The organism is Spirulina subsalsa FACHB-351 (assembly GCF_026130165.1).
GTDB classification, from domain to species: domain Bacteria; phylum Cyanobacteriota; class Cyanobacteriia; order Cyanobacteriales; family Spirulinaceae; genus Spirulina_A; species Spirulina_A subsalsa_A.
In genome coordinates, this window is the sequence record NZ_JAIHOM010000015.1 from 1 (window position 1) to 57,671 (window position 57,671).

The following is a 57,671-nucleotide window of genomic DNA, read 5'->3' on the forward strand; positions in this document are numbered from 1 at the left end:
GGTGGGGCGCGCCCGAATTCACGCATCGGGAGAGATTCCCTCTTGGTTGGTTGGAGAAATCCTGTCAGCTAACGGAGACTCGTAGAACGATGAATCCCCCTGCCTTCAGGCGGGGGAGAACGTCAATTTCCTCAGCCTAGGTTATATAACTGGGCTTGAGTGTGGAAAAGACGGGCATAGGTGCCATTGTGGGCGATTAGTTGGTCATGGGTGCCAATTTCGCTAATTCTCCCCCCTTCTAAGACGACAATCCGATCGGCGAGTTTAACGGTGGATAGACGATGACTAATTAACAGCGCGGTGGTGTTTTGGGTGAGGTGATGAAATTGCTGTAATACTTCTGCTTCAGCTTGGGGATCGAGGGCGCTGGTGGGTTCGTCTAAGATGAGGAGAGAGGCAGGACGCAGAAAACAACGGGCGATCGCAATTTTTTGCCATTCCCCTACACTTAACTCATTGCCTTCGGCGAATTGGGTGCCTAGGATGGTGTCGTATTTTTGGGGGAGTTGTGCGATCGCCTCCTCAATCCCCGTCGCTTGGGCCACCTGTTCTATCTCTCCCTCAGAGGGAAGACTATCCCAATTCCCCAGTTGGATATTTTCCCGCACCGTTAAATGATATCGCCCAAAATCTTGAAATACCACACTAATTTGTTGTCGTAAATCCCAATAATTCACCGCTCGTAAATCTACCCCATCCCATAAAATCCTCCCTCCCTTGGGATCGTATAAGCGGCACAACAACTTAACTAAGGTAGTTTTTCCGGCCCCATTTTCCCCCACTAAGGCAATAGTTTCACCCGGTTTAATCTGTAAACTCACATTCTCTAAAACCGGGCGGGAACTATGGGGATAGTGAAACTGTACATTTTCTAACGTAATCCCTCGTTGTAAGGGGATGGGCAAAACTTGAGGATTAGGGGGATTGATCACCCTATTGGGCAAGTTCAAAAAATCATAAAACTGCTCTAAAAATAAGCTATTCTCATACAATGTGCCTAAACTACGCACAGCATCCTGTAAAACCTGTTGACCCCGTTGAAAAGCTTGGTAATATAACACCAAACTCCCGACAGTTAGCTGATTATTATAGGTTTGATAAACTAAATAAGTGAGCAGAACAAATAATAAGATTGTAATCAGACTTTGACTCATACTTTCCGCCAGAGAACGCTGGAGTAAAATCCTGCGTTTTTGTTGAAAAATATCTTGGCGAATCCCTTGATATTTTTGTTTAAAATATCGCCCCAAATTAAATAACCTTAATTCTTTGGCATAGTTTTCCTCAATGAGGATAGAATGAAAATAAACCGCTATTCTCTCTTGGGGTAGCCATTTCTTCCACTTTTGATAAAGTTTTTGGGCAAACTTCAAGCGAATGATTAATAATGGAAGACTCACCCCTACTAATAACAGTGTGATTTGCCAGTTGACCAACAATAATAAACTAGAGAGTCCAATCAGCGATAAATTGCTTTGCAACAGTGTAATTAAGCTAGTAAAAATAATGCCCGGACGATAGGGCGCTTCTTGTTGGGTGAGGTGGAGAATATCGTAATATTGAGGATTTTCGTAATATTGCAAATCCACAGTAATCGACTTATCATGGATTTTGTTCTGTACATAATCCACAATTTTCTGCTGGTGTAATTCGTTTAAATAATGGCTACTAGCCAGTAAAATACTATTGACAAAACTAACAAATGATGCTAGGCAAATTAAAATAAAAACCGGGTAAAAATTCCCGACTTGAGAGGACTGTAAACTCAGGACGACTTGATCAATAATCAGTTTGCTGAGGTAGAGAGCCAGTAAAGGTAACAGCCCTTGTAAAACCACCAATAGCGCGCTAATGATTGTCCAGCTTGGGCTACTATTCCAAACCAAAACTAACGCCTTTTTGAGCCGTCTAATGTAAAGCAAAATTAGGGCAGGCAAAGAGATTTATCACTTAATTAGACTGATAGACTTGAGCATAGAGATCCAACACCCGACGAATAGCTTTTGTTCGTCGCATTTGATCCATATGGACACATTCCCACTCCGTCACAGCCCGGCCTTCTCGGGAACAGATGCCGAGGAGTCCACTGGCGACATTGCGGCCCCGTTGTAAGTCGAGTTGTTGATTGCCGTTGACATAAAAAGAAGCCGTGCGCGCCCAGGCCATAGCTTCTGTCCCCTGAAGTCCGGCCCGATAGGCAATGGCCAAGGCATAGGGGAATAAACGGGAGTGAATGGGACTGGCTTGATTATACAAATCGGCTGTATTGAGTAAGGCCTCAATATCTTGATCGGGATTAATCCCGGCGGCGTTTAAATCGGTTAAGTTGGTGGGTAGTCGTTCAAGGGAACGGGCTAAACACATTTTTTCCGCTAGACTAATATCCCCGCCACTGCGTCCTTGATCACTACAGGGGCCGAAATTGGTGACACGCTGGCCCCAGGAGAGATTGCCGGGGTCTACATGGCCAAAATAGTTGGGCGTTTGCTCCACATAGAGGGTGCCTTGTTCGGCGAAAACGCGATAGTTGCCCTCGGCCACCCCAATGGCCAACATCCCCAAGGAAATGGGGGTAGCAAAGAGGCGGGAATGGCGGGTTACGCTGTCGTTGATATCAAAGTTCGGGTTACTTTCGAGATCCTCTCCCCCTTGACGATAGGCGGCTTGTTGGTCAGCCGTGGGGGGGGGTGGGGTGTTGCTCGTGGGTCGATTGGAGTTTTGGGGGGTGGGGGAGTTGGTGGGGGTTTCCTCCCCTTCTGTTTCTAGGGCTTCGTAGTCTTCTGGAGGGCGCAGAGAATCCAGACGACTCATGGGGAGGGTCGGTAAAGCTGGAATGTTAGCGGTGGGCTGATAGCTTTGGCTGGGGTCGTAGCCTGATGGGAGGAAGTATTCTGGATTGATGGCGATCGCACTCCCAGCTGGGGAAGTTGTAGCCGAGTCGAGGGGAACAGAACGCACCATAAACCATGTGCCGCCAATTCCCAATAACCCAAACAAAGCCATCCGTGCTAACCAAACCCAATAAGACATAGTGATTTTTTGCAGAATTACACCAACGAAACAAGATACTTAAATTGCTGATTGACCATTTTATTGTTTTGTAAATCACCCTGATGGGCTTGTGGGCTGTTTTCCCGGCAAGCCTGATGCCAAATTTTAGTTTATGTCATACTGTAACAGATGTTTAACAAAATGTTGCGGAATTCCCCTTCCTCGCTTGCAGGGAGAGGGGATGAATAGCAACCAATAAACCAACTGAGCGATCGCGAATCCTCGGATGAGCAGCTACAATGTGATCGGCAACAGCAAATAACCATAATGTATAAGGCATACAAGTATCGCATCTACCCGACCGACGACCAAAAAGCCTCTCTCGCCAAGGCCTTTGGATGCTGTCGTTGGTATTGGAATTTTGCACTCAACCTATGCCAAGAAACCTATCTCAAGACAGGCAAAGGATTATCTCGTAGATATATCCAGAGTCTGTTACCAGGGTTAAAAAAGGAATACCCTTGGCTAACGGATGCCTATTCCCAGTCCTTGCAAGTTGTTGCTCTCAATCTTTCCACTGCCTACAAAAACTTCTTTGAGAAGCGGGCGCAATTGCCCCGTTTCAAGTCAAAGCATGGTCGGCAGTCCTTAAGTTATCCCGCCAACGTTAAGTTTGAGGGAGACTATATCAAACTACCGGGGAAGATTGGGCTAGTCTACTGCCATCGTCATCGAGAATTTGAAGGGACAATCAAAACTGTCACTGTCTCCCAGAATTCTGATGGCAAATACTATGCTTCGGTATTGGTGGATGATGGGCAAGAAACTCCCAGTCAGTCTACCGAAGGTAAAGCGGTTGGCATTGACGTTGGATTGACTCATTTCGCCATTACCAGTGATGGGTCAAAGTATGATAATCCCCGTCATTTCGCCAAACATCACCGTAACCTTAAACGCCAACAACAAAAACTATCCCGGAAGCAAAAGGGGAGTCAGAATAGAACTAAAGCGAAACAAAAAGTAGCTAAGGTTTATAGCAAGACGGCCCGTTGCCGTGAAGACTTTCTACACAAACTATCCCGCAAGATAGTCAACGAAAACCAAGTTATTGCTGTAGAGAATCTGAATGTGAAAGGGATGGTAAGAAACCACAAACTAGCCAAGGCAATTAGTGATGTGGGCTGGGGAATGTTCACCACAATGCTTAAATATAAAGCGGAGTGGGAAGGAAAAACCTATATTGAGGTTGACCGTTTCTTTGCCTCCTCTAAAACCTGTCACCTTTGCCTCAACCGAGTAGAGAGTTTGCCGTTAGATATGCGTCAATGGCAATGTCAACATTGTGGGACTTGCCACGATCGAGATATCAATGCGGCCCAAAATATCAGAAATGAAGCCTTGCGGATATTGTCGTTGGGAACCAGCGATACTGCCTGGGGAGGGAGTGTAAGACAACCTGGCAAAACATCGGTTTTGTTAGATGCAGTTCCCGTTGAATCAGGAAGCCCCATCCTCGCCAACGGCAGGGTGGGGTAGTTCACGTTTAGTCAAAAAAACCTGTGACCTTCGAGGTCTAACAGCCCCCTGTATGGGGGGGGTAAACCTGTTATCGTCTGAGGAATTATGCAGATTTTCCAACGTTTTCGTTTCCCGGTGATCCTTCGACGCTTGAAAGGAAGCTTTTTCCTCTTGCTCTTTACTCTCACCTTGGTGTTGACTGGGGTGGGAATGCCCAGTGCGATCGCCCAACTCCCCCTAGAACGCCTAACGACTCAATTTCCCGAAGTTTTCACCCAAATCAGTGACGAGGAAACTGTCCGCTTGGCTTGGATTCGCCTCGACGGTCGTCCCCTCTTTCAAATTGCCGAGGGTAGCACCCCCCTCGCCCAACGTCAGCGCGCCATTCAACACAACCTGCGCCTCATTTTAGAAGACTATCTCAGTCAAAACGACCCCCAGCTACAAATCGCCATTCGCCCTCAACAAGACACCTCAGACTCCCTCAACGTTCCCTACGAATCCCAAACCATCATTATTGAGGTTAACAACCAGGAACTAGCTAAAATTCTGCCCCAAGATGCCAGACAGCAATATAGTGACCCCCTATCCTATGCCGAAACCATTCGGAGCGCCCTGCTTGATGCCCTTCCTCGTGCCAGACGAGAACGAGAAGCCCAGTCCTTACAACAACAACTCTGGCGCGCTTTCGCCATCCTGGGTCTGACAGTTGCCCTCAGTTTTGCCGTCCATCATCTCAATCAACGCCTGCCCCATTTACGTCCGATTCAACAGCCTAACGCTGATACCCCCATCACCACCCAACTCACTCGGCAACGACAGGACAACCTGAAGGCCGTGCAGAAAATTCTCGGACGACTCGCTCAAGTTCTCCTGTGGGGGGTTTCTGGACTATTGTTGCTTTCCCTCTTCCCCTATACTCGTGGGGTTCAGGTCTGGCTGACTAGCCAACTGCGGATTTATTTCTTCGTCAGTCTGATTATCCTGTTGACCTATGTTGCCATTCGTTTGGCCTATATTCTCATTGACCGCTTTATTGAAACCTTTGTCATTAGCGCTCAATTAATCCCCCGACGAGATCAACGGATGAATCAGCGTGTTTCCACCATTTCCGGCGTAACCAAGGGGATTACGACCATTGTGGTGAGTATTATCGGCATTTTCGCCATTTTGATTCAATTAGGGGTAAATATTGGTCCACTGGTTGCTGGGGCTGGGTTGATCGGGGTTGCCATTTCTTTGGCTTCCCAAAACTTAATTAAAGACGCTATCAACGGGTTTCTAATTTTGGTTGAAGATCAGTACGCTGTGGGGGATGTGATTGGGGTGGGATCTGTGGCGGGTATGGTGGAAAAAATCACCCTGCGCATTACTCAACTCCGAGATACGGAACAGCGCTTGATTACGATTCCTAATAGTGAAATCCGCATTGTTTCTAATCTCTCTAGTCGTCATTCCCAAGCGGATATTAAAATCCCGGTGGCCTATAGTGCTAATGTTGACCAAGCCCTAGAGATTGTGAAACAAACCAGTTGGGGGATGCGTAATGATCCAGACTGGCAAAGCTGTATTCTCTCGGATCCGTTAATTTTAGGGCTGGATGAGTTCACGATTCAGGGCATGATTATTCGGGTGTGGATGCGCACTGAACCCCTGCAACAGTGGAATGTGGCCCGGGAGTTTCGACGACGGATTAAACAGGAATTAGATCGGGCGGGGATTCCTTTAATGGTGTCTCAGTACGAGTTTTTAAACCGTGAGGGGAGTTCTGAGGGGATGAGTGCGATCGCCGGATTTAACAATCATCACGGTTCAGATTAGTGTTTTCCAAGTTGATGAGCCAAGCTCCCCACGCCTTGGTTGCCGGGGAGTTCCAACATTCTTAGCTCCTGTTGAAATCACTCTGATTCAGCAAATCGTGCTACAACTCACCCAAGTGAGAATTGTAATTTTTAGAGACACAGCACAATGGCGCAATACGAACAGTTACTGGCAATGGCCGAAGATGAACTGACCCAATACAGCACCGATGCCCGGAAAATCGAGAAACTGCGGCGCAAAATTGCCCTTACCATTCCCTTTGCCCAACAACGGGAGATTCAAGCTCGACTGGAGCAAGAACTTCCCCAAAAAGGGAGCGCAGCTTGGGTAGAAAAAGAACGGCAAACCATCGCCCTCCCCTTTTGGGGTGTAGCTGGATTGGGCTTATTGTTAGGGATTTCCCTCTCTCAGCCCTTTGATTTTATCGCCACCGTGGGCGGCGTTGCGATCGCCTACAGCGTCCAAAAATGGGGCTGGCGCCTACAAGCCAAACGTCTCCTCCTCACCACCCTCCAAGACATCGAAGCCAAAAGCACCACCCCCTCCACATCAGGAAAGTAAAAAACAACCCAAAAAACAATTGTTATCTTGGAAAAGATACCCTATCTTTTCGAGCTAACCATCATCATGACTCATCCTGAAGAACCCTCCATTAGCAGTATCGTTAAACAACAAATCGGCATTTTAGCCACCTTTGTCATCATCTTCTGGGCTATCGAGATCATCAACGTCTCAGGCCTCAGTTGTCTCGTCGGCAATACGGGTGCAGTAGGACGCTGTGCAACAAGACTCATCGGCAGTTGTAACCTCATTCGTTTCGGCATTATTCCCCATAATCTCATCGGATTACGGGGCGTTTTATTGGCTCCCTTTATTCACGGAGGATTCCCTCACTTAATCGCCAACACCATCCCCTTTATCGTCCTAGGATGGTTAGTCATGTTACAAGAAACCCGCGATTTTTGGATTGTTACCGCCTTTACTATGGTCGTCGGTGGCTTAGGCACTTGGGTCTTCGGAATGCCCTGTTCCTTCCATATCGGGGCCAGTATTTTAATTTACGGTTACTTAGGCTTTCTCCTTTTCCGAGGCTATTATGAGCGCAACTTTATGTCTATTTTGCTCTCTATTGTCGTTTTTTCCCTTTACGGGGGCGTAATTTGGGGGGTTTTACCCACTCAACCCGGAGTATCTTGGCAAGGCCATTTATTTGGCTTGATTGGGGGGATTCTCGCCGCCAAATATATCGGCAAAGCCAGACGTGCCTTGAACGATTGACACTTTGAGCGAATTTGCGTCAAGATAAGCAATAGAAGTAAATTTTTGTAAAGGCGAATACTGGATGTCGTTTGAATTATTATCACTGGAAAACATCCAAGAGATTGCAGATCACTACGGTTATTGGGCAGTATTTGGTGGCATTGCCCTAGAAAATACAGGCATTCCCCTACCCGGTGAAACCATTACCCTTGTTGGTGGTTTTTTAGCGGGCAGTGGTGAACTCAATTATTGGTGGGTATTAGCCAGTGCAATGGGCGGTGCAATTGTAGGCGATAATTTTGGCTACTGGATTGGCAAATTTGGCGGGTGGCCTCTCTTAAAACGTCTTGGTCGTTTATTTCGCATCTCAGAACACCAATTAGAGAAAGCTAAAGCCCAGTTTAGTCAGAATGCCGGACGGGCTGTTTTTTTCGGACGCTTTGTGGCACTGTTGCGGATTTTCGCCGGACCGATGGCAGGCATTGCCCAGATGCCCTATCCTCAGTTTTTATTGTATAACTCCGGCGGGGCAGCCCTTTGGGCTTCCGTCATGGTGACATTATCCTTTTTTATTGGTCGAGTAGTTCCCCTCACTCAAATGGTGTCCTGGGTGGCTGATTTTGGCATTGTAGTATTAGTGGGGATTGTGGGCTGGGTGATTATTTCCCTATTGTTGGAGTCAAGAAAAAATCGCTTAGAATCCTCACCATTAGAGTGACCGACTCCCAAAGTTGAATCCTGTCCATTCGTTACACCCTCCCGACGCTGACTGCAACGGTACAGCGCGGGCTTCCCCACATCACTATGAGGCTTTCCTGATTCTACAAAAGGCCCTAGACATCTTGTTAGGGCTTGCTGAATAACTCGGGGAGTCGGGGAGCAGGGGAGAGGGTTAGATATTGCCCGACAAGAAATCGAAAATAAACATAGCAAAAGCAGCAACTGGATTAGACTTGCGTTGAACTTCCTCGTGTCGTTGAGACTGGCTAGAGGCTAACCGCACTTAGGAGTACAGGCTTCACACTCTCTGCGGGCTAATTAGAGGATGTTATCGCGTTCTGAATCAGTTGCTGCCCTTGCGTTCGTCGAGACAGATATGAAGGGTAACAGCTTTTTTACCTCTCTATGCTATTTGGACTCGAACTTGGCTGTTTTATCTGCCAGGGAAGCTTGATTAGCTTCAATTACTAATGTAGGAGAGTTAACTGGAAAAAACAAGGGTTTGTTACTAAAGTTAACTAAAAAAATCAGACCGGATGAACCCTAAAAATTTATTTTAAAACTAACTTAACTATGATGCTTTACCCAGACATAACCCCAAAAAATTCCAAGCAAAAGCGGTAACTACATAGACTTGCTCAACCTTTCTCCTCATCTTTAGTGACTGAATGGAGTGGGTACAGATTTCATAAATCCAAGTTTACGAATCTAGCCCATTGCTCCCTTCTGCTAGGTGGGGAAATCAAAGCTTTCTTCTGAGTTACCGCTTTTACCGTTCAACGAGACAGATATGATTTTAAACAGCGCTTTTTACCTCTCTATGCGTATTGTCTATGCGTATTCGATGTAACTTGCTTAACGTCAATAGCCTATGGATTTTTTCTAGACTATTGGGCTTGGCTGTTTTATCTGCCAGGGAAGCTTTAATTGCTTCAATTTCTACTGTAGGGAGGTTCTGAGAAAAACACAAGTTTTTGTTACTAAAGTTCATCAAACAAGGGAAAAAAAACCATTTTGTTTAGTTTGAGCTTGTTTTCGTTTACTAAAGTTAATACATAAAAGATTAATCGCTCATCTTTTGATGAAAGTGTTTTACAGCGAACAGTTGAACCGTTGGGCGGGGGTTCTCTGCACTTGGAAAAATAAAAAAATGCCGTGAGAAGGGCTGAAATTGTCCTTAAAGGCTTATCCTAGTCTAGCTAGCCCTTGTCATAGGCTGCTTGCCATTGAGTTGTCCTGTCGTTATAGACCCGAGCTTTTTTTATGATGGAGCAAACGCCGAGTTTTATCTCTCCTCCCCTAATCCCGGAAGACTTACGACTACCGGAAACCCTCAAGTTGGGAGTTCTGGCCTCGGGCAGTGGGAGTAATTTTGAGGCGATCGCCCATTCCATCGCCCAAGGTCAACTTAACGCCCAAATCCAAGTCCTGATCTACAACAAACCCAAAGCCAAAGCCCGAGAAAGAGCCGAGCGTTTAGGTATACCGGCCATTCTGCTCAATCACCGCCATTTCCGCAGTCGAGAAGCCCTCGATCACGAGATTGTCAATACCTTTAAACAGCATGACGTGGAATGGGTGATTATGGCCGGGTGGATGCGCATTGTCACCCCCGTATTATTGGATGCCTATTGCGATCGCGTCCTCAACATTCACCCCAGCCTACTCCCCAGTTTTCCCGGCGTAGATGGTGTAGAACAAGCCCTAGCCGCCGGAGTGAAAGTAACAGGCTGCACCGTCCACATCGCCAAAGAAGAAGTCGATAGCGGTCCCATTCTCATGCAAGCCGCCGTTCCCATCCTCCCCGACGACACATCCGAAACCCTTCACGCTCGGATTCAAGTGCAAGAGCATCTCATCTTCCCCCGTGCGATCGCCCTTGCCGCCTTGCAATACAGTGAATAACGCCATTATGATAGTCTTAAAACCAGTCTTCGGTTGAGTCAACCTTAGCCCCAAACTTCCCCCCTCAGCCCCATCGGCCATCGTGGATTACTAGGAGAACCAGAGCAATGGAAGGATGTTTACGAGTCGGACAACTCGCCCCAGAATTTAGCGCAACAGCCGTCATCGACCAAGAATTTAAAACCATTAAACTCTCCGACTACCGGGGTAAATACGTCGTTCTATTCTTCTACCCCCTTAACTTCACCTTCGTTTGTCCCACCGAAATTACAGCCTTTAGCGATCGCGCCAGCGAATTCACCACCCTGAAAACCCAAATTCTCGGCGTATCCGTCGATAGTGCCTTCTCCCACCTCGCCTGGATGCAAACCGAACGCAATCAAGGCGGCATCGGCAACATCACCTATCCCCTGATCTCCGACATCAAAAAAGACATCAGCACCGCCTACAACGTCCTAGACCCCGATGCTGGCGTAGCCATGCGCGGCCTCTTCATCCTCGACAAAGACGGCATCATCCAACACTCCACCATCAACAACCTCTCCTTCGGTCGCAGCGTAGACGAAACCCTCCGCACCCTCAAAGCCATTCAATACGTCCAAACCCACTCAGACGAAGTATGTCCAGCCGGATGGCAAGAAGGAGACAAAACCATCGTCTCCGACCCCAAAAAATCCAAAGTCTATTTTTCCGCCATCTAAAAACCAGAGCCGAAAATCTACCCAAAATATCCCAAAAATACCCCCACCCCCACTTGAGTCCAGTGGGGGCAGTTCAACTACAATAAAAAGGATGAACAGCCCATTGCCCCCATCCTATTAACCACTCTATGCTCACATCCACCGACTTCCGAGGTCTACTCAACCCCCGCTTCTTCTCCAACTTCCTACCCATCCCCGCCACCAGTCCCCTCCTCATCGGCCGCCAACCCCCCGACTTTTTGCTCCCCGATGTCCGCAACAAAACCACCCTAAGACTCTCCGACTACAAAAACAAACAAACCGTCATCCTCGCCTTTACCCGCATCTTTACCGAAAAACAATACTGTCCCCTCTGTTATCCCCACATCAAAGCCCTCAACGAAACCTACGAACAATTCACCGCCCAAGGCACCGAAATCCTCATGATTACCAGCACCGATAATCGACAAAGCCAAAAAGTTGTTCAGGATCTCAACCTAAAAATGCCCCTCCTCAGTAACCCCAGTTGCGACGTCTTCCGCAGTTACCAAGTCGGTCAAGCCCTAGGCGCACCCCTTCCCGCCCAGTTCATCATCGACAGCCAAGGCATCCTACGCTACAAACACCTCTTTTCCTTCCTAGAACCCAACGCCAGCATCGAGAAACTCCTCAGCCTCCTAAAGCCATAATTTCCCCCAATCTAAAGTCAGCAGGGGTCGCCCGTTATACCCGTAGGGTTAGCGGGGGAGAACTTCACTATCCTCCTCCCTTGCCGCCAAATCAAAAATTGAGTAAGATAAAAAGAAGCGTTTGCTGAAACGTTGGTGACTGCCCATTCAGTTTGTTGATCTATGCTTGAATGATACGGGAATCAATGCGTTTGCGGCGGTAGACCGAGCTTAGGTACTCGGAAACCTAAAGTAGAACCAAAGGTACCCACCTGGTTTATCCAGGTCAAAAACTGGGGTAAAACGGCGTTCCGGTGAGCCAAAAGCATAAAGTCCCTTTTATCTAACGGTAAAAGGGATTTTTAATGACCCATTGACAATTATTTCCGACTCCTCGTCCGTAAAAGATAGTTCCTCTTGTGTTTTTGTAGAGTAGAATCAGAACATTCGAGGCTGTAGCCCGTTCCAGCTAGCTGGACTCAACCTAGGATTTTCCGAATGAGTAGTATGGGCCGTAATATGTTTATGAAACAGGCAGTAAACCTATCGAGGGAGCATCAAACTGCTTTGGAGTCACCCCAAGATACAGAAGAACTTCAGGAAACCATCTTTCGGTTTTTCTTAGACTTAGTACGGCATTTTCCCCCGGCCGATGCCCTACAGGAATTTTGCCGCATCTTTTTTGAATATGAATCCTCCCCCAGCAATATTCAAGTCTTTCGTGCGGTAACAGCCTTAATTTCCCATGACAACAAATCAGAGTTTTTAAATACCTTCAAACGTTGTTGTTATATTTTAATTAATAATTGGGAATCCAATCGTAGTTTTGAGGCAATTCAAGACCTCATTGATGTCTTTGAATTTACCAACTTTGAAGAAGCACAAAGTCGCACCTCCCGTTTAACTCATCGCTACAACTCCCCCTCTGCCAAAATTACCCGGCGGCTCAATTCTTGGGTTCAAGAGTTTAAAAATGGTCAAGATTACCAAGACTTACAACTCTTTATTGCCAAAGTTGATCCCCAATTAAAGCATCATCACGAATCCCTTTTACAAAAACACGCTGATGAACAAAATCGTCCTCTCCGCAAAGCTAGAATTGAGAGCAAAAGTTTACACTGGAGTAAACGTTACACCTCTTATTTACTGGTTCCCCAATACATAAACACACAAAACTCACCTGAACAGCGAGAAGCCGCTAGACAACTTTCCCATGAACTGAAACAACAGTTCAAATTTGATCTCGCAATGTATACAGCCCTTTCCCAGTCTGAGGTTGGTCGTCAAGACCTACCCGATAATCCCACAGGCTTAGGAGAAGAAGCCGTCCGCCTAATTAAGAAAATTGTCGCTAAACGAGGGAAATTTAGCTACAGCAACTTAGCGCATATTTTTACCAAACAAGTTGAGGGATTGTACTACCAAGAATTTAAAGAAGCCTTAAAAAACTATTTAACGGGTTATGCTGACTATCAAGGGAATGAAAAAAAACCTGAACTTGGCTCATTCCAACACAAAGTCAGTGAGTATATTGATAACATCTATCCAGACTATGAAGAAGAAATTCTCAATGACTCACTCCTTTTGAGAACTTGTAATCGTCTCGTTGATGATTTAACCACAACCGATCAAAATGTACCATCAGAACTGTTTGCCCGTTTCCTTTCCCAAGGGCGTCCCCTTACCTTAGTGATTGTTTTATTAAAGTTAATTCTGATCTGTCCTTCCGCACGAATGCACTTAGATCATCAGATTGCTTGTCTCATTCGTTACTATATGCAGTTTCCCGAGGAAGAGTGTCAATGGGCTGTACAGTTCTTTGAGATTTTCAATATTACGTTTGCGATTTATGCCGATAAAGATGTTAAGTATGAGTTAATCCGACGATCCTCCAACAATCAATCTGCTAACACAGATGAGGATGGTCAATGGGATGACTATTGTATTTTTTCTCAATCTAAAGGAGAGTCTTCTAGGACAAAGCAGCAAGGCACAAAGAATCAATCTTAAACAACCCCATAGGTTTGACACTCCCATCGCTAAAAGCGAGGGATTCTTGGTTCAACGAGTTTCCTTAACTTGGCAGGACGTATCCAACCAAGCCAGAGGGAATCTCTCCCCAAGCGTGAGTTCCGGTATGCCCTACCGTACTTAGTCCCCTTTTCAAAATGTAAAACCGAGGGTCTTCACCCGACATTGCAGATAAAGCAGGGAATTTTCAGTGACTTTTCCCTAGGTATTTCCGTAAATAGGGGGAAAAGACCTCATAAATCAGCGTGAGGGGTTGTCCACTGTGCCAAAACAGGTAATGACGACCCCAAAATGGGCCTTTCTCCTCAAAAGCCTCTTCTAAAGGTTCAGAATGCCCAAAGTAAACCCCTTGAATATCTCGATATAACTCACTATGGAGGTGTGAGAGATTATCCCAAATAGGGAGAGCGCGGTTTTGGAGGTAATCATCCACTTGGCTACCATCCCACCAAGAGGTCGCATAGGCCAAACGTTGACCAGAGGCCGTGCGTAACCAAACTTGTCGCCGTAAGCGGGGGCCAGGTACCGCCTCAATTAGGAGCGGAGCGTTGTCATTGTCCATGCCAATGAGGGACATATCAATCACATCGACTTCGATTTTCTCCCGAGTCAGTAGGGTGAGGTGGCGGGTAGGTGAACCATCACCCAAGAGTAAAATCTGCCACGCGGGGGCGAGTCGATTATGGGGAAGTCCTTGTTGAATGACTTCCGCCCCCCCTTGCCACAGGGGACTGAGGGGGTGCCAAGTGGTTTCTAGGATTAGGCTGCTTTGGGGTTTCAAGATTCTTGCTCAGTTTAGTTACAAAACTTCACGTTTTGCCTTTATGATAACCTTGTTTGCCGATTCCTGTGGTTGAATCTTGACGATTAGAGGCTAGGATGGGAGAAATGTCCTAACTCCTGTGCTATGGTTAATCTCACCCCAAGGCAGAAAACCCTGCCCACGATGTACGATCTACCCAGTGAAGAAGTAGGAGAACCGGGTTTGCCCGACCAATTCCACCCCCTACAAGCTGAATTACTGCGTCTGACGTTTCGGCCGGGCAATTATGACCCAGAACAGGTTTTTTCGGCGATGGATCTCAATGTTTATTACGATGAGAACCAGACCAGACGATATAAGCGTCCGGATTGGTTTGGAGTGGCGGGGATACCGCGCTTGTACGAAAATCGGGAGTTGCGCTTGAGTTATGTGGTGTGGCAAGAAGGGGTTAGCCCATCTGTGGTGGTGGAATTGTTGTCTCCGAGTACCCAAGCTCAGGATTTAGGACAAGTGGAGGATGAGCCTGATGGGACTCCGACGAAGTGGGCGGTTTATGAGCAAATTCTGCGGATTCCTTACTATGTGGTTTATGACCGCACTCTAGAGCATTTTCGGGCGTTTCATTTAGAATCCTCGGGTTATGTAGAGGTGGAAGTAATAGATGATCGTTTGTGGCTGGAAGAATTACAGTTAGGACTGGGATTATGGCAGGGGAGTTATGAAAACGTCAATCGCTTATGGTTGCGTTTTTATGAGGGTTCAGGGGATTGGATTCCTACTCCTGCGGAACGGGCTGAACGAGAACGACAAGCCAGAGAAGCTGCCGAACAACGGGAAGAACAAGAACGACAAGCCAGAGAAGCTGCCGAACAACGGGCGGAACGTTTCCGGCGCTTGCTGCTTGAAAATGGCATTAATCCCCATGAGGTTTAGGCGGATTTAACGCCTATCGTTAGGGTCTAATCATCCCCTTAGAATTGAGCGTTCAACTGGCCTGAGTGTCTCATAGAACGCCTTTAGAACTGGGAATCTGACTGGCACGACGAGGGTCAATTTCAATGGCCATGCGGAGGGCGCGGGCAAAGGCTTTGAAGGTGGCTTCAATAATATGGTGGGAGTTGATGCCGTCGAGTTGGCGAATATGCAGGGTCATTTGACTGTGATTGACGATGGCGACGAAGAATTCTCGCACTAATTGGGTGTCGTAGGTGCCGACGCGCTGGGTGGGGATGTCCAGACCATAAGTGAGATGGGGACGACCGGAGAAGTCGAGGGAGACTTGAATGAGGGCTTCATCTAGGGGGGCGATGAAATGACCAAAACGGTGGATTCCTTTGCGATCGCCTAATGCTTTCCCCAAGGTCTGACCTAACGTAATTCCCACATCTTCGTTGGTATGGTGATCATCAATTTCAATGTCTCCCGTGGCGGCAATTTCCAAGTCAATTAAACCGTGGGAGGAAATCTGATGCAGCATATGATCTAAAAACGGCACTCCTGTTTTGATCTGACAGACCCCTGTGCCGTCTAAATTGACCCGCACTTCTACATCTGTCTCCCCAGTCGTGCGTCGCACAGAAGCGGTGCGGAAGGGGTGAGAATGGCTCATTTCTTGGGTTTCAAGGGGCTTATCACTTAGCTGCATCAATAGTTCTCCTTAAGAATTGATAATTGACAATTGATAATTGATCATTAGAACAGGTTTACATCCCCATGATCTCATAACCAGAATCGACATAAATCACCTGTCCGGTGATGCCGCTTGAGAGATCACTACACAAAAAGGCGGCGGTATTGCCCACTTCAACCTGTGTTACAGTGCGACGGAGGGGAGCAGTGGCTTCTACATGGTGAATCATGTCCAGAATCCCACCGACAGCCGAGGAGGCAAGAGTCCGAATTGGACCGGCCGAGATGGCATTAACTCGGATATTATGGGGGCCGAGTTCTGAGGCTAAATAGCGCACACTACATTCTAGGGCGGCTTTAGCAACCCCCATAACATTGTAGTTGGGAATGACTTTCACGCCCCCTAAATAGGTGAGGGTAACAATAGCTCCCCCGTCAGTCATCAGAGGTTTAGCACTGTGGGCGAGTCGGGTAAGGGAATAACTGCTAACATCAAGGGCGGTGTTGAAACCTTGGCGAGAGGTGGCGCTGAAGTCTCCTGAAAGGTCGTCTTTTTGGGCAAAGGCTAAACAGTGAATGAGGATGTCGAGTTTTCCCCATTTTTCGGCGATCGCACTAAAGGTCTCATCTACCTGTTGATCATTCTGAACATCACAGGGCAAAAACACTGTCGGGGCAAGAGGTTCAACTAACTCCCCCACTTTTTTCTCGAAACGCCCTTTATCATCGGGTAAATAAGTGACTCCCAACTCGGCCCCAGCTTGGTGTAGTTGTTGAGCAATCCCCCAAGCAATAGACCGATTATTGGCAATGCCAGTTACCAGAGCTTTTTTTCCCGTCAAATCTAACATAAGTTTCAATAGTTGGTGTGAAGACCGGACAACACTACACCTTACCAAAAAACTGGATCTAAAGCCCCGCCCTTTAGAACTGGACTTCGCAAGGAATCCTAGGTAGGGTCTGCTGAAAAAGCCCAACGCTAGACTCAACAAGGGAATAGGGAATTGATAATTGATAATTGACAATTGATAATTATTCCCGACTGCCCCTCTCCTCTGCTCCCCTGCTCCCCGAGCTATGCCTACGGCACACTACGTGAACGCTAACGCGGAGCGTGCCGTTAGGCAGATGAGTCCGAGAGTCGGGAATCGGGCATCGGAAATAATATCAATTATCAATTTCTCATTCCCTATCCTGTTAAATAGAAGAAAACCCCTTGTAATCCTCCAATTAAAAAGCCTAAAATGCCCCCTAAATTTACAATGGCTTGTAATTCACTTCTCACAATTCCTTGTACCGCTTCTTCTAATTGGGCGGGAGAAGTGGCCATGACTCGATCAACAATCAGTTGATCTAAGGATAAGATGGGGATTAATTGGGTGACTAAATGCTCTAGGTCTTCTTCTAAATAACGTTCTAGAATGAGGGCTAATTCTGCACTAATTACGGTCAGAGACTCATTGACCACTTGGGAATTGCGCAAGCGTTTAATTAGGATGGTCGAAAGTTTATCCCAGTCTACGGTATCGCCTAAACGTCCCAAGAGTTCGCCGCCTTTTTCTTGAACATAGAGACGCACGGTTTCCCGGGTGGTTTTGCGTAGTTGTCGGACGGTGGAGAGGGGGATATTTTGGAGAGAGAGGTTTTGTAACCAGACTCGAATGCGATCGCGCACTTCCAAGGATAAGATTAACTCTTTTAAGCGAGCATTAGCGACTTCTTTCTCTTCCACACAGAAAGAACGCAGACGGACTAAGGAATTCCGCACCCCAAACAAATTGGCGACGACCCAAGTGCTGCCACTGGTTTTTTCCCGAAATCCCTCGTCAATGACTTGAATATTGCGTTCTGTCAGGAAATCGACTAAGGCAATGCGCAAGACATCCGGGGGTAATACTACTTGCAAAATCCAATCGGCAAAGGTGCGCGCTTGGATATCATTCAGGCGAAAATCTAATAGAACTTGGTCAAAAATATGGTTAATTTGATCCTCTAAAAAATCTTCCCGTCTCGATAAAACCCGCAACACTCGCGGTAAGGATTCCCCAAATAAATCCCGCAAAATTTCGGCCAAAATTTTGGCGGTTTTTTGGTCTTTATCCGCTTGGAGTTGCTTAATGGCTAAACGTAATAACCATAACAGGGCGGCCTCGACTCGTTCCGGTTGTAAGAGTCTACGGGTGAGGTGTTGAAGTTCCCCGGGGGTTAAGAGGGAATTCATGATGGTATCAGAAACCCGTCGCGCTAAACGTTCTTGATTGCGGGGGATTAAACCGGGGGTAAAGGGGAGACGATATTTCCCAAGAGCGATCGCCTTATAGGGACGAAACAACATCTGGATGGCGATATCATTGGTGAAATAGCCAATAATCCCACCAGCAATCGGGGGGAGCGTGATGCGGAGTAGGGTAGGCAAGTCCAAGGTTTCAATCTAGGATAAGTGTGCGTTCTGGGGTGATCTCACCCGAATTCAGGGCTACTTTGATCCTAACATTGCCTCCTCCCTTTGCGGGAGTTTAGAGGGATAGCCTTGTAAAGAGTTTAATCTAACCAGTCCCCATGTCGCGGTCGGTGATGGTATTGACTTAGCTCTTGATATCAAGGGCGTTTCACAATCTATGACCTCAGACCCCACACCCCCTAGAGTGGGATTGTTGGAATAATGGGGGATAATTATTAAGATCAGCCCACAATGATTGATGATGATGGGCGGGTGAATACACCCTAGGAAAGAGGGTAATTTTTCACCCTTGCCAATGAAAGAACGATGAGAGAGTAACAGGGTTTCTGGGGAATGGATGATTGATCAATGGTGGAGTCTATCCTTTCCCTAGGCTGATAATTGATAATTGAGCATTGATAATTGATTATTAATTGTCCCCTTTTGTTCCAGAGTAGGATGGAACTTGTACAATTTATTGGCAGTGGTCGTTTAATGCAGTGCCATTGAACGGAATTTATGAAATCTTTTTTGAGCGCTGACATGGCACAACCCGCAAAGCAATTGCTCAAAGCAACGCCAGATGGCATTCAACAGGCGAAGTTAGCGTGGTTGGCTTCTGCGAATCAGATCATGAGAAATTTGGAGTCTGCCCCTTACTTTATTTCTCAAAAGACGATTCATCATTTTTTTGAAGGTCAACCGATTGAGTCTCAAGATTTTCAGAAAATTTGTATTGCTTTGGGTCTGAAATGGAGAGAAATCGCGGGATTGCCCCAAAAACCTCGACCGATTCCCCCTCCCCCGGCGGCTCCTCCTCGGGTTAATTCTTCGTTGCGTGCGATCGCCGATTCGGTAAGGGAACGCCTCTATACCAAGCTACAAGAACGTTATAGTCAAATTACACTCCTGAACCACCGACTAGCCCCAACTAGCGGGGTAGAGTTTGATGTGTATCGGGTGAGTCGTGTCTCTCGGGAAACCTACCTAGACTTAACGGAGTTTGTTAACCATCCCCATGAACGTGCAGAAGTCGAACGTTTAGGACTCGGAGAACGTCAAGATCGTTTAGGGGGATTGCAAGCGGTGCAAACCTCGCCGCGTCTGATTTTACTCGGTCCGTCGGGAGCGGGGAAAACGACTTTTTTATCCCGTGTTGCGATCGCCTGCACTCAAGGAGAACTCCCAGAACATTGGATTCCAGTGTATATCTGTTTACATGACTTTCCCGACACAACCCTAGAAAGTCCCAATTTTTTACGCGCTACCATTCAACAAATTTTAGATACGGAAGAAAACAAGCAAACGGAATATCTACTCAATGCTGGACAGCTATTGATTCTAATCGATGGCATGGATGAAGTTCCTCTAACTATCCGCAGACATTTACAATATCAAATTCGCTCTCTTCTGCAACGCTACTATAAAAACCGTTTTCTCCTCACCTGCCGCACCCAAATTACAGAATATACTTTCCCCACGTTTGAATATATCGAATTGGCAGAATTTAACCGTTCCCAATTGCAAAAGTTTGCTGATGTTTGGTTCACATCTCAAAATATTGAGAAGCCGAAAAGTGTCCTCAAACAATTTTTAGCGGAGTTAGACTTGCCCAAATATCATAAGGTGGTTCCCCTCTTCAATACGCCCCTTTTCCTTAGCTTTGCTTGTTGGATCTTCCAAGACCTGAACAAACTCCCTAAGCGCCCTTTTGATTTTTATGAGCAAGGTTTAGATCGTTTATTAGAGCAGTGGAATCTAGTGTATCCACGCTTTCAAAGTTATATTTATCAAACCCTTGACAAAGCTCATAAGCTTAAGTTATTAAGTCTTTTATCTTCTTTACTCTTCCAAAAACAAGAATTGTTGGTTGAGTATGATGTCATGTGTCAATATCTCTATAGCTATGTGACAGAAGTCTTGCAGATTCCCGCCCATCCCCAAGAATTATTAAAAGAAAGTCAGCAAATTTTACAAAGTATTGAAGGACAACATGGGTTGATTATTGAAAAATTACCGAGTATCATGTCTTTTGGCAATCATGGCATTCACGAATACTTAACCAGTGAACTGATTTTGGAACATTTTAAGGCAGATGATCTCGATGCTATTATTAATCCCTTTATTAAAATTCAATGGCAGAAATATCTATTATTTGCAGTCAATCATCTGGAAAATGTCAATGATTTGTTAATGCGATTAAAAAAGAAAATTGATTATTTGTTGGTCAACGATCCTAAGATTCAAATCTTTTTATCTTGGGTGAATCAAAAATCTTTGTTAGTCAAGGTTCCCTACAAACCCGCGGCCGTTCGTGCCTTTTATTTTTCCCAAGCTTTGGCTCGTATTTTTGAACCTAAATTAGCCCGTCCGTTGGACTTTTCCCACGCAGTTGATCGGGTGTTACGGTCTTCTTTGCATGATCGGACTTTAGCTTGTGAATTGGACGAAAAGTTAGATCAAGCTTTCCGACGGTATCCTCTGAGAAATTTAGATTACGATTTATTGATTGATTTAGTTTTAGATTGTTTATTGGGAACTTTTGCCAATGACTTGGGGTTGTTTATCACATTTATGCAGGATCGTCAACTCAAATTAGATCCAGATTTGCGAGCCGCTTTGAATCGGTTTAAGGAACAAATTCCTGACGCGACCCAAGACCGCAGTAAGTATCAAAAATGGTGGCAGGCTAATAATAAAATTTGGACAAGAAATTTAAGGTTAGTAATTATTGAGTCTAGGAATATTGGCTATGATTGGCAGTTTAGTAAAGCACAGCAGGAGTTGCTAAAGCAGTATTACGAGGCGAATAAGTTGTTAGTTGCTTGTTTGTATAGCAACCCCAAAATTAGTCCTGATGTGATTCAAGAAATTGAGGATACTTTAATTCTTTCGGTGGCGGAGTTGGAGTCCCGATATCATGATGAAATCTAGGGCAATTGTTGGGTTGCGCTGGCGTTCTACCCAACCCAACAATTAAGTTATAAGGGTTGAATGCGACCGGGGGGAAATACAATTTTATAGGCTTGTCCAATGACGAGATCGGAGGGAAGGAAACCCCACACATGGGAGTCGAAACTGTCATTGCGGCGATCGCCTAAAACCCAGTATTTATCCTCTGGCACTCTCTGGGCGGCGATGTCATAGTTGGCCGGAGACGTGACATAACGTTCTGCAATGGCTTGATTGTTGAGATAAACAACCCCATCCCGGACTTGAATGAGTTGGCCGGGAGTCCCCATGACGCGCTTGACATAATAAACTGTATCGTCGGGATGACTGAGGGGATCCATTGCTTTGACGAAATCGGGGGCCTCAAATACAATGATATCCCCGACTTGGGGCTGATAATTCTTTGATTTGCGGACTAAAATCCGATCGTTGACCTGAAGGGTAGGCTGCATGGAACCACTGGGGATCACAAACATTTCCACCTGTTGATTTAACCAGAGGGGGAAGTAATTGCCTAATAATTCTAAACTGAATAGAATTCCGGCCAAGATAGCCACTAATCGGCGACCGTTGGAGGTGGTTTTGGCTAGGGGAAAGGCTTGATAGGCATGATAGGAGGCGATCGCACTAATGAAAGGTGAGATCGTCAAGAGGGAGGGAAACACCTGATCAAAAATCGACAACAGGAGAAACGCCCCGAGAAAAAACGCCCCCCAGCCCACCTTATCCCCGTAAAATTGCCCTAAACCGGGCAAAATGCGCGATAAAAACACTGCAAACCAAGGATTTTTCACCCGACGGGGGATTTTCTCCCCTGTCATATCAGTCTCAACGCTGTAGTAAGCGTCAAATAGATTGCCGATGTACACCCCGGCAATTAAGAAGAAACAACTTAACCCTAAAACGGTGTTGCCATTGGCGGCAAAAATAGACCAAGCGGAAAAGGCAATTAGCCCCATTTGTGCTAGGAACCAAATCCCTCCTTTTACCCATTTACGGGCATACCACTGCCCTATTCCGGGGAAGAATAGGGACAGATTAATGGCTAGCCAGGGGTCTTGTCTCATTAGAGGGAATCAAGGGTATTCAACGATTGAGTATCAATTGTCCAGTAAACACTTTTTGAGCTGGGCCAGTCATATAAATCCGTTGACTCCTTTGATCCCATTCAATGGTTAAACAACCACCGGGTAATTCTACCGTACAAGTGGCCTCGCTGTGACCTGTTAACACGCCAGCCACTACCGAGGCACAGGCTCCGGTTCCACAGGCTAAGGTAGCCCCAGCGCCTCGTTCCCAGACGCGCATTTTCAGGTAGTTGGGGGCGATCACTTGGATAAATTCGGTGTTGGTGCGTTGGGGAAAGACGGAATGATGCTCGAATTGAGGGCCAACGGTGGCAAGGGCGATCTGGTCTACGTCATCTACGAAAGTAATACAGTGGGGATTGCCCATGCTCACACAGGTGACAGCCCAGGTTTGTCCGGCGACGTTGAGGGGAATATTAATCACTTTTTGGTCGGCGGCGTTGAGGGTGGTGGGGATTTGGGCAGCTGTCACCTTGGGAATGCCCATGTCTACCTTAATTTGACCTTCAGGGGTCAGTTGAGGGGTAATTAGGCCGGCTAGGGTGTGGATAGCAAAGGTTTGGTTGGGGGTGGTATTGCCTGTTAATTCGGCGATGAAGTGGGCGAAACACCGGATGCCATTGCCGCACATTTCAGGTTCTGACCCGTCGGAGTTAAAGATTCTCATGGTATAGTCGCTACCCTCTTGACCGGGGAGGGCGAAGATCACACCGTCGGCTCCGATGCCAAAATTGCGATCGCACAAGGGAACCGCTTGTTCTGGGGTAATTAAAGGGTCTGGACTGTGACGATTATCAATTAAGATAAAATCGTTACCGAGGCCGTGATATTTAGTAAAGGCGATTTCCATGATCTTTCTGGGGTGAGTGAACGGGCTACAAACAGAATAGGCTAATTTGAATTGACTATCGTTAAGCTACAAGTTTAAATTATGACTGACTTTGACACTGGATTACCGAGTACAAGACAACTCCAAAATTTTAACCGTGAAAAGGTAGAGGTTGAGTTCAAGTTAATGACGGGGGATGTAATCACCGGAAAGATGGTCTGGCAAGATGCCCAATGTATCTGTCTACAAGACGCATCGGAACAACTGACGGTCATCTGGCGACAGGCGATCGCTTATCATAAACCCCTTGGATGAAGTCCTCTCCGGCCGCGAAGAATCGCCTAGTTGTCTGAGCCAAGAGTAACTAGCGTTTCCTCTCAAGATAGGAGATGATGGAAGATACATTTGAATCGTAACAAGTGCATTGACGTAATTTTTCAAAGAAGCAATGAGTAGCATCGAAAAGATTGTGGAACAGGCGCTACGAGATGGTTATTTAACCCCGACGATGGAAGCGGAAGTAGGGCGCATCTGCGATACGGCTTCGGAACTGTCCATTGAAGAGTATATGGCCCTCGACCGACTGATGGGGGCGCTGCTCACCGGAGAAGTTGTTGCGGTACCCCGCAAGCAGTTTATTAACGTGATGGAGGAATTGGTTCTCAGTGAAGCCATTGCTAGAGTGGCAGAAATTGAGGCAACCACAGATAAGGTTTTAGATGTGGGGGATATTGCCGCCTATACGTTAAACCGTTTGCCGCCCCTCTATGCTACGACGGAAGAAGGGGCTAGTTATCAGAGGCAAAAGGCAAAGGAAGAGTTGCAGGAGTTAATTAATCAACAGATTAGTGATGCGATCTCCCGCAGTTTAGAACAACCGGAATTCTACCCCGAACGGACTCCCGTGGCGAAAACCTCATCAGGAGATGTCCTCAAGCAAGTCAGCAACTTGCTACAATCCCATGCTACCCAGTATGAAACTCAGGATTAGTCGGTGTTATGGGGGCCAGGAGCGGCAGTAGTGACTTCTCACAGAATTAGTAGTGCTAAGGGTCAATGCTCTCTCCCCATCGCTCTCGAACTTTTGTAACAATCTCGGGAACTTTCCTGAATCCAGAGGGTCAGAAAAGGAAAAGGATGAAAATTGTTCCTTTGAGAAACCCATGAGTCAGTCAGTTCCTGCAACCTGGTCAACCATTGAGGCGAAAGTTCCTCAATCTTCGGTGTCTCTCGACAAACTCCCTAACTACGATTTGATTTTACGTTGTCAAGAGGGCGTTAAACCCGATCGCGCAGCGTTTGCCGAACTTCTCCGTCGGTATCAGTCCCATGTGGAAAAAATCCTGTATCATCTAGCTCCAGATTGGCAGGATCGCGCCGACTTAGCCCAAGAGGTTTGGATTCGAGTCTACCGGAATATTAATCGTCTTAAAGAGCCGGTTAAATTTAAAAGTTGGTTGAGCCGTATCGCAACAAACTTGTTTTATGATGAGTTACGCAAACGGAAGCGCGTGGCAAGTCCCCTGTCTCTCGATGCTCCCCGAGCTATGGATGACGGAGAAATGTCTTGGGAACTTCCTTCCGATGCGCCCAGTCCAGATGATAGTCTAGCGACCCGCGAGTTTTACGAACAGTTACAAACGGCGATCGCAGACCTACCCGAAGCGTTCCGAACCACCATAGTCCTGCGAGAAATTCAAGGCCTGGCCTATGAAGAAATCGCCGAAATTACTGGGGTTTCTCTCGGAACCGTCAAATCTCGGATTGCTCGCGCCAGAACGCGCCTCCAGTCTGAGTTACAACCTTACTTGGATGTGGAATAAGGGGGAACGAACATTTTCTGTGTGGGGAAAAGGTTCAACTATTCCAAAGTCCAAATATTCTAAGACCTTAACAACCTTTCGTTTTCGTACTATTGGCACAATCAGGGAGCAACCTGAATTAAGAGGTGGGTGATCAAGCCATGACTTCTAACAAGAACAGGGATCAAAATTCTAATCAAGACCTGTCTAGCCGCAAGGTCTTCTCAAACCATTCTCACACACATTCCTACAAGGATATGGATACTCGTCAACGCGATCGCTTTGAATTAATTAGTGCTTACCTCGACGGAGAAGCTAATCCTGCTGAACGCAAACGGGTTCAGCAATGGCTGGACACCGATCCCGAATGTCAACGTCTATATCGCCGTTTACTCAAACTCCGCAACGGTATCCAATCCCTGCCCACTCCGGCCCCGGCTCAAAGTGCGGAAACCTTAGCCAATCAAGTGATTGCCAAAGTGCGCCAACGGGAACGCCATCGGGCTTTTGTTTGGGGGGGAAGTGCGATCGCTGCCCTCGTCGTCGGAGCCGTCTCCACCTTATTACCCGGTGAAGGAGCATTTGCCCCTAGAATGGCCTGGAATCGCCTCGCAGAACCCGGTCAAACCGAAGAGTTAATGATTGCCCTCAATCAACCCTTAGTTGAAATTCCCGTGGATTCTCAAGCCTTAATGATTCCCCTCGATCGTCCTTTGGTGGAACTGCACAAACCCACCGTCGCCAGCCCGAGCTATCCTTACTAACGGCCAGTCTAGAATTCCCCCCTCTGGGAGTTATAGCTAGACCAACAGCCAGACGGCAACCACACCCCCTTAAAGCGTCGAATGTTCTGATCCGACATAAAGTAAGTCCAAGCCTTGTCTAGGGGCTGGCCTGACCCATCATAAACGATGATTTCCCGCCGTTGGTATTCGTTTTCGTGGGCAGGGCGGTCGGGCGAATAACTCTCCAACTGATCCAACTGTTCTAAAACCCCTTCATCCTCAAACGTCAAGATCACCCCCTGAATGCGCTCTGTTCCTTCGGCCATCCCCGGATACCCTAGGCAGAGCGCATATAATTTGCCCCAAGCATAGGCCAAGCGTTCTTGACAAGTTTTCCCGGCACAGTAACGGAAATAATTGATTTCCCCCGGTTTTAAAGTTCCGTAAACAAAAACGTTGAACAAAGATCAAACCTCCCGTACTATGGTGATTAAAATAATGATGACCGCAGGACGTAAGCGAGTGACAACCGATTGTGCAAACTCAACGTTTTTCCGAATGCAATCACCCCCTAGTAAAATCGCTATTCCATCATAGCGATCGCGAACTACTGGCACTGTTTCAACGTTATCCAGAACAGGGCAAGTATTTTGTGGCCATTTTCTGCCGTTATAGTCCTATTGTCTACACCCTCATTGCCCATTCTGCGCGATCGCCCGTACAAGGAGATTACCTCTTTGCCCTCACCTGGCGACATATTTTCTATGAAATGCGCGGCTTGGAAATGCGAGGCCTAGAAGAAAACGAAACCAACTCCTTCCAGAATTGGTTAATCAACATGACCGCCATTTGTATTAATCAGGCCAATCTACCCCCCGTTGAGTCCATTAACTACAAACTTCAGGAAGCCTCACCACCCCTGTGGTGTTACCTAGAACAAGCCCTCGATGCCCTTCCCCCCGTCATCCGTCTGATTGTCGTCATGGCGCAAACCTTCCACTGGAGCCCCACCCGCATCGCCGCCTACTTACAAGCCGAAGGGGATATGTTCTCACCCGCCCAAGTCCAAGAATTCCTAGAGCAAGGTTATCACGCCCTAGAGAATAACTTACCCTACGATATTCGCAATATTTACCTAGGAGAAGAACACGATCTCAGTCAGTTATCGGAACAATCCTCCCCAGATAACCTACTGGTCATTGATTCCGTCTGAGCAACAGCCCTCCCCTCCCTAAACAATTAATAATTGATAATTGTTTCGCCATCCGTAGGTTGGGTGAAGCGAAGCGCAACCCAACAAAACAATTGATAATTGTTTCGCCATCCGTAGGTTGGGTGAAGCGAAGCGCAACCCAACAAAACAATTGATAATTGTTTCGCCATCCGTAGGTTGGGTGGAGCAAAGCGCAACCCAACAAAACAATTGATAATTGTTTCGCCATCCGTAGGTTGGGTGAAGCGAAGCGCAACCCAACACCCCTACAATCTAGAAACCCGCTTTCTGGCTACAGCTAATTTTTCACCGCCAATCAAACAATCTTCAATCCGATATAACCGACAATAATTTGGGCAGATTGTACCGGAAAAAAGTAAAGCCTCCACGCTCCCGGAGTTAAGCGAAGATGTAAGCTAAACAAGCGTTGTTCCCCATCAGGACAAGGAATGGTCAGCCTGCTAGTGAATTGCCTCAGTCTTGACTCACTTTCTGGCGTTGCCTTACTAGGCAGCGTGTTTAAATAATCAAAAGCCCCTCCTTTCCACTCTTTAGCCGCCGTTTCCAGTTCAAATAACCGTTTTCTAACCTGCCCGAACATGGGATTACTCGCTAACAAAGTCGCTAGCTGTTCTTCAGTGCTGCGGCAAAACTCAAGATGAGGAAATAACTCCTCACCATCTCTAATCTCATCTAATCTTCTCCTAAAGGGGTTAACAAAGCCTCTAAACTCTTATCCCACTCATCAAAAAAACCATCAGGCCATTGATCAATTCTCCCCTGTTTATCTATATGGGGTGAAATGACTTTTGTTTTCGATTCTCCCTGACTTTCAAAACGTTCTAAATAATGAAGCTGCACATTATCAGGGCTAAGTTTACCGTGATAAACGGCTAAACGAATGCCATTCAAAACATGATCACTATGAGTTTCTACGACAATTTGAATCCCACAACTAGCGGCTAGGGCTAGTAATTCTCCCATCTTTGCTTGTCCTTTTGGATGTAGATGAGCTTCGGGATTTTCTAATAAAATTAAACTACCAGGTTGTGCGGAGAGAATCGCCACTATAATGGGTAATGTATAGCTAATCCCAAATCCTACATTAGTCGCACGATAAGGGTTACTTAGGCCATAGGAATATTTTAAGCTGACTAAATCAAGTTGGGAACTTGCTTGAACATTAATCCTTGTACCGGGGCTAATTTCCCCTAGCCAAGCTTCTACTTGGTTAATAAGCAATAGTGATTCTTGATCCGGATGTTTTAAGACAGGTGAGGCGATTTCTTGGGAGCGATAAAGAGATAAAAAATAAGCCGTGTATTCTCCTTGACTGCCTAACTGTTTATGCTGTCTTACTTGAAAGTCCGAGATTTCTAGATACGTTCGAGAACCTATTCTTTCAGCTTGAAGATATTGGAAACTATCATCAAACAAGCTATATTTATAAATCTTGCTATCCAGAACGGGGGCATTGAGTTCTAATACATCGACAGCTTTATTGTAGTTAAATGTCCAGTTAGCTACAATGCCATTGTTTAAGGCAAGTTCTAGGCTAATTAGATCCTCTCTTGCTCCTTCAAAAAGTGCATCTTGTGCTGTACCAATTCTCACCAGTTCCCCGTTGAGGGCTAAACCCTGATCGGGTAAAAGATTCTGTTGATAAGATTGACGCAGTAATAAAAGAGAATGGATAATTGAGGATTTTCCACTACTATTTAATCCCGAAAGTAGCGTTAAATTCTTAAAAAGAAAGGCTTGCTGCTCAAAACATTTAAAGTTTTTCAAGGTCAATTGTTTAATCATGGCAAGATATCTTGAACTAATTGTTGAATATTAATAAAGCGAATTTTAACCTGTTCACTCGCTTGAGAAATAGAGCGTGAAAAATCAGGATCATGATCAATAAGCTCGGTAAATTTATCAAGTAACTCTGTTTTATGTTCAATCAGATAGTCTATTTGAGAATCATTTAATCTTGCTAAGGTTGTAGACCACGCTTCAAACAATGCTTGATTGAGTGGATAGCGTCTTGAGGCTTTACGGGAAATTTTGCGAAAAGCATTATCCCCAAAAATACTATAGGCAGCTTGCATTGCTCGTTTAAAGTCTTGCTTAATCTTTTGGCTTTGTTCTTCAGTCAAATTTTGATTAAGCTGCTTCATGGTTTCACTAAAAAACATATCTCGGCTGGCAAATTGGCTATATTTTTCATAACCCTGTAGATAGTAAGCCAAAAAACCGAGAACAAATTCTTGATCAACCATGCGTTCTTGTTTCTTTGACTTATCTAACTGGGTGACTGTAATAAATTCTGAAAGTTGGGCTAAATCACGCAAAAGTTTTGTTGATTTGCCTTGGTTTAGGGCGTTGCGAATTTCTTGGGGAGAGAGAGGAACGCCACCCGTATTAATCCGTCGAAAAATATTATACTTTACGGCGGGTGGAGTCCCCGGTTCAATGGTTGAGAGGATTAATTCAGTTTCCAGAATACGCCGTTGATATTTACGATGCAGTTGTTCGTAGGTCGTATCTTCAAGTTCCTTGAAATATTGTAATCCAGTTAATCTTAATGGCTTTTCTGTGTCTAGAAGAAACTGTTTAAGAGCCGTTAATCGTTGTAATCCATCAATCACAACCCACCGATCATCATCCGTAGCATCAATATAAAAGGCAGGCAAAGGAATCCGAATGAGGATAGATTCAATGAGTCTACTTTTTGCCTCATTTGTCCAAATTCCCGGTCTGCGCTGAAAATCTGGAGCGAGGTCTAGTTCATCGTGTTTAATCCGTTGTAAAATTAAATCAATGGTAATTTTGCGAGTATCAATTCTAATTTGAGTAGGATCAAAAAATTCGTTTAGACCTTCATCATTGACTTCTATTTCTATATCTAAGTCGCTGGTGTCTGGGGTGATTTCTTCAGTCATCGTGATTTAGCCTCCTACTGCTCATTTTAGGGGCGATCGCACTCTGAACCCACTTAACCCACCCCATCACACCACAATCAAGACACCACAAGGGGTCTAAATCGCCTCACACCACATTCAAAACCCCTTCACAGACATTCTGCCAGCAACACCCTCTACCCCCTCCCCTGCCCCCAATTCCCGAGGATGCCTGTGGATTCGCTCTAATCTTGTTACAATACTTAACTAAGCAGAGTTAGATCCCCATAACTCATTACGATTCATTTTATATTTACCCTAAACGCCCTATGCCTCAACCCACACCTTACTCCTCCTCCACAGTTCTAGAACAACGTTTTGAACCCGATGAGGAGTTCACCCGGCCTGAAAAAATTCGTACTGTCCTAGATACAGATACCCTTTCAGCCAGTGAAATAGGACACTATAATCCAGACCTCATTATTGCTTACTACCGACGGCATCCCCTACAAGTGATCGGCCGTCTCATCGCTATATTACTGCCCCTTGTCTCCTTTTCCTTCAAAATTTGGTTAGACAAAACTCAAGGCAAAGTCGCCAAAAATCAACGCAAACGAGCCGTTAAATTGCGGGAAATTTTAACTCGTTTAGGCCCAACCTATATTAAAGTGGGACAGGCCCTCTCCACTCGTCCTGACCTAGTACCCCCTCTATATTTAGAAGAATTAGCCTATTTACAAGACCAATTACCCCCCTTTTCTAATGACATCGCCTATCGTTTTATTGAGGAAGAACTAGGCGATCATCCCCGAGAAATTTACGCAGAACTAAGTCCTAATCCAGTGGCCGCCGCTTCTCTGGGACAGGTTTATAAAGGGAGATTAAAAACCGGGGAAATTGTCGCCGTTAAAGTCCAACGGCCTGATCTGATTCGTCGCATTACCTTAGATGTTTATATTATGCGCAGTTTAGCGGCATGGGCGCAGAAAAATATTAAACGGCTACGCAGTGATTTAATTGCTATTACAGATGAATTTGCGGCGCGTATTTTTGAAGAAATGGATTACGCCCAAGAGGGACGCAATGCCGAGTTATTCGCCGAACTTTATGGCTATATTCCAGAAATTTATATTCCTCGTATTTATTGGGAATATACGGGTCGTCGTGTCCTAACGATGGAGTGGATTGAAGGCACAAAATTGACGAATTTAGAAGCTGTTCAAGCCAAAGGAATTGATGCCACCTATTTAGTCGAGGTAGGAGTTTCTTGTTCCTTACGTCAACTCTTAGAACATGGATTTTTCCATGCTGATCCTCATCCCGGCAATCTATTAGCCACTCCTGACGGCAAGTTAGCTTATTTAGATTTTGGCATGATGAGCCAAATTAAACCCTATCAACGCTATGGTTTAATTGAGGCGGTTGTGCATCTCGTCAATCGAGATTTTGACTCCTTGGCACAAGACTATATTAAGCTCGAATTTTTAACCCCAGATACGGATCTAACCCCCATTATTCCCGCTTTATCTAATGTATTTGGCAATGCGTTAGGGGCAAGTGTAGCGGAATTGAATTTTAAAAGCATTACCGATCAAATGTCGGAAATGATGTATGAGTTTCCCTTCCGTGTTCCCGCTTACTATGCCCTGATTATTCGGTCCTTGGTGACGCTAGAAGGGATTGCCATTGGCATTGATCCAGATTTCAAAGTCCTAAGCAAAGCTTACCCCTATATTGCTAAACGCTTACTAACAGATCCCTCTCCAGAATTGCGTGCTTCCTTGCGAGATTTATTATTCCGAGATGGCAATTTTCGCTGGAATCGTTTAGAAAATTTATTACGCAATGCCCGGAATTCCCAAGACTATGATTTTGATAAAGTCTTAAACCAAGCACTGGATTTTCTCTTTTCACCTCGTGGGGAATTTATTCGGGAACGCTTGGTTGATGAAATTGTGAAAGCGATTGATATTTATGGCAGACGGACGTTATTTAATTTCTCTTCTGCTGTGCGTCAACAGGTAGGGATGAAAGCGGAAACCATGCCGTCGGAGTTAGAAGCGAGTGCTAAGGCAGATAGCTTGCAACATTTGCAGAATATTTTACAAATGTTGAACGAAACACCGGGTTTTGATGTGATGCGTTTAGTGCCGTTAATTCCTGAACTGATTACGAAACCAGAAACCCAAATTATGGGGCAAAAAATTGCGAGTGGTTTGGCGCAGAAAATGGCAGCGAGATTAATTCGTAATTTGCTGTTAGAAGCAGAGGCTAATAATAACAAGAAGCAGGAGGGAAAACAAGGGATTCCCTTTCCGTTTACTCCTCCCCGTCTCCCGCTTCCCCCTCAAGCGGCAATGCGGTAAGATGATTGGTTTACCTAGCGCAAGGAGTCTTCTATGAGTGATGGTGTCTTAGTGTTTATTTGTGGTTCCGCTTTGCGCGGACAGCCGGATCATGGCACGATTGCTGATACAGAGTTTGTGAAAGTTGTCTCGACTCAACCTCGTTATCGTCTGCACTCGGTGGAGGATAAACACCCCGGAGTTTACGAGGTGGCTGAGGGGGGAATTGCTATTGTGGGGGAGTTATATCGCATGACTCCCCCACAATATGAGCATCTATTGAGTCATGAACCGCCTCATCTCTATCCGGGGCCGGTGTTGCTGGAGGATGGGACTGATGCGATCGCCATGTTATACCCTCGGGAGGTCATCGAAGAGCGCCAGTATGTGGATATTTCCCATTACGGGGGATGGGCAGCGTATAAGGCAGATAACGGTTAATTATGAGTATTACGCGCAAATGGGCGAAGCAGCAACAACGGGCGTTAGAGGTATTAGTCCGTCTAAAACGACTTTATCCCGATGCAACTTGTAGTTTGACCTATAAGACTCCGGTGCAGTTGTTAGTGGCGACCATTCTTTCAGCACAATGTACAGATGAACGGGTTAATCAGGTGACTCCGGCCCTGTTTGACCAGTTTCCTGATGCGGCCGCTTTGGCCCAGTGCGATCGCGAAGTTCTAGAAAACCTCATCCGATCCACTGGTTTTTATCGCAATAAAGCCAAAAATATTCAAGGCGCTTGTCAGAAAATTATGACCGATTTTGGGGGAGAAGTCCCCCAACAAATGGAATTATTACTCACCTTACCCGGAGTAGCCCGGAAAACCGCTAATGTGGTCTTAGCTCATGGTTTTGGTAAAATTCAAGGCGTTACCGTAGATACCCATGTTAAGCGCCTTAGTCAGCGTTTAGGATTAACGGAACAAAATGATCCTGTCAAAATTGAACAGGATTTAATGCGTTTATTACCCCATCCTGACTGGGAAAACTGGTCAATTCGTTTAATCTATCATGGTCGCGCTATTTGTAAGGCCAGAAAGCCTGATTGTGCGGCCTGTGACCTCGCCGATCTCTGTCCTACAGTTGAACAGCCTCCTAGGGTTTCTGATGCCCTAAAAGCCCGTTTAGGTCGTGAATAAGCATGGTTCAAACCCTGAGATTTATTGACCTATTTGCAGGTTTAGGAGGAATGCGAATTGGCTTAGAAAAAGCCTGTACAAGCCTGCAAATTAAGAGTCATTGCGTATTTACATCCGAAATAAAATCATCTGCCTTAGCCGTTTATTCCCAGTATTTTTTAGACCAAACAATAGCGGGAGATATTAGCCAAATTCCCAGTCAAGAGATTCCCAATTTTGATATTTTACTAGCCGGATTTCCTTGTCAACCCTTTAGTAGTGCGGGAACAAGGCAAGGCTTTTTAGACACTAGAGGAACGCTTTTTTTTGAGATTCAACGGATTTTAAAAGCGAAAAAACCATTAGGGTTTTTATTAGAAAATGTGGAGGGATTGGCAAAACATGACCAGGGCAGAACATTAAAAACCATTTTATATTGTCTGCAATCCTTGGGCTATCAAGTGACTTGGAAAGTCCTCAATAGTCAAGATTTTGGGGTTGCCCAAAACCGAAAACGGATTTATATAGTAGGACTCCAACAAAGCGTTATAAGTTGGGATTTCCCCCCATATTTCCCTAAAAGACTCTCAGATATTTTAGACCGCGAACAACCGCTTTTAAATAATGCTTTTACTCAGTTACTTTTATCTCATTATCCCCTAGAAGAACTCCAAGGGAAAGCGATTAAAGATAAACGAGGGGGACAGGATAATATTCACAGTTGGGATCTTGAATTAAAGGGAAGCGTTTCACCGGAACAAAAGCAGGTATTAAATTTACTCCTTAAGCAACGACGGAGAAAGGTGTGGTCGGCGAAAAAGGGGATTCAATGGATGGATGGCATCCCTTTAACGGTGGAGGAGATTAACAGCTTTTATCCTCACCCTACATTATCGACTTTATTAGATGATTTAGTCGAGAAAGGTTATCTTAAATATGAGCAGCCTAAAGATATTCAGTCTATAGTAAATTCAGAGGGAAATATTGTCAAAAAGCGGCTCTATCGGGAAGATTTAGCCAAAGGTTATAATATTGTGGTAGGTAAGCTAAGTTTTCCCATTACAAAAATTCTCCATCCCCATGATGTGACTCCTACTTTAGTGGCGACTGATATGCAGAAATTGGCGGTAGTGGATGGGAAAGGGTTGAGATATTTAACCATTCGGGAAGGATTGAGACTTTTTGGGTTTCCTGAAGATTATCAGATTAATTTACCCCCAGAAAAAGCCTATGATTTACTGGGAAATACTGTTGTGATTCCAGTAATAGAAGCGATTGTGCAGAAAATGCTGGTGATGTTACTGTAGCCAGAAAATTGGTTTCTATAGCGTTTCCATTTGAGTTTTGTAAAAGCAAAGGGAACAGTATACCTCTTTCATATTTGTTATTTTTAATCCGGTAAATAATCTGAATTTAAGGCTTGTTCAATGGAATACGGACAATGGATTGGGAATGTTTCGAGGGGTAATCCAGTTTCATCTGCGGCCTGTGCGCGAGCGTTTTCATAACAGTCTGTACAAACTTGTTGAAGATAAGGAACTAAACTCGGTGAGTCGTTTAAATCCTCTTTAATCCTTCTGCGATGCTCTCGCAAACTGCCGCGCCAACTTCCAGTTCTGCCTAGGGGTTGATATTGCCATTTGAGTAGATGAAGGAAAATAATAATCAGATTACTTTTAAGACTTTTCCGCTCTCGTCTTGCCATGTGTTCTAGTTCTTCCAGCAAGTTTTCCCAGTCCACATGAGTATAATTTTGCTGGCGTAGTTGTTCAACTGTAGTTTCTATCCAGAGTACAAAGTCAGTATTATAAAGGTTCGTTTGGCTAACTTTAAGTTCAGTTGACATAATGCTCTTTCCTATGTTCTGCCGTCCATTTTTTAACTCCCCGTCGGTTGGGTGAAGCGACAGCGCAACCCAACAAAACCCATCACAAACCCTAGGAGATGTTTCAGGAGGAAACGACCAGGGAATCAGGGATCACTTCTGAAAGGGGAGGATTGTTAAAACCTTGTTTCGGCAACAGGACTATAAATTCAGTATAGACTCCCACTTCACTATTAACGGTAATCTCTCCTTGATGGATGGCTGCGATCGCCTCATAGGTCAAGGATAACCCCAATCCTGTCCCTTCCCCCGTCGGTTTGGTGGTGAAGAAGGGGTTAAAAATTTGGTCAATAATCTCCGGGGGGATACCTTCTCCATTATCGCGGATCGTCATTTGCACGCGATCGCCTAAATCCATCGTCGTCACCTCCAAACAAGGGCTAAATCCCTCCCCCTCAGCCAACTTCCTACTCCTCAACGTATCACAAGCATTACTAAAAATATTCAAAAATGCCTTAGAAATTTCCTTTGGAATCAGTTGCACCTCCCCAATATTCGGATCATAGACCGTTTTAAAGTCAATCAATACCGTATTTTGTTTAACCGATAAACTTTGCTGCACTAAACTTAAAGTATCCGCAATCAGTTCATTAAACACCACAAACTCCGGCTTTTCTTTCCCATCATGAGCGTGCATCATCATACTTTTGACAATATTCTCAATCCGTTGTCCATGATGTGCAATTGACTGTAAACCCTCCTTAAACAAGCCTAAAATATCCTGAATATTTTCAACCGAATCCTCCTCTATTTTTTCATATTGTGGCTCTAACTCTTCCTCTAACTCCTCCGCCAACTCTAACGAACTTCCCGAAAAATTATTAACAAAATTAAGTGGATTACGGATTTCATGAGCCACCCCCGCCGTTAATGATCCCAAAAACGCTAACTTTTCCTGAGCAATCATTTGTTTTTGAGTCGTCTGTAATTTCTGTAACGTTTGCTCTAACTCCTCATTTTTTAACTTAAGTTCTAACGTTCTTTGCTCAACCTTTAACTCCAAATTTGCCGCATAATCTAACAATCTTTTTTGAGAAATCAAAATATTATCAATCAACGTCCAGATAATATGGGTAATCGCCGCACCATACAAGCCAAATAACGGCGGAACAAAAGGCAGCCAGATCCCCAAAATAATTAACAAGTAAGCCGATGTAACTAATCCCGTACTCACTAAAGTTAAATTACTTAACGTCGGAGTAATTAATAACTTTTCTACATTTTCAATCGACTTCCAACGACAAACCCAAGTTGTGCCTAAAAGAGAAAATACCAACAAAATCCCCCATTCCACACCCCTAGACAAGGGACGAATAATAGGACGTTCTTCTAATACCGCACTGATAATCATGCTGGCAATATTGGCATGAATTTCCACCCCAGCCATCATCTCTGGCGTTTCAATAAATGTGCTACTATAAGGAGTAAAAAATACATCTTTAAGACTGCGTGCCGTTGAACCAATTAAAACCACCCGATCCTCAAATAAATTAGGTTCTATACGACCATCTAAAACATCATGAAGCGAAACAGTATGAAATGATCCCTGAATGCCACGATAATTAATGAAAACCTGGTAGCCCTCATCTTCAGCGCGCACATATCCCCCATCATTTTGAGAAAAGGGAGAAAAGCGCGCTGGACCAAAACCGATGGTTGTCTCATCTAACATCTGAGGAGAAATTCCCTCTGCTTCTAAATACTTCCCTGCTAATAGAAAACCCAACCCTAAAACAACTTGACCTTGAGCATCACTAACGGACAGAAAAGCACGGCGAATTTTACTATCTATATCAATGCCTAAATCATTCGAGCCAATGCGGTTAACATCGTTTAAACTAGGAGGAGGTGCAATAGATGAACCCTGATGATAGCCCACAACGCGACGAATAGCCACTAATTCCGGGGTATTTTGTAACACTTCTACCCATTTTTCATGACCCGGTTCTACGGGAAGATCACGGTAGATATCCAAACCAATCGCTCTCGGTTTTTGTTCACGGATAATAGTAACTAACTTAGCCAACATTTCATCAGACATCGGCCACCGTTGAAGTTTTTGTAAATCCCTTTCTTCAATGCCAATAATGACCACTCGGTTATCTTGAACTTCCGCAGGTCTTAACCGGAGAAGTTGATCATAAGCCCAGAGTTCTAGGAGTTGTAAAATACCTACATAGCGAAATAGAAGCAACCCACTGGTGACGCTTAAGGTGACAATGCCCACTCGTCGCCAGGGGGTTAAGACTTTGACTAATTTTTGGGGTAAATTATGCCACATCAGCCGTTATTGAATGAACATAGAAGAAGATAGACAGCATAGGAAATACCTCTTTTCTGAAGTAATAGTAATGCCCAACTTCCTTGAGCTTCGGGTATAAAGGGCTAGATTTTTACGGCCAAGCGATCCAAATTTTTCATGGTTTCCACCACCGCTTGAATGGTTTGGGCTTGGACTTGGGTAGAGTCAGTAATTTGCTGAGAACTCTGATTCACTTCTCGAATAGAATGTTGAATTTGGTCTAAAATCTGTTGTGTTATTTTCATTTGTTCGGTGCTGGTCATCACTTGTTGGTTCCCCTGACCTGTAGTTTTTAAAATTAACCCGCTACAAGTTTGAATCTCGCTTAATTGTAAATTAATCCGTTCCACAGATTGACGACTACGGTCGGCTAATTTGCGGATTTCTTGGGCAATAACGGCAAATCCTGCCCCATATTTGCCTGCACGGACGGCCTCAATAGAGGCATTCAGAGCTAATATATTGGTTTGCAGGGCTAACTCATTGACTAACTCGGCGACAATGGCGATTTGTTGGCTATTGGTATCTAGAATACTGGTTTGTTGGGCGATCGCATTTACCGTCACCTGCAACGCTTCCATCTCTAGCTGAGTCCCCCCAATGGCTGCTAAACCCTCTTGAACAGCTACAAAAGCCCCCTGAGCAATCCCCAAAGCATGACCGGAAAAATCCGCCACCTGTTGCGCAGATTCCTTTAACTCATCCATCTGACGTAACACCCCGTCAATCAGTTGGTTTTTCTCCTGCTCTCGCCTTAAATCCGTCTCCTTCAGCGAAAGCAGCGCCTTTTGATCTGCCATCTGTTGTTCTAGGGTTTCATTCTGTACAATGGTTTGCTGGGTCAAAGGACGCAATAACAAAACCACCCCAACGGCACCGACTCCCGTTAACCCCACAATCATCAACCCAATGCGCCCTAATTGCCGATTTAAGGGCTGATAGAGTTCCCGTCGTTCCATTTGTACCGCAATCCCCCAAGGGCTATTTTCCACCGGACTAAAGGCGATTAGATGGCTGTCTTGGTGATGACGCAGAATTCCCCGATTGCCCTCACTGCCTTGAGTTAAAGCCTCTACCAAACCCTCAGAAAGGGTGGTGCTACCATCCCGCAAGGGAAATAAAGGGATTAAAGTCTCCCCTTGCTGCACCCCTAACACCATCTCCCCTGTGTTACCCAATCCGGTATAGTCGGCGCTCAGGTTTTCCAAACTTTCTAAGCGATACAATAAAACATCGGTTCCGATGCGTTGCTCTTGGGTGTTGAAAATGGGGGCGCTGACGACTAAATAGGAAACTTCCCCCACCTCAACAATGTTGTGCGCTTGCACTGAGGCTGTACGGGTATCCACCAGTGCTAAAACTTGAGCAGGCATCGCTATCCCCACGGTAATCCGAGGCTGATGGGTGCGATCCAAACGGGTAATACTAGCGATGTCCTCGGACTGCCTCAGAGCATCGTTTAAAATACCTTGGATGAGTTGGACAAATTCCCCTAACTCAATTTCGCCCTGATTAAACTCATTTAAAATTTCCCTCGCTCGGGTCCGACTAGCAATTTGTCCTGCCACATCTTGGGCTTTTGACAAATATTCCTCCACGACTAATTTCCGCGTTTCTACCGCAAAAACGAGGTTTTGTTCCTCAGCCCCTCGCAAACGTCGAGCAAGGGGAACAATACTGACTAAAGCGACTAAGGTACTGAGGGTTAAAATCCCCAAGGTAGAATAAACCACCAAAACACGCTGTAATTGTTTGGTGGTAGAGTGACCGGAAAAGGCGAAAGAAATCATGATCTCAAGGAGAAACTGGAGGAGAAACTGGCATTTATCCCATTCTGCCAACTAATAGAAATCCTGCCCAGTAGTAGGGATCGGCATAGGGTGAGTAATTACTGCCTTGACGGTTGGCTTTATCTTTGGCTAAATCGCTGGAAACCTTGAGGTTATGGAGACAGTGGGGGGGAATTTCTTGCAGTTCGTTTAGTAATTTTTCATATAATTGAATTAATTCTTCATACGTTACCGTTCTTAACCAATTTTGGGCTTTCTGGAGGGCATGGGCGGGGGGGATTTTTTCCGCCAGTCGTTGATAAAAATACATCATGAACAAGGTGGTAGAAATTTCCGAGACGCGCCATAAACTGAGCAATACATGATTTGTCCCTTTTGTCAAGAGTGATGCCCCAAATCCTACGAAGTCGTCGGCTATTTGGCTGGTGGTTTTCAGGTGCGCTTCACAGGCGGATAAACAGACGAAGTTAGGGCTAGGATTGTCTAGGGCGAGCCAATCGGTGAGTTTTAACTCTTCTTTGTTGGCTAGGGTGAGGGCAGAACGCTCATGGGGGACAGATTGATAGGAATGCCCGGTAAAGTGGAAAAAGTAGGTGGGGGTGGAAAGGGCTTGTAGGAGGTTTTCGGGGGTGGCTTCGCTGCTGGGGAGGCTGTGGCTGGGGAAGAGTTGCGCGATCGCCGCTACTTCCAAATCGGCGTAGGGCATAAAGCCTGTGGGGTTTTCCACGCTCAATAAAGGCCACTGAGCGGGGTTTTCTGCGCCTGTCTGGGGGTGATTTTTTAGGTCAATGGCTAATTTAGCACTGGGGAGATAGGTAATGGTGTAATCCTGCTCGGTGAAGGGAGTATAAAACAGAATATGTAAGGGCAACAGTTGCAAGTCTTGGTGAGGGACTAACATTAACTGGCTGACCTGTGGGGGAATTTGGGCTAAAATTTGCGGCAGTTGGAGAATATCGGCTAATTCTTCGAGGGAACTGGTGATTTCCTTGCGCCACTGTTGATTAACGGCTGGATTCGCTGTTTTTTGCCGTTTGCTTTCATAACTTTGTTGCCATGCGGTTAACCACTGACGGAAACGGCTCAATTGTCGGGGGTGACTGGTGAGGACGGTGAGAGGTTGTTGATACTTTAAGACAAAAGTAGTAATCGCCGCCGGGCTGATATGCCAGTAAATCATACTGGTTTTCTCATCGAGGGCTTGCTGGATTTGGGGATATTTGGGGCTTATTAGGCTAGTTTCTGCCTCGTTGGGGTGGGTGTACCAACGAATACAGAGGTTTTTCCGTTCTTCGGCGAGTTCGAGGGCTTGGGTGTGTTGTTTCGGATCTTGGGTGACGGCCAGATGATCCACTTTCAATTGATGGAGGCCGATAAATTGCCGAGCAATCTCGATTTTGTGGGGAGGATGTTGGGTCCCCAACAGCAATTGATTGAGCATAATCAGGGCAATATTGATGTAGTTTTTGGCGTTTAAATAATTGCCCAGTTGATTATGAGTAATGACTAAATCCTGCATCACTTCCAAGTAAGCCGTTTCTAAGTGGGGCTGATCTTGGAAGGCATCTAAAGCCTTTTGATATTGTTCAATGGCCTTTTCTAAATAGGGGGTAAAATCTTCCGGACGATTGTCATTCCGAGACGCTAGGCGATCAGCTTCTCGGTGATGAGCAATGCCTTTATAGTGTAGGAGAGTCCCTTTAGCCTGTCGATAGTCGGCACTGTCTACAGGTAAATGATTCAGGCCTTCATCCCAGTTGCGGAGGGCGGCCTCGTAGCCTAGGGGGGAGGGAGCATGGTACATCGTCCAGCCACGATTGGCCCAAGCTTGCCACAGTTCTGGCTCTCGTTCAATGGCTTGGTCAAAATCGGCGATCGCATCGGTATAACGGCCAATCTTACGCAAGGTCAGGGCGCGTCCGTTGTAAGCAATGGCATAATCGGGTTTTAAGGCCAGCGCTTCCTTGTAGTCGGCAATGGCTTCACTATATTGACCTAACTCATAATGAGCATTGGCCCGATTATAATAAGCCTGATAAAAATTCGGTTCAATTAAAATAGCTTGATTAAAGTCTTCCAAGGCTTCCTGACAACGCCCTAATGCCCGTAATACATTGCCCCGATTATGATAGGCATCATGGGAATTAGGATCTAAAGCTAAGGCCTCCCGGAAGTCTGCCAGTGCTTCGGTATAGTCCCCTAAATTAGCGTGAGCAATCCCCCGACCATTATAGGCAAAGGGAAAACTAGGCTGTAGGGTAATGGTTTGATTAAAGTCTGCGATCGCCTCCTTATAGCGTTGCAGGCGCTCCAACGCCATCCCCCGCCCATTGTAGGCTAAATGGGAATCCGGTTGGAGTTCAATGGCTTGAGTAAAATCCGCGATCGCCTCCTCCAATTCTCCCAACTCCAGATAAACATGACCGCGATTATAATAGGCAAAATAAAAATCGCCCTGTTCCTCCAACGAGCGGTTAAAATGCGCCAAAGCGTCCCGATAACGCCCCAAATAAAACAGCGCCGCCCCACAGCCATTATGAGCATCCGCAAAATCCGGCTGTAACTCCAGTGCCGCCTCCCACAGCGCCACCGCCCCACTCAACTCCCCCGATACATAGCGCGAGGCCGCCTGATTAAACAACTCAATGGGATTATCCGAGGTAATCGTAGGCAAGACATTCTTTTGTAGAGAATGACTCAACGCCACCCGATCCAACAACTCCAGCATCCGCGTCCCAATTTGTTTCGCCAGATCCCCCAAATCCCCACAATTTGTTTCTCCCAGTCGGACAAAATGTTGCGCCAACTCCCGACTTAACTGATTGGCAGGTTGCCTCAAAGCACTGCGGCCATAACGTTGTAACCAAGCCACAAACCAAGGATCATAACGGCGTTCCCCCAACTTTTCCAGCACCTGTTCCCGTTGCCATCCCTTGGCCATCCCTTCAATCAGTTGGAAAAACAGCGACTTATAGCCCTCATTGGTCAGGGGCGGAATCTCCGTCGGGTCAGGAACCCGGGTTTCTGATCCGAACAGGTCATTAAAGAAGTCTTGCAGCCACCGCAAAGTTGTTTCAAACATCGAGTCGGTGTTATACGAGTTATGAAAATCCCTTTGTTAGCATAACCTAAATTTAGGACGAGGTTCTGCGCCAATTCTCCCAAAATTTCCCTCTGGTCGGGATTAGGGGGTGGGGGAGTCGGACTCCCATCACCTCGCTTAAACGCCTCCAGTAACCTTGTCGTGTGAGTCAGAGGGCTTAGGGAATCTCCCGTAGGTTGGGTGAAACGAAGTGCAACCCAACATTTTATCCTGAAGGGCTTAGGGAATCTCCCGTAGGTTGGGTGAAACGAAGTGTAACCCAACATTTTCCTAACTTGTTCAGTGGCGCTCTGCCTTAAATCAATCAACGGAGGGTTAGTATGCCAGAAACCGGGTTGATTTTATTGGCTCGTTTGGGGTCTACATCTTAGCAAAAACCCGGTTTCTTGATTGAAAGTTTACCCAACATTTTCCTAAATTGTTAGGTGGCGCTCTGCCTTAAATCAATCAACGGGGGGTTAGTATGCCAGAAACCGGGTTGATTTTATTGGCTCGTTTAGGGTCTACATCTTAGCAAAAACCCGGTTTCTTGATTGAAAGTTTACCCAACATTTTCCTAAATTGTTAGGTGGCGCTCTGCCTTAAATCAATCAACGGGGGGTTAGCGTGTCCAGAAACCGGGTTGATTTTATTGGCTCGTTTGGGGTCTACATCTTAGCAAAAACCCGGTTTCTTGATTGAAAGTTTACCCAACATTTTATCCTGAATTGTTGGGTTGCGCTGTCGCTCCACCCAACCTACAGAGTGATGATGAAATATTAAGAAAAGATTGCGTTAATATTAAAACCCCCTTAACTTTGTGGAAAACTCGGAGGAATCTGTGGAAAAGTCCCCCAAATTGTGGAAAACTTGCCCTAAAATGTAATCCGTTCCGATTGATAATCGGGGGGTTCCACATGAATCAGCACACGCACGGGGTCAAAACGAGCTTTTAAACGGGCTTCTACGGCCTCGGTAATTTGATGGGCGGTTTTCACATCGGTTGCATCTACTATTAAGTGCATTTCAATAAACACTTGTCGCCCCAATAATCCTCGGGAGGCAATATCATGACAGTTCATCACCCCTGACTCTTCCATGACAACGCGATGAATGGCTTCAGGTGCGATCGCCATTTCATCCACTAACCAAGGTAAATTTGCCGTTAATACATCCCAGCCACTCTTAAACACCAACAGCGCCACAGGAAAGGCTAACACCACATCCAGCCATTGCAATTGAGGCAGATTCCAGACCTGACTCTGCCAAATCCCCACTAAACCCAACAACACGGTAATCGTCACCCACACATCACCCATGGTATGTTTCGCGTCGGCCAAGAGAATGGGACTCCCCACCCGTTTCCCCTCTGACCGCTCATAAAAGGCAACAAATATATTAATCCCCAAGACAATCAGCAAAATCCATAGTTTGGTCGCCCCAATTTCCATATCGGTTAGACCTTGTAAAATCCGTTCAATGGCTCCCTGTAATATCTCAAAGCAGGCAATCCCCAAAAAGGCCGCAATCCCCAAGGCTCCCACGGCTTCAAATTTTTGATGGCCATAGGGATGATCTCGGTCGGGGTAAGGGGATGAGAAGCGGGTGGCGACTAAGCCTAATATATTATTCGCCCCATCGGTGACACTGTGCAGTGCGTCGGCCTGTAAGCTCAGGGAACCGGTCAGAATCCCCACGACGCCTTTAATCACCATCACAATGATATTTAGCACCAAGGTAATTACTAAAACCCGATTGACGGTTTTTCGGTTGTCTTTGAGCATAGTTGAACAATAAGTTAATCTGTAGACATCTCCTGAAACCCCATTTAACGTCCCTCTCCCACCTTGGGAGAGGGATTTAGGGAGAGGGTCAAGTTTTAAGGGACTTCTCAACAAGCGGTAACAGCTTACCCAGGGCGCAAGCATTGCTTACCCAGGGCGCAAGCATTGCTTACCCAGGGCGCAAGCATTGCTTACCCAGGGCGCAAGCATTGCTTACCCAGGGCGCAAGCATTGCGCCCCTACTAATATTTAGGGGTTTCTCTGACTTTTTTTTAAAAAAAACTTCCAATCTGTCCCCTTGTCTGGTAAATTCTTTAAGGAAACTACATATTCACCTTAAGTTTCTACTTTCCCTTTGTTAACTTACGTTAAAAATGACCGTTAAATAATGACCTCTCTCACCCTTAACCTAAGCCAAGGTTCAGTTTCATTTACCTTCTCTCGTGAGTCTGCCCAAGACTTGCAGGGGCAGGTGGCTGAGTTAGTGCAACGGTTAAAGGCGATCGCTAGTCAAGGGTCAAGCGCGGGTCAAAGACCTAGCCCCCAACCTTCTCTAGAGTATCGCTATACGGGTGATGTGTTTCTGGAACTGTTCTGTAATCCCAATATCTACCCTAGTCCTTTCGCGGCTAAGGTGTTGGTGACAGTCCGAGATGAGCGGATTCGTTTGACCGCAGAAGCAGAACTCACCCGCTTAATTGAAGACGTGAATCTGTTTCTAGAACAATAAGTGCTAGAAGATTAATCTTCCCATAAGCTGAGTGAGATTCCGAGAGTAGAAAATCAAGTGTCCCGGCTAAATCATCAAGACAAGTTAAATCATGAACGTTTAACAGATTCTGTCTTCTAAGTGGGATTGAATGAATGCCTTTTAAATTTTGGGTTTTTAACTGTTCTGGTTTAAAGTCTCGAATGAAATACAACAATCAAAACCAGCCATGACAAATCAAAACGCTAAATCAAAAACCTGAGCAGTAACCTTGTTTTAAACAGAAAACATTACTCATGGATTATTCGGTTAGCCGTTAGTTTGGTTATGAGGTAAAATGGGTCAAAAATGCAGATTTAAAGGAACTAGCCAGATTAAAGTCAACTACAAGATTCTAACTGGAGTCTTAACTAGAATCTAAGCTAATCGTTTTCCCATTTTTCCGCGCCAATTAAATCGCCAATGCGATCGCGCAGTAAATAATCACACTGTTCTAATTCGTATTCCACACCAACCCACTCCCGAGCCGGAATGTATTGGCACAACACATAAATTGGCTGTTGGCGGCTAACATATCCCTGATCAACTAATTGACGAGCTTCTTCTTGAAGCAAATCAATGGAGTAGCGGATGGGTGCAGTTTGTGGTACAAGCGGTAAGGTGTTGACAGTCATAGTTGATGTTACCTACTATCGAGCTTTTGTGTTAATGCCGAGCAATCCTTAGCGGGATCTTCGTTCTTATTCAGTATAGAGAGTTACAGATTCATTGGATACCCAGATAAGAATAACAAAACTTTGGAAATTCATCATTCTGGCTGTAAGTCTCGACAATTTAATCTGCTTAAAATGGCGCACACCAGTTTCTAGGTTTAGCGTCCAGGTTTCTCCTGTTTGTTTGTAATTGGCTCAATTTTCTGAGAATTGACTCATTAACAGAAATTATATAAACGCCTGAATGTCTTGATCAAGCGAGGCTTTAGAGCTTAACAAAATGTTACAGGCTAAACCTTGGGCTATAGGCATCTGACCATAGGAAAATACCCAAGGCAGATCAGAGGGCTTATGATGATGAAACCAATCAAGCACATATGGACTACCGTAAATAGCAAGGGCCTTAATTTGCTGGGTTCTTAAGAATCTTTTAAATAAATGTTCAAATTCCGGGGTCAAGCCAGCATGGCCTCGGAAAGGATTGCCTCGAATAAACACCTGTAAAATTAGGGGGATATGTTCGGGACAAGAAAAGGTGGACAAAAGTTCCTGATCAACGCAGTAGGGACTGTAGCCCAATTGTCGAGGCCGAGCAAGAGCGGGAGCTTGTTCCGTTAGGATGTCCTGACACTTAAAGCGATCGCCTACTAGCAATAAATTCAGCCCCCCGTGGGGAATAGGTGGCACGGTATAGGGCAAATTCCCCCCCCACTGCATAGACTCCCGTAGAATTTCCTCCACCGTTGCCGTTGCTTCGGGGGTAGCCACGGCACTTAAATTTAAGGGAATGCCCGCCTCCTGTTTTTTCGGGGAGGAAAATAACCCGAGTTTTTCCTTGGCCCGTTGAATGCGTTGCCAAGACTCTTGAATGCGACTCACCGCAATGCGCCCCCCTTCCACGGCTCGTAAAATCCCGGCGAGGGCGATTTCTGGATGGGGGGGCATGAGGAGGATATCGGCCCCGGCTTCCACAGCCCGAATACAAACCTCCTCCGCTGCGGCAAATTGGGCTACACCAGCCATCACGAGGGCATCGGTGACAATTAACCCCTCAAAGCCCAGTTTGTGCCGTAATTGCCCTGTTAGGATGGGCTGAGAGAGGGTGGCGGGGGACTCGGCATCCCAGGCGGGAATGAGGAGATGAGCGGTCATCACCGTATCGACTCCGGCCGCGATCGCTTTTTGAAAGGGGGGAATTTCCAACTCGGCCAAGCGTTGGGTGCTGTGGGGGAGGACAGGCAAGGTTAAATGGGAGTCCGTCGCTGTATCCCCGTGACCGGGGAAGTGCTTGGCGGTGGTTAAAATGGGGTACTCTTGGCAGCCCGTAATAAAGGCTGTCGTCAGGGCTTCCACTTGTTCCCGCGTTGAGCCAAAAGCCCGGACATTAATCACGGGATTCTCGGGGTTATTATTGACATCCACCACGGGGCCGAGCAGCCAATTTAAGCCCAAGGCTACAGCTTCCTGAGCAGTGATTTGACCCATTTTGCGGGCATAGTCTTGGGCTAACTGGGCGTTGGGGATGGCGCTGAGGGTCATGGGGGGAGGGAACCAAGTGGCACCGGGGAAGCGATGGCCGACCCCTTCCTCAATGTCCGCCGCTAAGAGGAGGGGGGTTTTCGCCCAGGCTTGAAGTTGTTGCGATCGCACAGCCAACTCGACCGCCGTCCCCCCCAACAAAATCACACCGCCCACATTGAGACGGCTTAACCAATCTTCTAACTGGGCGGCTGTGGCTTCCCATTGGGGGTAACGGATCTGCTGGTCAAACCAATGGCCAGAAGCCCGTACCACAATCATCTGTCCAATTTGTTCAACGAGGGAGGGATGAGGCATTATTCTTCCTCGCCCCATTCATCTTCTGTCTCAAATTCCCCCTCAAACCCGTCCTCGGGATGGTTTTGGTTAATTTGGTTGAGTAAGTTCAACATCCGATCTCCCCGTTCAATGGAACGATCTTCGAGAAAAATCACCTCGGGAGTGCGTCTTAAACGGATGCGGTGTCCGAGTTCCCGGCGGACGTAACTGGTGGAGGATTTCAACCCGGCCATAGTTTCGGCTCTCGCTTCGTCGGTGCCGTAAATACTGACAAAAATCTTGGCGTGTTGTAAGTCTCCGGATACGTCTACATCGGTGACGCTGACCATGCCTGCTCCTACACGGTCATCTTTAATGCCATTAAATAATAACTGGCTAACTTCGCGTTTAATCAGCGAGGAAACGCGAGAAACACGACGACTGGTAGCCATAATTTTAGTCCTCTTGAAAGAATCAATGCTGGGGTTCGTGGTTTAGGGGGCTTTGTTTCTTCACTCCTGACTGGGGGTTTATTGCCGTTCAAGATGCGATCGCCACAGTAACCCGTTTCTAGTGTGACACAATCCCCGGTAAAAGGGGATGAGGCCTCTAGATCCTAGACCCCACCCAGTCCTAACATTCCCCGCAGGGTGAGCAGGACAAACACCCCTCCCCCTAGGACAATGCCTAAAAGGGCGATCGCACTGACCGGATTTTTCAACAAGGGCTTTAACCAGCCAAAAATGGAGAAAAAGATCCCTAAAGTAAAAGTGATAAAGTAACGAGGATAGCGCGAGACGTTTTCCCAAAAATCCTTCATGGCGGCAGCAAAAAATAGGGTTTTAATCTAGGACTGTTCGGGCATTGTATCGCATTCTTGCCCCTGGGCAAATGCACCATTGGAAGGAACACAGGAGAACTTGAACAGATGCCGGAATATAGCTTATTTCTGCTTTTGGGGGGCTTGCTCTCAGGACTTTTAGCCGGATTATTGGGCATTGGGGGGGGCGTGATTCTCGTTCCCATCCTCGTGGCGTTAAATTATCAACCTGTACAGGCTACGGCTACGAGTACCCTGGCCATTCTCTGCACCTCCACCTCGGGCAGTATCCAAAATTGGCGCATGGGGTACCTCGATTTCCGCCGAGTCTTAGCTTTAGAAGGGCCGGCTTTAATCACGGCTCAACTGGGGGTCTTTATTGGCGATCGCATTGCCCCCCACCTTCTCCTCGCCGCCTTTGGTGGTCTACTGTGGCTCAATATCTATCTGGTCATGTTGCGCAAAAAACTGGTTCAACAAGCCCCCGATCAGAAAACCTCCCCCCGAATTTCTCCCCTTCTCGCCCGTTTAGGCACAGGAGCCGCCGCCGGACTCCTAGCGGGCTTATTCGGCATCGGGGGCGGTGTGATCATGGTTCCCTTTCAAATTTTGTTACTAGGAGAACCGATTAAAATTGCCATTCAAACTAGCCTAGGAGTGATTGTCATTACCACCTTTTCCGCTTGTTTAGGTCATGCTTACTATGGCAATGTGCTATGGATTCCGGGCTTACTCCTAGGGGCTGGGGGACTCATCGGCGCTCAAATTAGCACCCGTTATTTACCCCGCCTACCGGATCACGTGGTTGATCTTTCTTTTCGCTCCCTTTTAGCGCTCTTATCCCTATACTTTTTCTGGCGCGCTTGGCAGATTTATCCCGGTTAAGGAGGGAAGACAAACCATCACTAATCTCTCGCAAGTCATGGGTTATGATTCTAGAAAACAACCCCCAATTCCCTACTCCCAATTCCTAATTGTCAATTCTCCTTTATCAGAGGAAAACTGTATTTAAAGATACAGCAGGACAAGACAAAAGGATAGACAATGGAGGAATTTGTGCATAGATTGGGAGAACCTCTCAAGATAGCCGAAATCTTTAGGTGAACAAGAAATTACGATATAAGGCTAGACTTTGGAGCTAAACTTTGACATATTAAATCAGTTAATTGTATAAGTTCAGAGTCCATAGTATGGGGTTTAATCAATCTGTCGTCCGTCAATTACGATCCTTCCTAAGTGATCGTCAACTTCGGTCTAGAAGCCTATTAGGACTTGAACAGTGTGTCACAAATCTCCCCTCGGGGAGTGACTCTGAACCCGCCTTTCTGTTCAAATCTGTTCCCAGAACGTGCCAGAATTTTGAGAAGTGTCTTCAATGATGTCTAAATCAACCAAAACACCCAGACAACGGACTCGGCAGAGATCCGAGTCCTCCCCTCTTCTGCGGGAAAACCACTATCTCCAGTCAGTCCAGTGGTTATTGAATCGGTTTTCGCCTTACTGGTTAGCTTGTATTCCCTTAGTGGCCATTTTAGTGGTGCTGTGGGATGGCGTAGCCGTTGCTCAACACCTCTATGACTTGGATGAAATGGATCTCACGGATCCCGCCTATCTGAAAGGCACCTTAGATGTGATCTTCATCCTAGCCTCGGCCATCTTGGTGATTTTCATGAATGCCGGATTCGGGATGTTGGAAACCGGATTCTGTCGTCAGAAAAACGCCGTTAACATTTTGACCAAAAACCTGATCGTGTTTGCGATCGCCTCCATTGCTTACTGGGCCGTGGGTTTTGCCTTCATGTACGGCTCCGTGGAAAACAATTTCATTGGTCTACAAGGCTTTTTCCTCGCCAGTGATGACCCCGCCACCTATGGGTTAGATCCCTTCCCCGAAGGTCTACCCATTTCCGTTTCCTTCCTGTTTCAAGTCGCCTTCGCGGGGACTGCCGCCACCATCGTTTCCGGTGCCGTAGCGGAACGGGTGAAATTCTTGGACTTCCTGATTTTCAGCATCCTCCTCGTCGGCATCTCCTACCCCATCACGGGACACTGGGTATGGTCCGATGGGTGGTTAGCTGACATGGAATTTCATGACTTCGCCGGGTCCACCGTGGTTCACTCCGTCGGGGGTTGGGCTGCCTTAATGGGTGCGTCTATCCTCGGCGCTCGTCGCGGCAAATATACCGAAGATGGCAACATCAACGCCATCCCCGGCCATAACATGAGTATTGCCACCTTGGGCTGCTTAATCCTCTGGATTGGCTGGTTTGGCTTTAACCCCGGTTCCGAATTAGCCGCCACCCCCAACGTGGCCTACATTGCCGTTACAACCAACTTAGCCGCCGCCGCCGGGGGCATTACCGCCACCATCACCTCCTGGACCAAAGATGGCAAACCTGACCTTTCCATGGTCATCAACGGCATCTTAGCGGGTCTGGTGGGCATTACCGCCGGGTGTGATGATGTGTCCTACTTAAGCGCCGTGATTATCGGCGGCATTGCCGGGGTGCTGGTAGTCTTCTCCGTCGGCTTCTTCGACAAAATCAAGATTGATGACCCCGTAGGGGCTACCTCAGTTCACTTGGTTTGTGGAATGTGGGGAACCATTGCCGTGGGTCTGTTTGGCAGTGCCAATCTTGGGGTTCAATTATTAGGCATTGTCAGCATTGGCGGTTTTACCGTTCTCTTTGCCAGCATTGTCTGGTTTGCCCTGAAATTCACCTTGGGGATTCGCGTATCCGAAGAGGAAGAGTTCAAAGGGTTGGATATCGGGGAACACGGTATGGAAGCCTACAGTGGCTTTGTGACGCAAACTGACACCTTTGCCGGGGGAAGTCCCTTGGGCATTAGTGGCAGTAGTGATATACAGTAGTCACGCTCAAGATGGGGGGGAGTTCCCCCCTAGATATCTGTCTCAAGATTACAAGTCAATCTACCTTTTGCCTTAGAATGTTCAGAAGAATGCAACATCTCGGTAAAAGGTAGTTTTTTTACAGTCGTTTTTGTGATCCGTATGGTCTGGGAGAGAATCTGTGTCCGCCCAATTTAAGCGCTATTCTCAGTTGTCGTTGTTTTCTCTGGCAGCCAATGGCTTGCTGTTATTAGTGTTAGGCTTACTCTGGCAACGGGATGGGGCCGTCTCAGAGGTGGCTTTAGCCAGTTTTTCGGGAGCGTCGATGCAGCTATTGGCTAAAACTCCCATTCCCTCAGATGTGGGTCAACAACATAAGTTAAATTATCAACAGTGGGTAGACTTATTAGGCCAAGAAGCGGCCGTTATTGCAGACAAACGACCGGAAAATTTAGCCATTTTGTTGGGGGATTCCATCACCCTCTGGTTTTCTAAGGACTATCTACCGGGGAACTACACCTGGTTGAATCAGGGAATTTCGGGCGAGAATACGGTGGGGTTGTTGCGACGGCTGAACTTATTAGATACTACCCAACCGCAGGTTATTTATGTGATGATTGGCATTAATGACATTTTGCGGGGAACGGGGGATGAGACGATTTTAGCCAATCACCGCTTAATTGTGAGTCACTTAAAGCGATCGCACCCCAGAAGCCGGATCGTTCTCCAGTCGATTTTACCCCACAGTGCAGAACAAGCCACTTGGGAAGGGCGCGATCGCCTGCTGAAAATCCCGAACCAGCGCATTCGTAACCTCAACCGTCAATTAGAAGCGATCGCCAAAAACGAGCAGATTTACTTCCTCGATCTTTACCCTCTCTTCGCCGATGCCCAAGGCAACTTAAAAATAGAACTCAGCACCGACGGTTTACACTTAAATGGAGAAGGTTACAAAGTCTGGTCTACTGCCCTACAAATTTTTAATCAAGTCACCCATCAACGAACCGCCGGACGTTAGCTTTCCCTTGGGAAAATTACCTTTCCATTGAGACAATCCATAAAAACAATAAACATTCAATTGAAAATTCTCACATTAAATGAGAAAATCGGTCACACAGTAAGAACATTTTAACCCAAATTTATGGATACTAAAGCCTTTAAAAGAACCCTAAACCAATCCGACAAATATCATCGTAAAGGATTTGGACATCAAGAAGAAGTCACCGGACTATTAAACAGCGAATATCAAAGTAATTTAATCCAAGAAATACGTCAGCAAAACTATACCCTCCAACGGGGCAATGTTACCATTCGACTCGCCGAATCCTTTGGCTTTTGTTGGGGAGTAGAACGCGCCGTTGCAATGGCCTATGAAACCCGCCAACACTTCCCCTCAGAACGTATTTGGATCACCAACGAAATTATTCATAATCCCGAAGTAAACGAACGTTTACGCCAGATGAATGTCGGATTTATTCCCGTGGAACAAGGAATTAAAGACTTCTCCATAGTTGAAGCAGGAGACGTAGTAATTTTACCCGCCTTTGGGGCTAGCGTCTCAGAAATGCAGCTTTTAAACGATAAAGGTTGCACCATTGTTGATACTACTTGCCCTTGGGTTGCTAAAGTTTGGAACTCCGTAGAAAAGCACAAAAAACGCGACTATACCTCCATTATTCACGGCAAATATAAACACGAAGAAACCGTAGCCACCAGTTCCTTCGCAGGCAAATATTTAGTCGTCTTGAACTTAGAAGAGGCCGAATATGTGAGCCACTACATCCTGAATGGGGGCGACAAACAAGAGTTTTTAACCAAATTTGCCCATGCCTACTCCGAAGGGTTTGATCCTGACATTGATTTAGAACAGATTGGCATTGCCAATCAAACCACCATGCTCAAAAGTGAAACCGAATCCATCGGCAAACTCTTTGAAAAAACCATGCTCAAAAAGTATGGCCCCACCGCCTTAAACGAGCATTTTATGAGCTTTAACACCATTTGCGATGCCACCCAAGAACGTCAAGATGCCATGTTTGGCTTAGTGGATGAACCCTTAGATTTAATGGTCGTCATTGGGGGATATAATTCCTCGAATACAACCCATTTACAAGAAATTGCCATCGAGAAAAATATTCCCTCTTATCACATCGACTGTGCCGATCGAATTAAAGCCGGGAATACTATTGAACATAAACCCCTCGGACAAGATTTAGTCCTGACTGAAAATTGGCTACCCGAAGGGGAAATAGTCGTCGGGGTAACATCCGGCGCTTCCACTCCCGACAAGGCCGTTGAAGCCGTGATTGAGAAGATTTTCGCCATTAAATCCGCCACTCCCGCCCTCGTTTAAGCCTATTTCTGGATAGAATAATCCCCCATGCTCCTCTAGGAGGTGGGGGATTATTGCTGGGATCTCATGGGGTTTGACATCCGCCCCGCCGTAAACGGACGGGGATTCCATCTATTTCAACAGGTCAAAAATTGACAATTGTTGAAATACTCGATGGGGTAAAGGGAAAATGGCGATCGCACCGCCCCTAGAAAATACGACCCAGACGTTCCCGCAATTCAGTCGCTGCGGCTTTCAGGTGTTCTGGGGTGTATCCTGTTGTTTCAATGGAAACAGCAATATGAGATTGATCACTCTCATGCAAATGGAGCCAAAGCACTTTACGCCCATCATCTAAATCCCGTGGTGAACCTTTAACCCCATTTTTAGGAGCAGAAAAGGCTTGAGCATCAAAACGAACTAAATCAACCCAAGGTAAGTCTTGCAGAATTTTCTCAACTTTTTTCCAACTTTTTGGACGATGATGACCTTGTTTTTCCCCTTGCACTTGAATCACTGGATTACGAGATCGTCCCGATTCGGGGAGTTTGCTGCCATAGTTACGCTGAACCCGTCCTTCCGGTTGCCCACTGGTGTTAATATAGGGTAAATAGACTAAAGCCTTATAGGCTTCGTGAATATAGCAAACAGGCACACCCAAAGCATTTCCCACCAATCCCATCACCATCGTTTGTGCTTTAAATCCCCCCGTTGCTGCTAAAGTGACAATTCCATCCGCTTGTTGAATCCGTTCCCGAAGGAGACTGGCCATTTGTTCTAATGCCGAACCCGATTCATCCAGTTCATAATTAATATCAGGAATCGGTTCAATATCAACATAATTCTGTTCGAGGCAGGTTTTAAAGTAATTTTGTAAAACTTCTGCACATTCTTGACCGGAGGGAGTAGCCGAGTGGAGGAGAAGAATGCGATCATTTTTATCTGGATCAAGTCGCCACAGGGTATTAGTTTCTGCACTAATCAGTTCTAATTCAGCCGTTTTCATCCACGTTAAAGGTTGATCAATGCTGTTGAAAATGCGTTGATCTTCAAACTTATTTTTGTTTGTAACCCAAGGACGTTTTTGCTCATTGGGTAGATCGCGATCGGAGTTTGTGCGTAGGGATGTGCCTACAGTCATAATGATAGTTTGCATAGCTTTACAGTGCTTTATTTATTAGCTTTTTGGGCTTGAGAACTGGCTGTTTTAACAGCTACTTTAATTTTATTGACTTCTTGATTAAGTCGAGCGATTAAAACATTATATTTACTCATAATTCTTGACCTTGCAAAATCGCCGCTAAAATTTCTGGTCTAGCCGATTGTACTTCTACTAAATCAATCTCAAATTCACTCAAACCCAAAAGCTTCGATACTGCTTTAAAATAGCTCTTTTCTGGCAGATTCCAAACCGCTAAATCAATATCAGAGTTTTCGTGAAATGTAGGACTGAGTAATGAGCCAAATAGGACAATGCGAGAGGCTCTAAACTCAGTTTTGAGCATTGCTGCTGCTTGTTGAGCAATTTCTAAACCATGAATTCGACGTTTTTCGAGTGCTATGCTGTGTTTGTGTTGCCATTGCTGGGCAGATACAATATATTGCTGCATTTTTTGAATTGAGATGTTCATGGGGTGTTTCTTGATTTGATCACCTATTGTTTGATTAAATCACTCATTGAGATAGTCCATGCGGATGAAGGGTAAATAGCGGGCGCGATCACTCAATAAGTATTTAGCATCCTAAATCTTTTTTAACAGTGTTTATTAGATGATCTTTATCTGTTTCAGAAAGACCATTGGAGTGATCATCTAACAACTCAATTACTTTGATATGATGCGCTTCAGCAAGCTTACGGTTATCAGAACCAAGCTCTTGATCTAAAATCAAAAATCTTTTTGTATAAGTTCCCAAAAACTCTCTTTGAGTTGCTGTACTTAACTGATCAATAGATTCTTTCTTCTTTGCTTTTTTACCAGTTTTTATCTCTGCTATTCCTATTTGATTTTTGCACCGTAGCAGCAAATCAATCTCTAATGATCCCCCGATACAAATATTCATCATAATTTGACAAACCTCACATTTAAGGGCTAGATGCACCAATTCTTCAAATTCTTCTGCCTTAGAACGTTTTGTATATTTAAGCCCATGAGCATCTAAGTAATCCTCAATTGAAATATAACTACTTGATTCTTGGTTAGATTGTAATCGAAGTTCACCATCATGAAAAGCATAGTTGTAAACAATGCTTTTTCTCTTTTCGCTTTGAAGATAAACAATCTCTGATTTTAATTGTTCTGCAAGCCGAAATGCACCAAGAGACATTGGCTTGGTTCCACCTGTTAAATTAAAAACTAAATCGGTAGACTTCCAACATTGAGAATCAACCTCCTTGTTGATTTTAGATTGTATATCCAAAATGTCATATGGAGAAACTTCAAGTGAATGAATTTGACAAGAATTCAAAATTGTACAAAGATTTTCATAAGCCTTTTTTGTGGTTTCAGTATAAACCAAAAGAACTTTTTGAGTTTGATAATCTCGAATTGCTAATAAATTAGGGATAGGTTGCTCTCCAACCAGGCAAATCATTACATGATTACTATCCATATTTTTGTTCCTCAATAGTTTATTGATGGCAAGAGTTTGAGTAGATTTTCTTTCATTTAGTAGACTTGAGAATGGGTAAACCCTTTTCATTTTCATCCCAGAGAGGGGGTAAGGCAACTTTAGAGCCACCTGTACGCTCATTTGCGACAAACCACTCAAAAGCCTTGCCTTCTGGATGGGGTGGTACTACTCCAGATTGTCCTTGCTGTCTTGCTCGTGGGTAGTGAATGGGTAAATTATCATCAAAACCCTTAGCACAACGACAAAAGGCTTGAATTAGTGGAATATCATCGAAATTGTTACCATCACCATAAGCTTGTTTGAATACCTCTTTAAATTTCATAATTGTTGTTTCAGCTTCTTTAGAATTTGCGTTTGGCATTGACACAAGAGAACAGTAATACCTTTGCCAGTCCTCTCCCTTGCGTAAATCAGTTTCATCCCAATTAATATCGAGCCTGACACTACCAAAACCAAACGGTTTACCACCGCCAAGCCGATGATAATGCTCTGAATGAAGACTTAATAACCAAAGTAGTGCGCCCAATTCAATATTGGAAAGGTTGGTTATATCAATATCAAACTTGAACGTAATACCATCTTTCACCCATGACTTAATTGATCGATTTTGATCATCGCGTTGCTCTTCATCAAGATTTAAGTCGAAAGTTCCATCACCTTTAATAATGGGTTCTGATTTATTAGTCCTAGAGTTGTATTTTGTGTTGGGCTTGTGAGGACGGCGATATTCTTGAAAGTACCCATCTTGATTCGTCTGGGTTCTGTCATCAAGTGGATCAGTCCAATATTTAGATGGAAGATTTGCGTGATGGGGATAGACCTTTCGCCCCCTCAAAGACTGTCCTTGAGTATAGCTATCTTTTTTTTCTGTATTTTTTGGCAAAGGTTTACCCGCTTGATCTTGAGCAACATAAAACTTAGCTTGTTGTGGCTTTGGTTGCCCTAAAATATTCAAAGGGAAGCCCGCATCACCAAAGTTATCTATAAGTTGATCTAGCGGTAAATCCGGGCATTGGACAGAATGAACTCGTAGATTTCCCTTATATGCACCACCAGGGCCACCGCCCTCTTTCTGGCGAACCCAGCCAAAGACACGATCTGCTGGAGATAATTCGTCCATTTGAGTCGCAGGTCTAAGTTCTTTGGGTAATAGAGACTGTGGATCTAGAGGAAAGAGTTCTTTTGCAATGATGACTGGATATAAGCCCAAAATCTTATACTTGCCATGTTTATTCTCGACACGAGCATAGCATAGCGTCTCAACCTTTAGATCTCGTTCATCAGTAGCCAGGGTAAATCCATTGCCTTTGATGTGACGTGACCAAACAGAGTTCTTCAGAACAGGTGGGCTAGTTTTATGCTGTTTAACAATTTCATCTTTATGAATCTCTTGATAATCAGTAATGAGATTCTTCCACTGTCTTTCTAGTTCCTTTATCTCTTGCTCAGAGGGATTAACTAAATATTCATCACTACTTCCAAAAAAGACGCGCTCATCATGCTTTCGATCAATATTAGCATTTGTGACACATACAAAACCATGACCTTTTTTGAATTCACCTAACGATTCATGATAAGAGCATTTA

50 protein-coding genes, 1 other RNA gene and 2 pseudogenes (1 of these 53 running past the window's edge) are annotated in these 57,671 nt (G+C 45.6%); 27 read left to right on the top strand and 26 right to left on the bottom strand.

From position 1 onward, the window contains the following. Window positions 1-85: pseudogene (locus tag K4A83_RS22995) on the top strand (RNA-guided endonuclease TnpB family protein); the annotation flags it as partial. Window positions 86-131: 46 nt separating this feature from the next. On the opposite strand, the gene K4A83_RS04340 reads toward K4A83_RS22995, so the two are convergent. Beyond that, entirely contained in the window at window positions 132-1,937 is a 1,806-nt protein-coding gene (locus K4A83_RS04340) for an ABC transporter ATP-binding protein (RefSeq protein WP_265263193.1), read from the bottom strand. Between the two features lie 13 nt (window positions 1,938-1,950). Next, on the bottom strand, window positions 1,951-3,030 hold the full coding sequence (locus K4A83_RS04345) for a hypothetical protein (protein WP_265263194.1): 1,080 nt from the start codon (window positions 3,028-3,030) through the stop codon (window positions 1,951-1,953). Between the two features lie 288 nt (window positions 3,031-3,318). Here K4A83_RS04345 and K4A83_RS04350 point away from each other — a divergent pair, with 288 nt between their 5' ends. The 10 genes from K4A83_RS04350 to K4A83_RS04395 all read left to right on the top strand — a co-directional run bounded on the left by K4A83_RS04350 (window position 3,319) and on the right by K4A83_RS04395 (window position 13,573). After that, window positions 3,319-4,527 carry an RNA-guided endonuclease InsQ/TnpB family protein gene (locus tag K4A83_RS04350; protein ID WP_265263195.1) on the top strand — a complete coding sequence of 403 codons (1,209 nt, stop codon included), beginning with the start codon at window positions 3,319-3,321 and terminating at the stop codon, window positions 4,525-4,527. Between the two features lie 87 nt (window positions 4,528-4,614). Continuing rightward, window positions 4,615-6,330, top strand: a complete 1,716-nt coding sequence (locus tag K4A83_RS04355; RefSeq protein ID WP_265263196.1) for a mechanosensitive ion channel family protein — start codon at window positions 4,615-4,617, stop codon at window positions 6,328-6,330. 147 nt (window positions 6,331-6,477) lie between these two features. After that, window positions 6,478-6,891, top strand: a complete 414-nt coding sequence (locus tag K4A83_RS04360; protein ID WP_265263197.1) for a hypothetical protein — start codon at window positions 6,478-6,480, stop codon at window positions 6,889-6,891. A gap of 66 nt (window positions 6,892-6,957) precedes the next feature. Next, window positions 6,958-7,608, top strand: a complete 651-nt coding sequence (locus tag K4A83_RS04365) for a rhomboid family intramembrane serine protease (protein WP_265263198.1) — start codon at window positions 6,958-6,960, stop codon at window positions 7,606-7,608. 64 nt (window positions 7,609-7,672) lie between these two features. Continuing rightward, complete coding sequence (locus tag K4A83_RS04370; protein WP_265263199.1) at window positions 7,673-8,308, top strand: DedA family protein; 636 nt, start codon at window positions 7,673-7,675, stop codon at window positions 8,306-8,308. 1,265 nt (window positions 8,309-9,573) lie between these two features. Beyond that, window positions 9,574-10,215: a phosphoribosylglycinamide formyltransferase gene (gene purN / locus K4A83_RS04375; protein ID WP_265263200.1), complete on the top strand. Its 642-nt coding sequence runs from the start codon at window positions 9,574-9,576 to the stop codon at window positions 10,213-10,215. A gap of 107 nt (window positions 10,216-10,322) precedes the next feature. Continuing rightward, the gene (locus K4A83_RS04380) at window positions 10,323-10,916 is read left to right on the top strand and encodes a peroxiredoxin (protein WP_265263202.1); all 594 of its coding nucleotides are present in this window, start codon (window positions 10,323-10,325) and stop codon (window positions 10,914-10,916) included. 128 nt (window positions 10,917-11,044) lie between these two features. After that, window positions 11,045-11,584 (top strand): peroxiredoxin family protein, encoded by a 540-nt coding sequence (locus tag K4A83_RS04385; RefSeq protein WP_265263204.1) that lies wholly within the window; start codon window positions 11,045-11,047, stop codon window positions 11,582-11,584. A 118-nt stretch (window positions 11,585-11,702) separates the two neighbouring features. Continuing rightward, a non-coding RNA gene (gene ssrS, locus K4A83_RS04390) (6S RNA) lies at window positions 11,703-11,885 on the top strand. Between the two features lie 203 nt (window positions 11,886-12,088). Further along, entirely contained in the window at window positions 12,089-13,573 is a 1,485-nt protein-coding gene (locus K4A83_RS04395; RefSeq protein ID WP_265263205.1) for a hypothetical protein, read from the top strand. Between the two features lie 64 nt (window positions 13,574-13,637). On the opposite strand, the pseudogene K4A83_RS23000 reads toward K4A83_RS04395, so the two are convergent. Together K4A83_RS23000 and K4A83_RS04400 are read right to left on the bottom strand one after the other, a co-directional pair. Then, a pseudogene (locus K4A83_RS23000) lies at window positions 13,638-13,733 on the bottom strand (RNA-guided endonuclease InsQ/TnpB family protein); the annotation flags it as partial. Between the two features lie 48 nt (window positions 13,734-13,781). Continuing rightward, the gene (locus K4A83_RS04400; protein WP_265263206.1) at window positions 13,782-14,375 is read right to left on the bottom strand and encodes a chorismate lyase; all 594 of its coding nucleotides are present in this window, start codon (window positions 14,373-14,375) and stop codon (window positions 13,782-13,784) included. Window positions 14,376-14,540: 165 nt separating this feature from the next. Between K4A83_RS04400 and K4A83_RS04405 the strand changes: the two genes are divergently transcribed. Beyond that, on the top strand, window positions 14,541-15,290 hold the full coding sequence (locus K4A83_RS04405) for a Uma2 family endonuclease (protein WP_407809814.1): 750 nt from the start codon (window positions 14,541-14,543) through the stop codon (window positions 15,288-15,290). Window positions 15,291-15,360: 70 nt separating this feature from the next. Here the strand turns inward: K4A83_RS04405 and hisB are convergent, their stop codons facing one another. From hisB to K4A83_RS04420, 3 genes are all read right to left on the bottom strand, one after another. Beyond that, window positions 15,361-16,002, bottom strand: coding sequence for an imidazoleglycerol-phosphate dehydratase HisB (hisB, locus tag K4A83_RS04410; protein ID WP_265263210.1), 642 nt, complete (start codon window positions 16,000-16,002; stop codon window positions 15,361-15,363). A gap of 58 nt (window positions 16,003-16,060) precedes the next feature. Further along, window positions 16,061-16,837, bottom strand: a complete 777-nt coding sequence (gene fabI, locus K4A83_RS04415; protein WP_265263212.1) for an enoyl-ACP reductase FabI — start codon at window positions 16,835-16,837, stop codon at window positions 16,061-16,063. Window positions 16,838-17,175: 338 nt separating this feature from the next. After that, a complete protein-coding gene (locus K4A83_RS04420; protein WP_407809816.1) occupies window positions 17,176-18,417 on the bottom strand; it encodes a DUF445 domain-containing protein in 1,242 nt (413 codons plus the stop codon). A gap of 552 nt (window positions 18,418-18,969) precedes the next feature. Between K4A83_RS04420 and K4A83_RS04425 the strand changes: the two genes are divergently transcribed. Further along, window positions 18,970-21,360, top strand: a complete 2,391-nt coding sequence (locus tag K4A83_RS04425) for an NACHT domain-containing protein (protein ID WP_265263214.1) — start codon at window positions 18,970-18,972, stop codon at window positions 21,358-21,360. A gap of 47 nt (window positions 21,361-21,407) precedes the next feature. Here K4A83_RS04425 and lepB read toward each other — a convergent pair whose 3' ends face one another. Together lepB and dapF are read right to left on the bottom strand one after the other, a co-directional pair. Then, entirely contained in the window at window positions 21,408-22,445 is a 1,038-nt protein-coding gene (gene lepB / locus K4A83_RS04430) for a signal peptidase I (protein WP_265263216.1), read from the bottom strand. A gap of 19 nt (window positions 22,446-22,464) precedes the next feature. After that, window positions 22,465-23,316 carry a diaminopimelate epimerase gene (dapF, locus tag K4A83_RS04435; RefSeq protein ID WP_265263218.1) on the bottom strand — a complete coding sequence of 284 codons (852 nt, stop codon included), beginning with the start codon at window positions 23,314-23,316 and terminating at the stop codon, window positions 22,465-22,467. Between the two features lie 81 nt (window positions 23,317-23,397). Between dapF and K4A83_RS04440 the strand changes: the two genes are divergently transcribed. The 4 genes from K4A83_RS04440 (at window position 23,398) to K4A83_RS04455 (ending at window position 25,861) form a co-directional block, all read left to right on the top strand. Further along, window positions 23,398-23,610, top strand: coding sequence for an Hfq-related RNA-binding protein (locus K4A83_RS04440; protein ID WP_265263219.1), 213 nt, complete (start codon window positions 23,398-23,400; stop codon window positions 23,608-23,610). Between the two features lie 133 nt (window positions 23,611-23,743). Then, window positions 23,744-24,286 carry a late competence development ComFB family protein gene (locus tag K4A83_RS04445; RefSeq protein ID WP_017306190.1) on the top strand — a complete coding sequence of 181 codons (543 nt, stop codon included), beginning with the start codon at window positions 23,744-23,746 and terminating at the stop codon, window positions 24,284-24,286. A gap of 172 nt (window positions 24,287-24,458) precedes the next feature. Further along, complete coding sequence (locus K4A83_RS04450; protein ID WP_265263220.1) at window positions 24,459-25,118, top strand: sigma-70 family RNA polymerase sigma factor; 660 nt, start codon at window positions 24,459-24,461, stop codon at window positions 25,116-25,118. Window positions 25,119-25,354: 236 nt separating this feature from the next. Next, a complete protein-coding gene (locus tag K4A83_RS04455; protein WP_265263221.1) occupies window positions 25,355-25,861 on the top strand; it encodes an anti-sigma factor family protein in 507 nt (168 codons plus the stop codon). 8 nt (window positions 25,862-25,869) lie between these two features. On the opposite strand, the gene K4A83_RS04460 is transcribed toward K4A83_RS04455, so the two are convergent. Continuing rightward, on the bottom strand, window positions 25,870-26,286 hold the full coding sequence (locus K4A83_RS04460) for a gamma-glutamylcyclotransferase family protein (protein WP_265263222.1): 417 nt from the start codon (window positions 26,284-26,286) through the stop codon (window positions 25,870-25,872). Window positions 26,287-26,357: 71 nt separating this feature from the next. Between K4A83_RS04460 and K4A83_RS04465 the strand changes: the two genes are divergently transcribed. Further along, entirely contained in the window at window positions 26,358-27,035 is a 678-nt protein-coding gene (locus K4A83_RS04465; protein WP_265263223.1) for a hypothetical protein, read from the top strand. A gap of 316 nt (window positions 27,036-27,351) precedes the next feature. On the opposite strand, the gene K4A83_RS04470 is transcribed toward K4A83_RS04465, so the two are convergent. From K4A83_RS04470 to K4A83_RS04480, 3 genes are all read right to left on the bottom strand, one after another. After that, window positions 27,352-27,636, bottom strand: a complete 285-nt coding sequence (locus tag K4A83_RS04470) for a hypothetical protein (protein ID WP_265263224.1) — start codon at window positions 27,634-27,636, stop codon at window positions 27,352-27,354. Window positions 27,637-27,728: 92 nt separating this feature from the next. Beyond that, window positions 27,729-28,841: an AAA family ATPase gene (locus tag K4A83_RS04475; RefSeq protein ID WP_265263225.1), complete on the bottom strand. Its 1,113-nt coding sequence runs from the start codon at window positions 28,839-28,841 to the stop codon at window positions 27,729-27,731. Next, entirely contained in the window at window positions 28,838-29,965 is a 1,128-nt protein-coding gene (locus K4A83_RS04480) for a DUF262 domain-containing protein (protein WP_265263226.1), read from the bottom strand. The genes K4A83_RS04475 and K4A83_RS04480 overlap by 4 nt, the downstream gene beginning before the upstream one ends. Before the next feature lie 287 nt (window positions 29,966-30,252). Here K4A83_RS04480 and K4A83_RS04485 point away from each other — a divergent pair, with 287 nt between their 5' ends. Genes K4A83_RS04485 through dcm form a run of 4 tightly spaced genes read left to right on the top strand, consistent with a single transcriptional unit; the run spans window position 30,253 to window position 34,696 of the window. After that, window positions 30,253-32,289 (top strand): ABC1 kinase family protein, encoded by a 2,037-nt coding sequence (locus K4A83_RS04485; RefSeq protein WP_265263227.1) that lies wholly within the window; start codon window positions 30,253-30,255, stop codon window positions 32,287-32,289. A gap of 33 nt (window positions 32,290-32,322) precedes the next feature. Continuing rightward, window positions 32,323-32,709 (top strand): allophanate hydrolase-related protein, encoded by a 387-nt coding sequence (locus tag K4A83_RS04490; protein ID WP_265263228.1) that lies wholly within the window; start codon window positions 32,323-32,325, stop codon window positions 32,707-32,709. A gap of 2 nt (window positions 32,710-32,711) precedes the next feature. Beyond that, window positions 32,712-33,410 carry an endonuclease III gene (gene nth, locus K4A83_RS04495; RefSeq protein WP_265263229.1) on the top strand — a complete coding sequence of 233 codons (699 nt, stop codon included), beginning with the start codon at window positions 32,712-32,714 and terminating at the stop codon, window positions 33,408-33,410. Between the two features lie 2 nt (window positions 33,411-33,412). Next, window positions 33,413-34,696: a DNA (cytosine-5-)-methyltransferase gene (gene dcm / locus K4A83_RS04500; RefSeq protein WP_265263230.1), complete on the top strand. Its 1,284-nt coding sequence runs from the start codon at window positions 33,413-33,415 to the stop codon at window positions 34,694-34,696. Window positions 34,697-34,779: 83 nt separating this feature from the next. Here dcm and K4A83_RS04505 read toward each other — a convergent pair whose 3' ends face one another. The 5 genes from K4A83_RS04505 to K4A83_RS04525 form a co-directional block, all read right to left on the bottom strand. After that, window positions 34,780-35,235 carry a DUF29 domain-containing protein gene (locus tag K4A83_RS04505; RefSeq protein ID WP_265263231.1) on the bottom strand — a complete coding sequence of 152 codons (456 nt, stop codon included), beginning with the start codon at window positions 35,233-35,235 and terminating at the stop codon, window positions 34,780-34,782. A gap of 103 nt (window positions 35,236-35,338) precedes the next feature. Then, window positions 35,339-37,555, bottom strand: coding sequence for a CHASE2 domain-containing protein (locus K4A83_RS04510; protein WP_265263232.1), 2,217 nt, complete (start codon window positions 37,553-37,555; stop codon window positions 35,339-35,341). A 104-nt stretch (window positions 37,556-37,659) separates the two neighbouring features. Then, window positions 37,660-39,366, bottom strand: coding sequence for a methyl-accepting chemotaxis protein (locus tag K4A83_RS04515; protein WP_265263233.1), 1,707 nt, complete (start codon window positions 39,364-39,366; stop codon window positions 37,660-37,662). Window positions 39,367-39,400: 34 nt separating this feature from the next. Continuing rightward, complete coding sequence (locus K4A83_RS04520; protein ID WP_265263234.1) at window positions 39,401-42,448, bottom strand: CHAT domain-containing protein; 3,048 nt, start codon at window positions 42,446-42,448, stop codon at window positions 39,401-39,403. Between the two features lie 875 nt (window positions 42,449-43,323). Then, window positions 43,324-44,232, bottom strand: a complete 909-nt coding sequence (locus K4A83_RS04525; RefSeq protein ID WP_265263235.1) for a cation diffusion facilitator family transporter — start codon at window positions 44,230-44,232, stop codon at window positions 43,324-43,326. Between the two features lie 388 nt (window positions 44,233-44,620). Here K4A83_RS04525 and K4A83_RS04530 point away from each other — a divergent pair, with 388 nt between their 5' ends. Then, the gene (locus tag K4A83_RS04530) at window positions 44,621-44,962 is read left to right on the top strand and encodes a hypothetical protein (RefSeq protein WP_265263236.1); all 342 of its coding nucleotides are present in this window, start codon (window positions 44,621-44,623) and stop codon (window positions 44,960-44,962) included. A gap of 401 nt (window positions 44,963-45,363) precedes the next feature. Here the strand turns inward: K4A83_RS04530 and K4A83_RS04535 are convergent, their stop codons facing one another. The 4 genes from K4A83_RS04535 to K4A83_RS04550 all read right to left on the bottom strand — a co-directional run bounded on the left by K4A83_RS04535 (window position 45,364) and on the right by K4A83_RS04550 (window position 48,271). Next, window positions 45,364-45,615, bottom strand: a complete 252-nt coding sequence (locus K4A83_RS04535; protein ID WP_017306850.1) for a DUF4327 family protein — start codon at window positions 45,613-45,615, stop codon at window positions 45,364-45,366. Between the two features lie 267 nt (window positions 45,616-45,882). Further along, window positions 45,883-47,490 carry a glycoside hydrolase family 3 N-terminal domain-containing protein gene (locus tag K4A83_RS04540; RefSeq protein ID WP_265263237.1) on the bottom strand — a complete coding sequence of 536 codons (1,608 nt, stop codon included), beginning with the start codon at window positions 47,488-47,490 and terminating at the stop codon, window positions 45,883-45,885. Further along, a complete protein-coding gene (gene rbfA / locus K4A83_RS04545) occupies window positions 47,490-47,903 on the bottom strand; it encodes a 30S ribosome-binding factor RbfA (RefSeq protein ID WP_265263238.1) in 414 nt (137 codons plus the stop codon). The genes K4A83_RS04540 and rbfA overlap by 1 nt, the downstream gene beginning before the upstream one ends. A gap of 164 nt (window positions 47,904-48,067) precedes the next feature. Further along, the gene (locus K4A83_RS04550) at window positions 48,068-48,271 is read right to left on the bottom strand and encodes a DUF751 family protein (protein ID WP_265263239.1); all 204 of its coding nucleotides are present in this window, start codon (window positions 48,269-48,271) and stop codon (window positions 48,068-48,070) included. A 108-nt stretch (window positions 48,272-48,379) separates the two neighbouring features. Between K4A83_RS04550 and K4A83_RS04555 the strand changes: the two genes are divergently transcribed. The 4 genes from K4A83_RS04555 to K4A83_RS04570 all read left to right on the top strand — a co-directional run bounded on the left by K4A83_RS04555 (window position 48,380) and on the right by K4A83_RS04570 (window position 53,475). Further along, complete coding sequence (locus tag K4A83_RS04555) at window positions 48,380-49,156, top strand: sulfite exporter TauE/SafE family protein (protein WP_265263241.1); 777 nt, start codon at window positions 48,380-48,382, stop codon at window positions 49,154-49,156. 490 nt (window positions 49,157-49,646) lie between these two features. Continuing rightward, complete coding sequence (locus K4A83_RS04560) at window positions 49,647-51,143, top strand: ammonium transporter (RefSeq protein ID WP_265263242.1); 1,497 nt, start codon at window positions 49,647-49,649, stop codon at window positions 51,141-51,143. Between the two features lie 160 nt (window positions 51,144-51,303). Further along, window positions 51,304-52,140 carry an SGNH/GDSL hydrolase family protein gene (locus K4A83_RS04565; RefSeq protein ID WP_265263243.1) on the top strand — a complete coding sequence of 279 codons (837 nt, stop codon included), beginning with the start codon at window positions 51,304-51,306 and terminating at the stop codon, window positions 52,138-52,140. Window positions 52,141-52,263: 123 nt separating this feature from the next. Next, on the top strand, window positions 52,264-53,475 hold the full coding sequence (locus K4A83_RS04570) for a 4-hydroxy-3-methylbut-2-enyl diphosphate reductase (protein WP_265263244.1): 1,212 nt from the start codon (window positions 52,264-52,266) through the stop codon (window positions 53,473-53,475). Window positions 53,476-53,662: 187 nt separating this feature from the next. Here K4A83_RS04570 and K4A83_RS04575 read toward each other — a convergent pair whose 3' ends face one another. The 4 genes from K4A83_RS04575 to K4A83_RS04590 form a co-directional block, all read right to left on the bottom strand. After that, window positions 53,663-54,610, bottom strand: coding sequence for a putative CRISPR-associated protein (locus K4A83_RS04575; RefSeq protein WP_265263245.1), 948 nt, complete (start codon window positions 54,608-54,610; stop codon window positions 53,663-53,665). A 115-nt stretch (window positions 54,611-54,725) separates the two neighbouring features. Next, the gene (locus tag K4A83_RS04580; RefSeq protein WP_265263246.1) at window positions 54,726-55,085 is read right to left on the bottom strand and encodes a nucleotidyltransferase family protein; all 360 of its coding nucleotides are present in this window, start codon (window positions 55,083-55,085) and stop codon (window positions 54,726-54,728) included. A gap of 103 nt (window positions 55,086-55,188) precedes the next feature. After that, entirely contained in the window at window positions 55,189-56,064 is an 876-nt protein-coding gene (locus K4A83_RS04585) for a PDDEXK family nuclease (RefSeq protein WP_265263247.1), read from the bottom strand. Window positions 56,065-56,116: 52 nt separating this feature from the next. Continuing rightward, window positions 56,117-57,671, bottom strand: partial view of a TIGR03986 family type III CRISPR-associated RAMP protein gene (locus tag K4A83_RS04590; protein WP_265263249.1) — the 3' portion only. It continues 1,082 nt past the right edge of the window; the window shows 1,555 of its 2,637 coding nt (coding positions 1,083-2,637); its start codon lies off the right edge, out of view; the stop codon is at window positions 56,117-56,119.

Bases quoted from the DNA above. Each gene is read 5' to 3' on its own strand.
- K4A83_RS04370 (WP_265263199.1), top strand. From the start codon at position 7,673: ATGTCGTTTGAATTATTATCACTGGAAAACATCCAAGAGATTGCAGAT.
- K4A83_RS04510 (WP_265263232.1), bottom strand. From the start codon at position 37,555: ATGTGGCATAATTTACCCCAAAAATTAGTCAAAGTCTTAACCCCCTGG.
- K4A83_RS04505 (WP_265263231.1), bottom strand. From the start codon at position 35,235: ATGTCAACTGAACTTAAAGTTAGCCAAACGAACCTTTATAATACTGAC.
- K4A83_RS04575 (WP_265263245.1), bottom strand. From the start codon at position 54,610: ATGCAAACTATCATTATGACTGTAGGCACATCCCTACGCACAAACTCC.
- K4A83_RS04345 (WP_265263194.1), bottom strand. From the start codon at position 3,030: ATGTCTTATTGGGTTTGGTTAGCACGGATGGCTTTGTTTGGGTTATTG.
- K4A83_RS04470 (WP_265263224.1), bottom strand. From the start codon at position 27,636: ATGTTCGGGCAGGTTAGAAAACGGTTATTTGAACTGGAAACGGCGGCT.
- K4A83_RS04455 (WP_265263221.1), top strand. From the start codon at position 25,355: ATGGATACTCGTCAACGCGATCGCTTTGAATTAATTAGTGCTTACCTC.
- K4A83_RS04365 (WP_265263198.1), top strand. From the start codon at position 6,958: ATGACTCATCCTGAAGAACCCTCCATTAGCAGTATCGTTAAACAACAA.
- K4A83_RS04570 (WP_265263244.1), top strand. From the start codon at position 52,264: ATGGATACTAAAGCCTTTAAAAGAACCCTAAACCAATCCGACAAATAT.
- K4A83_RS04450 (WP_265263220.1), top strand. From the start codon at position 24,459: ATGAGTCAGTCAGTTCCTGCAACCTGGTCAACCATTGAGGCGAAAGTT.
- K4A83_RS04475 (WP_265263225.1), bottom strand. From the start codon at position 28,841: ATGATTAAACAATTGACCTTGAAAAACTTTAAATGTTTTGAGCAGCAA.
- K4A83_RS04560 (WP_265263242.1), top strand. From the start codon at position 49,647: ATGATGTCTAAATCAACCAAAACACCCAGACAACGGACTCGGCAGAGA.
- K4A83_RS04405 (WP_407809814.1), top strand. From the start codon at position 14,541: ATGTACGATCTACCCAGTGAAGAAGTAGGAGAACCGGGTTTGCCCGAC.
- K4A83_RS04580 (WP_265263246.1), bottom strand. From the start codon at position 55,085: ATGAACATCTCAATTCAAAAAATGCAGCAATATATTGTATCTGCCCAG.
- K4A83_RS04440 (WP_265263219.1), top strand. From the start codon at position 23,398: ATGACTGACTTTGACACTGGATTACCGAGTACAAGACAACTCCAAAAT.
- K4A83_RS04585 (WP_265263247.1), bottom strand. From the start codon at position 56,064: ATGGATAGTAATCATGTAATGATTTGCCTGGTTGGAGAGCAACCTATC.
- K4A83_RS04555 (WP_265263241.1), top strand. From the start codon at position 48,380: ATGCCGGAATATAGCTTATTTCTGCTTTTGGGGGGCTTGCTCTCAGGA.
- K4A83_RS04535 (WP_017306850.1), bottom strand. From the start codon at position 45,615: ATGACTGTCAACACCTTACCGCTTGTACCACAAACTGCACCCATCCGC.
- hisB (WP_265263210.1), bottom strand. From the start codon at position 16,002: ATGCAGCTAAGTGATAAGCCCCTTGAAACCCAAGAAATGAGCCATTCT.
- lepB (WP_265263216.1), bottom strand. From the start codon at position 22,445: ATGAGACAAGACCCCTGGCTAGCCATTAATCTGTCCCTATTCTTCCCC.
- K4A83_RS04520 (WP_265263234.1), bottom strand. From the start codon at position 42,448: ATGTTTGAAACAACTTTGCGGTGGCTGCAAGACTTCTTTAATGACCTG.
- rbfA (WP_265263238.1), bottom strand. From the start codon at position 47,903: ATGGCTACCAGTCGTCGTGTTTCTCGCGTTTCCTCGCTGATTAAACGC.
- nth (WP_265263229.1), top strand. From the start codon at position 32,712: ATGAGTATTACGCGCAAATGGGCGAAGCAGCAACAACGGGCGTTAGAG.
- K4A83_RS04515 (WP_265263233.1), bottom strand. From the start codon at position 39,366: ATGATTTCTTTCGCCTTTTCCGGTCACTCTACCACCAAACAATTACAG.
- K4A83_RS04480 (WP_265263226.1), bottom strand. From the start codon at position 29,965: ATGACTGAAGAAATCACCCCAGACACCAGCGACTTAGATATAGAAATA.
- K4A83_RS04395 (WP_265263205.1), top strand. From the start codon at position 12,089: ATGAAACAGGCAGTAAACCTATCGAGGGAGCATCAAACTGCTTTGGAG.
- K4A83_RS04350 (WP_265263195.1), top strand. From the start codon at position 3,319: ATGTATAAGGCATACAAGTATCGCATCTACCCGACCGACGACCAAAAA.
- K4A83_RS04355 (WP_265263196.1), top strand. From the start codon at position 4,615: ATGCAGATTTTCCAACGTTTTCGTTTCCCGGTGATCCTTCGACGCTTG.
- K4A83_RS04540 (WP_265263237.1), bottom strand. From the start codon at position 47,490: ATGCCTCATCCCTCCCTCGTTGAACAAATTGGACAGATGATTGTGGTA.
- K4A83_RS04425 (WP_265263214.1), top strand. From the start codon at position 18,970: ATGGCACAACCCGCAAAGCAATTGCTCAAAGCAACGCCAGATGGCATT.
- K4A83_RS04550 (WP_265263239.1), bottom strand. From the start codon at position 48,271: ATGAAGGATTTTTGGGAAAACGTCTCGCGCTATCCTCGTTACTTTATC.
- K4A83_RS04490 (WP_265263228.1), top strand. From the start codon at position 32,323: ATGAGTGATGGTGTCTTAGTGTTTATTTGTGGTTCCGCTTTGCGCGGA.
- K4A83_RS04530 (WP_265263236.1), top strand. From the start codon at position 44,621: ATGACCTCTCTCACCCTTAACCTAAGCCAAGGTTCAGTTTCATTTACC.
- K4A83_RS04445 (WP_017306190.1), top strand. From the start codon at position 23,744: ATGAGTAGCATCGAAAAGATTGTGGAACAGGCGCTACGAGATGGTTAT.
- fabI (WP_265263212.1), bottom strand. From the start codon at position 16,837: ATGTTAGATTTGACGGGAAAAAAAGCTCTGGTAACTGGCATTGCCAAT.
- purN (WP_265263200.1), top strand. From the start codon at position 9,574: ATGATGGAGCAAACGCCGAGTTTTATCTCTCCTCCCCTAATCCCGGAA.
- K4A83_RS04385 (WP_265263204.1), top strand. From the start codon at position 11,045: ATGCTCACATCCACCGACTTCCGAGGTCTACTCAACCCCCGCTTCTTC.
- K4A83_RS04525 (WP_265263235.1), bottom strand. From the start codon at position 44,232: ATGCTCAAAGACAACCGAAAAACCGTCAATCGGGTTTTAGTAATTACC.
- dcm (WP_265263230.1), top strand. From the start codon at position 33,413: ATGGTTCAAACCCTGAGATTTATTGACCTATTTGCAGGTTTAGGAGGA.
- dapF (WP_265263218.1), bottom strand. From the start codon at position 23,316: ATGGAAATCGCCTTTACTAAATATCACGGCCTCGGTAACGATTTTATC.
- K4A83_RS04485 (WP_265263227.1), top strand. From the start codon at position 30,253: ATGCCTCAACCCACACCTTACTCCTCCTCCACAGTTCTAGAACAACGT.
- K4A83_RS04360 (WP_265263197.1), top strand. From the start codon at position 6,478: ATGGCGCAATACGAACAGTTACTGGCAATGGCCGAAGATGAACTGACC.
- K4A83_RS04380 (WP_265263202.1), top strand. From the start codon at position 10,323: ATGGAAGGATGTTTACGAGTCGGACAACTCGCCCCAGAATTTAGCGCA.